Raw genomic sequence first — 57671 nt, forward strand, 5'->3', positions numbered from 1 at the left:
ATGATCCTAATACTAGTGTAGATGCTGCATTAAATACTCAGGTAAAAAGTGGTGGACACTTTGCCTCGTTGCCCATAGATATTATTCAAGCATTAATATATTTTATACTTGCTAATGTTATAGATCAATTTATTCAGGTATCGGGAACGATTACAGAAACAATATTTAGTTCATGGGTGGGAATTCAGAGTATAAGTAAAATATCTAGTAGTGCATCACAAGCTTTATTATTCCCGGTTGGTCTTGATAGGGAGACTCAACAATATATAGCAGAAGTAAAAAATAAAGAACCAGAAGATAGTACTGGTCAAAGTAAACCTAGTATTCGGCTGAGAAGTGGAGTGTCGAATAGACCTTAAGGCGATGAAGACTAATTATTGAAAGAAAGTAAGATTTTATGGTGAACAGAGTTTAATATGCTAAGCAAAAATTGGTTTTGGTTATTGTTTTGTATATTAGTGACGGATTATGTGTACTGCATGCCTTTTCCAAGATGTATATCTCCTGATTATTTTGGTCCTGAACCTATTACTGTGAAAGCTGGTTATTCAAGTGATGAGCTTGATGCATTCAAGCCAAATGATGGAAATGCGTTAGACCCTAAGACAGGAGAATTAAGTTATGGTTTTCATGCCGATCAAGTTGTTAGATGGAAAAATACTGGGTTAGTCACTAATGGAAAAGAGTTAAAAATACGAATTACTGGTGCATGGGCATCTTGTAATGAAAATAATAGTAAGGAATCAAAACGTGATAATTTGGATTTAACAAAATTAGAGGAATTAAGGTATAAAGATAAAGAAGATAACGCATTACCAGGGAAAGAAGATAACGCATTACCAGGGTTTGATAAATTATGTCAAAATTATCACACCAGCAATGAAGATATCGGTAAAGGCTGTGCTGGAGATTGTAAATCTATAAATGAAAATGACATACCATGCTGGTTCACTGATGGTTATGGTGCATATCTTCTATTTAAAAGACCTGAAGATCCAGATCCCAATAGCACACTTGAACATATGCGTTATCCTAAATCTCAGACAATACATATAGGTCACAACGTACAAAATGGTGTTTTCCATTTTACAGGAGAAGGTGTTGAGTGTTCAGATTTTAAATTATCTGAAGGGTTAGAGATATATATAAAAATATTAGATAGTTATTACTTTGATAATGCAGGTGGTTACTCTTTGGAAGTTCTAAGTGGAGCCAGTGCTAATCGCTCAACTCTTTTCGATAATATTTACAGGTTTTTAAAGGAATTATTATTAATTGAAAAGGATAACACGCATGATAAGAGTGTTGCCCATGAAATGTTCTATAATATCACACAAAAAAGTGTACGTTTTCATAATTTGGTAGTTTCCTTGCTTTGTTTATTTGTAGTAATATCTGCACTGCTGTATATCTTTGGTATGGTGAGAGATGTGTACCGTGACTTTATTTTCAGAATAGTAAAGGTTTCATTAATAGTAACACTGATATCCCCTGGCAGTTTTCAGTTTTTTTATAATTTTTTCTTTGGATTTTTTATTTATGCTCTCGAATCTTTTATAAAAACAGTTTCAGATTTTTCTGGGATTGCTAGAAGTGAAGTTACATTTGATTTTATGGACGATATATTACAGACATTTACATCATATGCAACTTTTAGGAAAATGTTAGCACTTTCATTATCTAACCTACCACTCAGTATTTTTATCGTACCAGTGATCATTGTAGCAATAGCTATATATCTCATATTGTGCATATATGCTTTTGTTATATTTCTGTCTGGTTTTGTTGGCGTAGCTTTTCTTATGGCTATTATGCCGCTATTCATTCTGTCAATTTTATTTTCACCACTAAAACAGCTTTTTGAGGGTTGGTTAAAGCTTTTAATTAGTTTATGTTTTCAGTCGATGATAATGTATACTTTATTAGCGTTATTTTCTTCTGTTATAATGGGTAGTTTTTATAAGCAATTAGGTTTTACTGCATGTTATAATAAATGGCTATGGTTCTGTATTCCACAAGGAGTTCCTTTTATAGGGGGTCAATGTGCACCACCCTTCTTTAATTGGACTATGGGGCAAGTTTTTGTACCTTATACGCCTGTTGGTACATCTTCTGGCCTGGATAAGAAAGTAGAAGATTTGAAAGGAAATGGTGGTAGACTGAAATTTACTGGTGGTATAAAGGATATTGACATTCCACCTGAGTATAGTACAAGAGGAGAACGCTATGTAGATTATCCTTATTATGATCCACATGACAAAAATGGGAGTGATATCAGTAGAATATATGACATACAGAATGGTTATTTAATTGACCTATCAGAGGTATTGACGTTATTATTATTGTCATTTTTAATGTTTGCTTTGCGTGGTGTAGCACAAGAATTAGGTAGAAATCTTGGACAGGGTGGTTTTAGTATGGGCACGATATCTGATATGTATAATTCATCACCTGTAGTTAGTTTGATACATGGATTGAAAGCACAGTGGCAACAGTATATTGGTTTTCACTTGCGTAAGGGGGGTAATGCTATTAAAGCATTGCCTGATAAGCTTGCTGGTGGAACAGCAAAGCTTGTAGGGAGACTTCCAGTGGTTGGAGGAGTGTTAGAAACAGGCATTAATACAGGACGTAAGATAGTTGATACTGCTGTTTTAACAACCCAAATGATTACTTCTCATGACCATGATGTTAAAGCTTATGAGAAAAGGATTTTTAAAATATTTGGAATTGATGAAACACACCTTTCTTCTAATAACAAACTCCATAATTCTCTAGATTATTATAGAAAGTGTGTAGGTGCTCATTTAGGTTATTTTGTGGGTTATACGATTGAAAATAATGGACATATGGGTTATCTTTTAAAGGATGCTATAAAATTTAGCTTGGAACATGCTGGACTTGCTGCAGAAAGCAAAAAAGCTCGTCTAAAAATGCATTTATATAATAAAGATCTTGCAAATCAAGACCATAAAGTTGATAACATATTTTATATGGCTAAGCTATATCGCAAAGACTTTTTGAAGAAACTTCGCGATAGGACTATTGGTGTGGAAGCAAACACAATACGAAGGAGAAGCACAACAAATAGGCAAAGAGATGATGGATGAAAAAATTTTTAAGGGATTTGAGTATTATGAATTAACACAGGATAGTGATGGTAATATAATACTAGGTGATTATAATGATGTATTGAATGCACGTAGAGCAAGAATGGATATGTTATGGGATAATCTCAGTCAATATGATATTAATTTTGTTAAGCTTAATAAAGCTTTCAATGAAAAATTCATGAGTGATGAAAAGTTGTTGTCTAGAATTTACAATGAAGATAAAGAAATTGCATTAGAAAGGGATAAAGTATTAAGTATTTTGGATAACCTGGATAATCTATCAAGTATCGATACTTTGGATCTGCTAGCAATTAGTTTATTACTATCAGATATTAGTAATATAGAAAAAGATATTGTATTGGGAGGTAATACTGAATTTTCTGAGTTAAAGGATTTGTTTCTTGAAAAAAAGGAATCTGGTGAATATTACACTGATGAAGAATATCGTGAACTAGCTAATTATGTTGACTGCGTTAATTATCAAATACAATTAGAACTGATTCAAAGAAGCGAAAATAAAAATTTAAATAACGATAAAAACAATAACGATAAAAACAATAAAGAAGAATAGCTGCCTTATTTTAGAAAAAGATCATATATAGCTGCTGGTATTCTGGGCATTTTATTCATTTTATTAACTCAAGCCAAGCTGCTTGAACAGCTTCAAGTATCTTTTCATTACAACGCTTTTTATCGTCATCAAAATCTTCGAGATCCATAATTTTATTCTTAAGATCAGTAAATTTAATATTTATTACATCTTCATATGGAAACTTCTCTACCAATGATTCAGCTATATCTTCTACATCAAGCCACTTCATACAAAAACCTATCAGATATGGTGCCCATGGGGAGACTTGAACTCCCAAGGTTTTACCCCACGGATTTTAAGTCCGCTGCGTCTGCCAATTCCGCCACACGGGCATCTACTTTACCTAGAATAAAACTCAACTACTAAATTAACTTCCATGTCAGATGGATAAAGTACTTCGGAATATTTAGGCACCCTCAAATACTTTATAGAGCGTTCCTCATGACTTACTTCTAAATAATCTGGTAATTTACGCTCTTGTCTTTGTATCGCTTCCTCTACTATAGGAATCTTTGACGCTCTTTCTCTTATTTTTACGACATCTCCTGGCTTTGCTCTATAACTTGAAATATTAACAATCTTATCATTTACTGTTACATGTTTATGAGATACCAATTGTTTTGCGGAATAGATTGTAGGTACTAGACCAGAATGATATAATATAGAACTGAGCCTAGATTCCAAAAATCCTATAAAATTATCAGCAGTATAACCTTTTTTGGTATAAGCATCCATAAAGATAGACCTTAATTGCTTACTAGAAATTGCATAATAAAACTTAAACTTCTTATGTGCAGCAAACTGTTTTCCAAAATCAGATAACTTTTTAAACCCAAGAGTGCCATGCTGACCAGGAGGGTACTTTCTTTTGTTCACAGGGTCTTTTGCTCTACCCCATAAATTTATACCGAGCCTACGACTTATTCTATACTTTCTGTTGATAATATTTGTCATAAATCCACTTACCTAATTGTAAATTATTAAGTGCTTTGATGCTAAGTGTCAACTTGTTTTTACTGAAGCGATGTCTTATAATGAACTTTAAAAACTTTGAAATATGAATGACCTATATCACTCTATGGCAAATGCTGTAAGGTTCTTATCAGTAGACGCTACATATAAGGCTAATTCAGGGCATCCTGGTATGCCGCTAGGTATGGCAGACGTTGCCACCGTATTATTTGCTAAATTTATGAATTATAATCATGATGATCAAAAGTGGTTTAACAGAGATCGTTTTGTTTTATCCAATGGACATGGTTCAATGTTGTTATATGCTATTCTATATCTTATAGGCTATATAAATATTGATGAATTGAAAAATTTTAGGCAATTAGGTTCAAAAACTCCAGGACATCCGGAATATGGTATTACATCTGGAGTAGAAGCAACAACTGGCCCATTAGGCCAAGGCTTTGCCTGTGCAGTTGGTATGGCACTTGCTGAAGCAATACTCAGAGCACGCTTTAAAGTTAACCATTACACATACGTAATGGTTGGAGATGGATGCCTTATGGAGGGAATAAGCCATGAAGCTGCATCACTTGCTGGTAATCTTAAACTTAATAAATTGATAGTTTTTTTTGATGACAATGATATCACTATAGATGGTAAAACTAGTCTTGCTTGTTCTGATAATATAGAAAAGCGATTTTTAGCATATGGGTGGAATACTAGTAAGATTGATGGACATGATTTTAATGCTATTTCATTAGCTATAGAACAAGCACACAAATCTGATAGGCCTTCTCTAATTTGCTGCAAAACTATTATAGGCAAATTTTCGAGTCGTGCTGGCACATCTTCTGCACATAGTGGTGCTTTAACAGAAGAAGATATGAGAAACATGAGAAAGGAACTAAACTGGAGTGATGAGCCTTTTTATGTACCGGAACATATAAAAAGTGCATGGGACAAAACAACTGAAAGAGCAAAGCAAAATTACGATAAAGTTGAAGATAATGTATTGCAAAGAAGAATAGATAAACATTTACCAGATGATTTCAACGTAATCATTAATAATTTAAAGAAGCAAATTTATGATTCCATGCCAAATGAAGCTACACGTTCTTCATTTGGTAGAGTGATGGAATCTTTGACTAAATTTATGCCTGAATTAATTGGTGGCTCTGCAGATCTTACTGGGTCGAATTGTACCAAATACCAACATATGCAAGCTATTAATAGCAGTCAGTACAATGGTTCTTACATTTACTACGGTGTAAGGGAGCATGGCATGGCAGCATGTATGAATGGGATGGCCCTACATGGAGGTATAATACCTTATGGTGGTACTTTTTTGGTATTTTCCGATTACTGTCGCCCATCTATACGTCTTGCAGCTTTGATGAAACAACAAGTTATATATGTTATGACTCATGATTCTATTGGTGTTGGTGAAGATGGTCCAACTCATCAACCAATAGAACATTTAGCTTCTTTGCGAGCTATACCAAATTTATATGTTTTTAGACCAGCTGATGCAATTGAAACTTTGGAATGCATAAGCATTGCACTAGAGAAAAATGATTCTCCGTCACTTTTTGCACTTTCAAGGCAAAATGTAAATTATGTACGTAAGTTTAATACGCAGTCCAATAATCTATCAAAACTTGGTGCGTATATTCTACGTGAATGTTCTGGAAAACTAGATGTTACAATATTTGCTACAGGATCTGAACTATGTATTGCCATAGAAGCATATGAGAAATTACAAAAAATGGGTATCGGTATAAGAATAGTTTCTATGCCTTGTTGGAGAATTTTCGATGAGCAAGATAATAAATATAAATCAACGTTATTAGTTAATGACAGTATAAAAGTTGCAATTGAAGCAGGAAGTGATGTAGGATGGCATAAATATATAGGTTCAGATGGTATATTTATTGGTATGAAAGATTTTGGAGAATCAGCACCGTATAAAGTGTTGTATGAGCATTTTAAAATTAACGTTGATCATGTGGTAAAATACGTTTTAGGCAAAATCAGATGAATTATGATGTAATTATTTCAGGTGGTGGTTTGCTTGGATTGATTACTGCGATTGGCTTAAGTCATCAGTCTATATCTGTAGCAGTAATCGAAAAAAACACTTTACCACGTGTAACAGATGATAACAGGGCATTTGCCATTGCTCAAGGGTCAAAACAAATACTAGAAAGATTTGGGATATGGAAATTTATACATGCAGATGCTGAACCTATATTCGATATATGTATATTAGATGGTAATAGTCCAGTAAGTGTACATTATAACCATAAAACAGTAGGTAGTGAACCTATGGGGTATGTTATTGATAATTCCATTATATGGAGTGCTATAAATAAGTGCTTTCTGCACAAACTCAATTTATATTGTCCATGTTCTTATAAGACAATTTCCTGTGATTCTGGATATGTACAAGTTATTCTGGATGATAGCAAAAAATTAATATCATCCCTATTAATTTGTGCTGAAGGCAAAAACTCTAAATTACACGAATTATTTTCCATACCCAAAGTAAAATTCGATTATAAACAGAATAGCATAGTATGTAATGTAACACACGAATTACACCATGAAAATCTTGCAGTTGAACGTTTTTTTCCAGGTGGTCCATTTGCAATATTACCGATGAAAGGTGGGTATAGTTCTTCAATAGTATGGACAGAAAAATCTGAGATTTCACAAATGTTAATGAGTTTATCCCCACAAGAATTTATTGTAGAACTTGAAAAAAGATTTGGTTCCTACTTAGGTACGATTAATCTAGACAGCAAAATAAAGTCTTATCCTTTAAACTTTGCCTTTGCAAAGAATTTGTATCAGAATAGAGTCTTACTTATTGGTGATACAGCACATTCCATTCATCCAATTGCAGGCCAGGGACTAAATCTTGGTATAAGAGATGTAGATACTGCTGTGAGGCATATAGTTACTGCAAAGACAACAGGTATCGATATCGGTAGCAATTATCTATTAAAAAAAATTTCACGCAATCAATTTTGCGACAATATTACTATGGCTGCTGCAACTGATGGATTAAATAGATTGTTTTCTAATAAAATATTCTGCCTTAAAGTATTAAGAAATTTTGGTTTAATGGTAGTTGAAAATTCTCATTCAATAAAAAGACGTTTTATTAAACATGCTATGGGACTGCATTGATAGACCTTATATAAAAAGAATTAAAAAATATATTAAAGAGAAAAGTGTGATAGAAATATCAGTGGAAAATACATGTAATAAGTGATATAGTATAATTGATGGGGTGGAATAATAAAAAAAGCGCAGCAAAACGCATAGATGAGTGGCTATCTAAAATATTGCGTGCAGTAGAGGCAACAGTAAAAAATTCTTCTGACCATAGAACTAATTATAAGTATATAATTAATGAACAGTTAAAGCAGCAATTGGAAGGAGAATTTAAGAAATGGGCAGCAGGCTTTAGATTATAAGTTTTTTTGTAGTAGTACGTTGTTATGCTTAGTTTGTAAGAATAATTGCATAGCAATAGCAAAGGTTATGATAGCAGAAGGAGCAAGTGTTAACGTAAAAGATTTTGAAAGAAATAGTCCTTTACATTTGGCTATGTGCAATTCTAATACGGAAGTGATAGATCATTTATTACGTAACAATGCAGATAAGGAGGCAAAAAATGACAAAGAAGAGACAGCTGCGCTTGTGGTTGCTCGCTGGTGTCAAAATGTGCAATGTATACGAATGCTCAATTATTAAAACAGATATTAATATATCAGATAATAACAGGTATACAATTTTACATTGGGCTGCTCGCAATAATAATGTCGAAGTTGTAACTGCTGTGCTCAAAAAAGGTGCATGTGTAAATGTAAGAAATTATGGGTTTTAATTATGGGTTTCAAGGATATAGAGCTTTACATTTTGCTGCTGAAACTGGTAATGCAGATCTGATAAATGTTTTGATACGATATGATGCAGATGTTAATGCACAAGATCATAAAGGACGTACACCTTTGCGTATGTTACCTAATAACCAGGATAATAGAGATCAATTGGTACGGATTTTTATACAGGCTGGAGCAAATCCTTTTATAAAAAATACCGCAGGTGAAATAGCATATGAATTAGAGAATACAGCATACATCTTGTGACAATGCAAGAAAAGATTACTCGCAATAACTTTCTCAATTAATTCACTTCCACTTATGTGTAGAATTAACAGATTCTATAGTGGTGGGCATGCCTAAAATAATCAAGCTCTTTCAGAAGCTTTTTACTTGCCACTTGAAATATATGAAACAGGTGTATTGCCATATTCTGATTTGTGTGCTGTAGATAAGGCTCTGTAGGTATGTTTAAGAACGCCTATATTTTGTGCAGTGCAAAAAATATTATCTAATAGTTTGGATAACATTGATGTTAAATTTAAAGCATTATATGATAATGCAAAAAGTAGACCTTTTGCGAAATTAATGCTCAGAAAATTTTCTGAGGTCCAAAGAACTATTAAGTTGGATAGCCTTTAAAACAAGAAAAATTTTATCAAAAAGACACATTTTTTACTCTTTTGCAATAATTTTCTGTTTCGCAAAAGATCTAGTAATTCACAAAATGGAGGAGCATTAGATTTAACAGCTATATTTAAACAATTATATCGTGCCATAGCAATTGACTGTGTAATTTCCATAACTCATTTGATAAATAAGCATCAAAATGTATGCAACTTTTTAAATACCTATTCTTCAGTTATAGATAATCCTAAAGTAGAGCAGGCTTCTAGAGGTCAAAAGAAATGGCATGAAGCTCTGTGTAAAATTGTTATTTATTGAGAAGGCTGCCAAAATCGTATAGGCATACCTTTTTTGGTTGCGTTTGTAACATGGAATTATTTTACTGCAAAGTATTTATTGTTTTGTTAAAGCCCTGATAACACTCAGTGCAATTTCTTGGTACATTGTTATTAAGTCTTGATTTAACTTTAAAGGGTTACCACTATCAGTAGCTTGACATATCTTCTGATCTATAGGAATTCTACCTAAAAGTTTAATCTGTAATTCTTTAGACATATCTTCTCTACCAAATATATGAATTTTCATGCCATTATATATAAAATAGCTCATATTCTCTACAATGCCAATAATTGGTATGTTTAATTTCTTAAACATATCATAAGCTTTGCGCACATCATTTAAAGCAAGCATTTGCGGAGTTGACACTAAAACCGTACCTGTTAAATTGAATTTTTCAGCTAGGCTCAGGTGTATATCTCCTGTGCCTGGTGGGGTATCAATTATCATATATTCTATATCATTCCACTTATTTCCAATTAATAAATTGTAAAGTGCTTTTGTGACCATAGGACCACGCCATATTGCAGCACGACCTTGATCAATAAAATAACCAATAGAAGTAGTGTAAATACCATATTTTTCTATTGGTATAGCTTTACCATTACGTATTACAGGTTGTAAATTCTGAGTGCCTAACATTTGTGGAATTGATGGACCATATATATCTGCATCAACTAAAGCAGTTTTGTATTTTAATTTTGCTAAAAATAATGCAAGATACAAAGCAATCGTAGATTTTCCTACGCCTCCTTTACCTGAAGCAACAATAATAGTTTTTTGTACACCATCAATATTAAGTTTTGTTCGTTGTGCAGAATTTACTGCTTGTTGTGTGATAACTATAGTCACTTTTGTTACACCAGGGAGTGATTTAACAGTTTCCTCACATTGTTTCCTTAATTCCTCTATTCTTTGAGAAAATGCCTGAGTAGTAGAAAGTTCCAGTGCAAAACCAACATGCCCTTCCTTAATAACAATTGAAGATATTATTCCTAGAGAAATAACATCTTGACCGCTTTTTAGATCTATAACGCTTTTCAATTTTTCTATTACTGCTTTCTCACTAATCACAAGTTTTTATTGATTAAGTTTGATTAAATTATACTCTATACTTAGGTGGATACAAATGACAGATGGCTTCAAAGAAAAGTAACATTATCAAAAAAAATCCTATATGTAGAACTAGAAGGGATTTTTTAACGTTAACAACTTGTGCAATGGCAGGTATAGGAGCTGCAAGTACGGTATGGCCACTCATTAAATCTATAAGCCCTTCTGCTGAAGTTATAGCAATGTCTACAGTAGAAGTCAACCTATCAGAGATTTTAGCAGGGAAGGGGAAAAAAGTAAAGTGGCAAGGTAAGCCTGTATTTATTCGTAAACGCACTCATAAGGAAGTAGAAGCAGCTAGGGCCGTTGATATAAAAACTTTGCGTGATCCTCAATCAGATGAACAACGAGTACATAAAGGTAAAGATGAATGGTTAATTATGCTTGGCATATGTACACATCTCGGTTGTGTGCCAATTGACCATGAAACTAAGGATGGAAATGGATGGTTTTGCCCTTGCCATGGTTCATATTATGATACATCAGGTCGTGTTATTGGAGGACCTGCACCTAAAAATATGGTAATACCTGATTACTTCTTTTCAGGTGATAACGTGGTTGTGATCGGTAAAAAGGGTAATCAATAACGATCTATTCTCTGCATTTTATTTAAAATAAGTTAAACTTGTGTATTATGCTGTACAACGTTATAAGTTGATTATTCTATATTATAGATATTATGTTCAAGAAAAACCTGCCAAACTTACTTACGATATCTCGTGTGCTTGCAATACCAGTCATAGTACTAAGTTTTTATATACAGAATAGATATGCTAACCTGATCACAATACTTACTTTTACATTTGCATGTATTACAGATTTTTTTGATGGTTATTTAGCACGTATGTGGAAGGTTCAGTCCAGATTTGGCAAGCTACTTGATCCGATTGCAGATAAGCTTATAGTAGTGTCAACAATTATTATGCTGATTTATAAGCATAAAGTAGATGACTTCACAGTTATACCATCAATTATAATTATTTGTAGAGAAATATTAGTCTCTGGATTACGAGAATTTCTTATCACAGTTAATGTTAGTTTACCAGTTAGTAAAGTAGGTAAAATAAAGACATTTTTTCAGATGATAGCTGTAATAGCTTTGATACTAGATGATTATATTGTAGTGAAAGAAGTAGGGGTAATTTGTTTATGGTGTGCAGCACTAATAACAGTATGGTCAGGTTATAGATATGTTGTGGTAGGGATAAAACAGATTTAAATATTAATATTTTTATTGACTTTTTAAGATTTATTATGTATAATAAGTCAAGTAAGTGGAGTTGACATGCACAGCTTGACAGAAAATACAAGTCTTTTTCATAATCAAAAATTTATAAAAAAAATAAATTCTATAAAAGCAGCTCGTATCGAATCTGCTGAAGATATTTTTCAAGATTTTTGGTTTAGAACTATAGAGAGTCTTGAAAAAAAATCACAATTTGCATCAAAGAATTTATTACGAGGTTTTTGGTCACCCATAATAAGAAAAATTAGAAAGAAGCTAAAAGAGCCATGTTCCAAACAAAAAGATTACTCTCAAGATTTTGAACAAGAAGATTTCTTTCAAGATTTTTGGTTGATGATTCAGAAAGAATCAGTAGCAGAAATGCGATCAAAACTAGGTCAAGAAATATTAGAATTAAGAAAAAAAGAGTTATGGAACAAATATGTCGCTTTAGTGCCTATGATTCCATTTGCAGCATTAATGGCAATCAATTTGACTACAGTATGTAGTCATGATGTATTATTGCAATTGATAGGCAATGCATTAGAGCACACAATTATGCCATTTGAAGCTTTATCCCTTATCTGTGTAATATATCTTATTTATAATAAGAGAAAAATACATAAAAAAGAACAAGAATTCAAAGAATTAGAAGAGAAAAATGAAAAAAATAATAAAAAAACATACGATATACAGGATTATTTCAACTACGTTGAAGCTGTTACAACTGCACTAGTAATTATCAGTGATATAGTTAATATATTTTTAGCACAAGAAGTATTAGCACAAAAGGTAACAATAGATGAGATAGCATTCTTATGTTCCAATTTAGTAGATTTCAGTATAAATTCTACTTCTTTCTACATTAACAATAAAAAAACAAACCTTGAAAAATGTCCTAACACTTATAGTAAAGATAGAGCTGCAGCTGGATTGCTGCTTACAGGTTCTTCCATGTTATTGATGAGAAGGATAATATTGATTACATTGGTATTATCTATGAATGCACATGCTGCTACTACTATTGGTGCTGTTATTTGTCCTGTAATAGGCCTAATGGGTATAGGATGTTCGATAGCTGGGCATATGTTGACTATATCTTCGTATAAAAGTAAATTGCAAATCCTAAAAGTCAATGGTAGAAGGATAGAAAAAGAGACCTACTGTGGTAGGCCACTACATACAGCATCAGGACCTGCTGTGAGTATATAGTAAGTGTCTTTTAGCTAATCTTATCTAAACCGATGCAGGTAATTGGGACTACTAATCTAAGTAAGTAGCTTAAGTATGATCTGTTACAGTGAAAATGGCTTTTAAAAAGTTATTTTCTCATTGTGGTTAGTTCAGTTTTTTATCTTGACAAAAGACAAAACCTATTGCGAAAGAAAGGAAGAAAGTGTAAACAGGTAATTTTGTGTATATGAGATGGGCATAAATTATAAAAAGCTCAAAACAGGGCAAGAATATTCAAGCAATTAACAGGAGTAGGCATCAAAGAATTTAGTAGAAGAAGTCAGTCCTGAGAGGGAGAAGGTTGAAGAGAATAATAAAATTATATGAATCTAATATATACAGATTACTACAGACAATAGAACCGTTATTAGCAAAGAAGATCAACATTATAAAAGATAGAACCAGATGGAAATCTTGGCAGATGTTACAGAGCAACCTATACAACTTCCAAAGAATTGGAAAAAGAAAAAGAAGAGTTATTCCTGGTAAAAAGAAAGCGTACACAGTAAAAACTGAGATTCTTATGGAAAGAAATGGAAAAAGTATCCAAGTAATATGCAGTAAGCACACATGACTTTCGTATCAGGAAGCAAGAGAAAGTTTTTACCTAAAAATAGTATAAGTATACAGATTCTGGATATCAAGGATGGCAAAAGTTACAGAGTAAAGTTGTTATTCCTTATAAAAGGTATCGTAAGAAACCTTTAACACCAGAGCAGTAATAAAAAATTAAGAATGAAAATAGCACATAAGATTAGGCAAATAAAGATTTTCAAAATTATGTCACATATTTACCGTAATTTTTAGAAGAAACACAATATGAGATTCAATATCATTGCTGAACCTTCAATACTCTTTCTTATTCTTGCACTCATCTCATCCTTATTTCTTCTTCTGGCATTTCGCAATGGGTCTATTCAAAAATAGTACGAGATTGAAGACGATTGTAAAAAATGCACCTTGCTTTAAGTAAAAAAAAAGTATATACTCTAATACAATTATAATTAATAGAGTACAAAATGGGGATTTATGTTTCTTCCTATGCAGTTAGGATTGAAGACTTGGAAAAAGCAATTGGTTCGAATGATAATCATTTATACGAGGAAGTTTCAAAGGTATTTGATGGTGATTTTGGTGTAAAAGTAAACATGGCTTTGAAAGATTTAATATTTAACCAACCTCTCCATAATCATTCCGCTGATTTTTATCAGTATGCATTAGAGGCTCTATGTTCTTATCTGGGTGAAGGATTGCACTACAGATGTGATTTGAAAGTTGGTGTTACAACTGATATTGTAGACAATATATTTAAATCAGATTTTGGATTAAATGTAGATATTGTGGAAACCCTTATAAGTCCCCAACGAGAACAAGAATTCTTTAGTAGGTTACCTATTAGTCATGACCAGTGTGTATGTAGCGGCATCTTGGATAGAAGTAACTTACTTTCATTACAATCACAATTTACAAAGATCAGGATTACTGATAGTTTGCTTGAAACTCTTGAAGCTTCCTTAAATGAAGAAGAAAGGAATGGCACTATATGCTCAGAAACTAGTGACAAAGCAGAAGGATATTCTCTTATAGCAGATATTAAGGCACATATTTCATATTGTGTAAAAAGTGGTTTTGATTTGGCTTCTTTTGCCTACTAATTACTTTTAACTTTGTTTGTTGCGTTATTGGCTATTCCCTGTTTTTTTGATGCTGCTTGTATTATCCCTTTGCTATCCCATTAATGTTGATAAAAAATCTGGATTGCTAGGTAGTGTGTACTTATGGAACCAGGGAAATACAATAATATAAAAAAATGATGTAACATCTTTTTATTGTACAAATATAAGGAGATGCTACCATGTATAAATTTTACATAAAAATAGAAGATTGGAAAATAATCCATGAGTTTTTGAAAACTATCAAAAATATTCGAGTAAAGAAAGAAGATAAAATACGAAAATTTTGACATCTTTACAAAGGACTAAACCTAATAATCGAGTGTTTTTTAGTAAAATTAAGCACTTTAGACGTATTTTCTCTTGTTTCGATAAAGAAATCCTCTTTCCTTGGTTTTGTTGCTTTTGCTTCTTCTATTCTTTAGCTGCGTTAAGTGTACACTACCTAGTACGTAGATCTTGATAAAACTTTCATGCAACTAATTTTGGTTGTTTTTATTTACTCTCATTTACATTTAGATCAGAATATTCTTCATCATCAGCGAATTCTTTTAACACATATCCTCTGCCCCATACAGTTTCTATATGGCTTCTGCCATCATTAGCATTTTCAAGCTTTTTACGCAGTTTGCACATAAATACATCAACTATTTTATTGTCCGAAGGCTCATCTAAGCCGTTATACAAATGGTTTAAAAACATCTCTTTTGTTAATACTGTTCCTTTACGTAGGGCAAGTAATTCTATCATAGAATATTCTTTGTTGGTGAGATGTACTGTGTTACCCTTAACTTGAACGATTCTATGATCAAAATTAATATGGATGTTACCAATTTTTATGACTGATTCTGGATGACCTTTAGTACGACGTATTATAGCTTTGATTCTGGCTAGTAATTCACTTTTATGAAATGGTTTAGTTAAATAATCATCAGCGCCATATCTCAAGCCTTTGGTTTTATGGTTTACGGCAGATATGCATGAAAGTATTAAAACAGGTACTTTAATTTTTGCACTTCTTAACCTTAGTAATATATCATATCCATCAATATCTCCAGGTAAATGTATATCTAGGATGACTAAGTCATAGCAGTCTCCATTTGAAAAGACCATATTATTGCTATAATCTTGTGCAGATGTTACAACATCGCAAAAATGTCCGTCGGAATTTAACGCATTGACAACTGTTTTCGCACTGACTGGATCATCTTCAATTAATAATATACGCATACTCAACACCCCATAAATAATTTATAATTTAGTAATATGTATAACTAAGGAAAATAATAAATCAAAGTTTTATTAACAAATTACACATGTTAATTATTAATTAATAGTGAATATGGTATTCCTAAAATTTATTTTTAAATAACCAAAAATAGTGATTGCTAATATGAAATAGCTTTATAAGTAAGTAAAAAGCTGTGAATCAACGAGAAAATTGCTACAGCAGTGGTGTAAAAATTGTAAACGTAATTGATAAGCAAGAGAAACATATATAGTTTAAAGCTATACCTTGAGGATAGAACATAAATAAAAAGTTCATGAAAATACATCATAGAGACTGTTACTTATATTCAAGTAAACTACTCATATCCAAGTAGATAGTTATGTAAAAAGACAACGTAAAATTTGTGCATATATTGCTGTATGCAGGTAAACAAAACAGATTTTGCCATTTTTTATAAGAAATACAACAAATCTGGAAACTACCAGGTACGTTTTTATAGATAAATATTCTGCATATTTTTACCAAAAGTATCGGAAAAACCAAGTTATTGAAAGTATTACTTTTTATGAGGTATAAACAAAAGGTTATTCTAATCCCTTGTCTTGATCTATAGTTGAGGTGTAAGTTGAATATTATGAGGAGTAAGTTGAGGACTACTAAGGACCCCACTGTTAGATTTAATACAATCTTGAAGTAGCGCAATGATTATTATAGCTGCAATACATATAAGAGCTGTTATTATCATAGCTTCTGCTGATACTTTCAATTTTAAGTAACATGAAGCACTAATTGCGATAGTAAGTGTAACAGCAATTAAGAATGTAGAAGGTGATGTGTTTCTGTCTTCAGATGTGTTTCTGTCTTCAGAAGGTGGTGATATGTTTCTGTCTTCAAAGTACTCTGGCCCGTATGAGGCCCTTTCCTGCCATATTTTATCATTTTGAAGTTTGATACTATAATCTTTCCTTATTTTATTGAGTTTTTCCTTGGTAAGTGCATAATTTGCGTATGCATCATTGATTTCTTCAATGGATCTGCCTTTTTTGAACATTCGTGTTATCCTGCCTAAGTTGACAAGAGCAAAAATACCACAATTGTATCCATCATTTTGTTGTTTAACTTTAGGACTACTTACAGTATATGTCTTTAAAATTTCGTTCAATGCACTTGTTATCCGATCATTGTTTAATGGTACTGTTATTTTATTTTGTTTACGTTCTTCCAGACACACTCCGAGTGTTTTTTGTACATCTTGTGCTTTACTATTACTAAAAAACGGCAGGCTTCTACCAAATGAATCGCAGTAATATACAGTGAAATCTTGATTGTCGTGATTATACTTAATAACAAGTGTAACCCAGTGAATACTACCTACATTCAGAATTGAACTGAATATTATTTGTCGATTTTCTTGTTTTATTACCATGTCCTTATATTTTTGCAATTTTTCACGGAAGTGATCGAAGTCACCTATAACATAGAAAAAGACATCCTCTACTGTGCTTTCATTTTGAGGTTCTTCTTGAGGTTCTTTATACCTGTACACAACTCTTGCAATATCTGCAATGTCATGTTGTCGTAGCCAGTAAATATAATTTTCTCTATTTGTTTGGTGAACAAGGGTTTTTATATCTTCTATATAAGAGTTGAAACTGCCATCAGTACCACTACTTGAAGAACAAGAGCTCACGCTATTTAGCGACTCACAGTCTGCTACGCCACTATCTTTATCTAAATTATGTTTACTACTGTCATGTACCATATAATCTCACCACATACTATGCATTATTATAATATATTGCTAAATAAAGTGTCAAATTAAATTTTGTTGAGTATAAGGAAATTTTAGGGTAAGTTATAGTGGGATCGATATAAGATATGCACGATATAGAGTATATAAGGCAAAACCCTAATTTATTTGATAAAGCAATGAAAAGCAGGGGTTTAACTCAACCTGTTTCTGCTGAAATATTGAAGCTTGATCAAGAGGATCGTGCATTGATAACTAAAGCGCAGGGTTTACATAAACAGCGCAATGAGCTTACTACACAAATAAGGGAGCTCAAAGCAAGCCAAAATACATGTGAAAGTGAGATAATGTTGTCACAAAATATTACAAGTGAAATAGAGATGGTGCACCTGAAGGAAAAGGTGGTAAAAGAGAAGTTATTAAACCTGCTTTCTAATTTACCTAATGTACCAGAAGAGAATTTGCCCATTGGTGAAAGTTCAGTGGAAGTAAAAGAATCGGGGGAAAAAAAACAATTTACTTTTGTACCCAAATTACATTATGAATTAGGAGAAAGGCTAGGGTTAATGAATTTTACGCAAGCAGCACAAATTTCTGGGTCACGATTTGTAATGTTACAAGGAGAATTGGCTAAACTGGGGCGTGCATTAATTAATTTTATGCTTGATATGCACACCAATGAATTTAGCTATACTGAGGTATATCATCCTGCATTGGTAAAAGATAAAGCAATGTATAATGTTGGACAGTTACCTAAATTTTCTGACGATTCATATTTAACCAGTAATGGGTTGAGGCTAATTCCTACAAGTGAAGTGGCGCTTACCAATTTAGTTGCAGATAAATTTGTTAATGAAGAGGTATTGCCGACTAGATTTACTGCATATTCAGAGTGTTTTCGTAAAGAAGCAGGTAGTGCTGGACGGGATACTAAGGGTATGATGAGGCAGCATCAATTTGGTAAAGTTGAATTAGTGAGCATTACTGATGAGGATCAATCAAGTATTGAGCTTGAACGTATGGTAAATATTGCTGAAGAAGTATTAAGAAGGCTTGAACTTCCATATAGAGTGGTGTTATTAGGCTGTGGCGATATGAGTTTTGCTGCGCAGAAGACCTATGATATAGAAGTATGGTTGCCTGGACAGAGTCAATATAGGGAAATATCTAGTTGTTCAAATTGCGGAGCATTTCAAGCGAGAAGGATGAACGCTAAAGTTTCTAGAACAAAAAAATACTTACATACTTTGAATGGGTCAGCTTTGGCTATAGGTAGAACTATTATTGCTATAATGGAAAATTATCAAAACTCTGATGGATCAATTACAATGCCAAATGTGTTGCAAAAATATATTGGATGTCACACTATTTTTAGTTTGCGTTAATTTTTGTTATGTAAAAATAGTAGATAAAATTTATAAAGGATAAGTAGAGATGAAAGTTTTAGTAATAGGTTCTGGTGGGCGTGAGCATGCAATACTATGGTCTTTAAGCAAGTCACCGCTGTTAACGCAGCTATATGTAGCTTCTGGTCGACAAGCTATGCAAAATTTAGCCACTCTTGTTAATATAGATATTGATGACCCAATAGATGTAGTACAGTTTTGCAAGAGAGAAAATATAGGATTGGTGGTTATTGGTCCAGAGAAACAGATAATAAATGGGCTTTCTGATAGTTTGGCAGCAGAAGATATAAATGTTTTTGCTCCAAGTAAAGCAGCTGCAAAACTTGAAGCAGAAAAATCTTTTACAAAGGAATTATGTAAGCAATATGGCATACCGACAGCGAAATATGGGTATTTTATTGATGAAAGTTTAGCAAAAAATTTTATAAGAAATAATAAAATACGGTGCCCACTAGTAGTAAAGGCAAATGGTTTGGCAGCAGGAAAAGGTGTGATAATATGTAATACAGAAGATGAGGCATTCTCAGCGATAGACCTGATGCTTGTAGAGAAAAAATTTGGTAAATCAGGTGAAGAAATAATCATAGAAGAATTTCTAGTGGGAGAAGAAATCAGTTTTTTTGTCTTTATTGATGGTGTAAAAACAACAGTACTTGGCTGTGCTAGGGACTATAAAAGAATATTGGAAAATAATAAAGGATCAAATACTGGTGGTATGGGATCGTGTTCATCACCTTTAATGATGAGTAAAAATATGGAACAAAAAATTATTGAAAGAATAATACATCCTACAGTTCAAGCGTTAGCAAATATGGGTACACCATATAGAGGGGTCCTTTTTGCTGGGTTAATGATTACTAAAGATGGCCCGAAGCTTCTTGAATACAATGTGCGATTTGGTGACCCAGAAACGCAAGTAATACTGCCTAGATTGGAGTGCGATTTGCTAGAATTAATGCTGTCAATCACACAGCAGAAATTAAATATTAACACTGTAAAACTTAATAATACATCTACGGTATGTGTTGTTGTAGTAAGTAAAGGATATCCTGATGATTATAAAACAGGGACTGTAATTAAAGGTTTAGATCAAATTGAAGGTATGCATGATGTTTTAGTATTTCATGCAGGTACTCAACGAGATATGGAAGGAAATTGGGTTGCTGATAGTGGAAGAGTATTAAATATTGTTGCGTATGGGAAAACAATAGAAGAAGCTAAAGGTAAAGTATATTCAGCTCTGAGTTTTTTAGAGTGGCCTGAAGGATTTTTTAGATATGATATTGGATGAGATTATGCTTATTTGTTTATGTAGTTTTTAATGAGAAATATAGTAATTGTAGGTTTGCAATGGGGCGATGAAGGTAAAGGTAAAATAGTAGATTATCTTGCTAGCAGAGCAGATGCAGTTGTTAGGTTTCAAGGCGGCAATAATGCGGGACACACTATAGTAGTAGATGACCAAATTTATAAGCTAAACTTATTGCCTTCAGCAGTACTTAGGCCTGGTAAAGTGTCGTTAATAGGAAATGGTGTTGCTCTTGATCCATATGCTCTAATTAAAGAGATTGAGTTACTGCAATCCAAAGGTATAGAAATTAATCCAGATAATTTGATGGTTTCTGAAAGCTGTCCTTTAATATTAAGTGTGCATAAAGCAAAGGAGGCGTTATTTGAAGATTCAGATAAAATTGGTACGACAAATAAGGGAATAGGCCCTTGTTATGAGGATAAGGTAGGAAGAAGGGCAATACGTTTATGTGATCTGGAAAGCCAAGATTTATTGGATCAGAGGATAGAAGTTTTACTTAATTATCACAATATAATAAGACAAGGTTTTGGTAGCGACTTAATTAATAAAGAAGATATAATGAGGGAAATACTAGGTATTGCGTCAAAAATTCTTCCGTATAAGAAATGTATATGGAATATTTTAAGTAATTTTAAAGCTGAAGGTAGAGAAATAATCTTTGAAGGTGCACAAGGTACATTTTTGGATATTGATCATGGTACATACCCGTTTGTTACTTCAAGTAACACTATTGCAGCACAAGCAATATTGGGTTCAGGGTTATTCTCTAATAATCATGTTGTAGGAATTGCAAAAGCTTATACGACCAGAGTAGGTAATGGTCCATTTCCTACTGAACAGAAAAATGACGTGGGTAATAGCTTATTTACTAGAGGTAAAGAGCTTGGTACAGTAAGCAATAGAAAAAGACGGTGTGGATGGTTTGATGCTGTATTAATACGTCAGGCAGTTAAACTTTCTGGTGTATCTAGTATAGTTTTAACTAAATTAGATATTCTTGACTCGTTTAATACAGTTAAAATATGTATTAAGTATAAATGTGGCAACGATGAGTTTGATTATCTACCTGCATTATATGAGGTGCAAGAAAAGCTTGAGCCAGTGTATGAGGAGTTACCTGGTTGGCAGCAAAATACTTATGGCCAAAGGTTTTCTCATAAATTACATATTAATTTAGTAAAATATGTTGAAAGGATAGAGGAGTTGGTAGGTGTACCAATATCTTTGATTTCAACTAGTCCTAATAGAGAAGATATTATTGTGTTGAAAGATTTAAATTTCTTGTTTTAAAGAGTTTTGCTTATACGAAAAATATATATAAAGTCCAGCACTTATTGGAATTGTGCATATGTATACTATGCTTAAGGCTGGTAATGTAATCCACGGCTTACTTATAAAGAATATTATAAATATTCCAAAAAATGATACAAAAATATAGGATAAATTTTTAGGAACATAAATATATTTGGCAGAGAAAGTAGGTATGTGACTGATTGATAATAAAGAGATAGTTAAAAAATAATAAGCTGTATTGCGTGTATTAAAAAATGATTCTATAAATAATAAATCATGGGATTGAAAGCCAACCATGATTGGTAATAAAGAAAGTATGGCACATACAGGAGCTGGTATACCTGAAAAAAAGAACTTATCTAAGCGAGATTGTTCTGAATTTAATGAAATATTAAATCTAGCAAGCCTTATTGATATACATATAACATGTATCATCACTAGCATCCATCCCATAACTTTAATCTCCCTTAATTTCCAGAAATATAAGAGAAATGCAGGTGCTGCACCAAAATTAAGGAAATCTGCAAAAGAATCAAGTTGTGCACCGAAATCACTAGTAGATTTTAAGATTCTAGCAATTCTACCATCCATACCATCTATAATAGCAGCAATAATAATAAAAATTACTGCAAGTTCCCATTGTTCACTGAACGTAAATCTTAATGAAGTGAGGCCTGAACATAATCCTAATAAAGTTATAAAGTTTGGAAATAACTTAGTAATAGGTAACAGCTTACCACTGTTGTCATGATCATTCATACCACTGTTGTCATGATCATTCATATTACATTGTAGGCAAGCTTTTCTCCTTCTTGATTTAGGCCTGCAATTACAGTTTCACCGGCAATAACAGTTTGTCCTATATTTACCCGAATTGCTAGATCAGTAGGAATAAATACATTGACCCTGCTACCAAATCTAATTATTCCAAATCTTTCTCCTGCTTTCACATTTTGTGATATCTGCAGATTACAGACAATACGTCGTGCAATAAATCCAGCTACTTGCTCTACTATAATCTCTTTTCCTTCTTGATACTCAATTATAATGACTTGTTTTTCATTTTCATTACATGAGCTATTATTCATTGCATATACAAACTTACCTTTTTTATAATGCATTTCTTTTACCGTGCCAGATATCGGTATACGGGTTACATGCACATTTAGCACGCTGAGAAATATACTAATACATTTGAGTTTTTTTTCTTCTTTGGCATCTGGGTGACTGACCTCGTCAATCTTTGTAATTACACCATCTGCAGGGCTAAGTATAAAATCAGTATTTTCTGGTATGATCCTTGCTGGATCACGAAAAAAGTAAATACATAGCAATGTTGGCAACAAACATGTCATCCCAAGTCCCCAAGATATGGAAAATGCTATGCATGATGCTATAAAAAAAATTATTATAAAAGGATAACCTCCTCTATTGATATTGGGCAAATTAAAGCACATAGCGTTATAAAAAGATTAATTCTAACAATTTAGCACTTATGTTGTCTAATGAAAAGCTTTTTTTGTTTGTTTTAAAGGTTTAATAGAGTTTAATCTAAGCTTGGGAAAGTAAGATAGTGACCAGTGAAACAAGCATCACAGTATTGAGGTGTAGCATTATTACGTACTTCTCCTTTAATAGCATAATATAGTCCATCAATGCTTAAAAATGCTAGACTGTTTACTCCTATGCTTTTTTGCATTTCTTCTGTAGAAAGATTTGCAGCAATTAAATCCTTACATTCTGGAGTGTCTATACCATAAAAACATGGGTGTTTTATTGGTGGGCTAGAAATTTTTAAGTGAATTTCTTTTACATCTGCATCTTTAAGCATGGTGATTATACTTTTTAATGTACTGCCTCGCACTATACTGTCATCTATTAAAATAATATTTTTTCCCTTCAGTATATTCTTATTAGCATTAAACTTTAACTTGACTCTTACTTTACGTACTTCAGCAGTTGGTTGTATAAATGTTCTACCTATATAATGATTACGAATTATTCCAAGTTCCATAGGAAGACCTGAATATTCTGAGTATCCAATAGCTGATGGTATCCCAGAATCAGGTATGGGTACCACTATATCTATATTATTATTTGGAGGGCTTTCTTCTGCGAGCATTCTGCCTATTGTTTTTCTAATTTCATATGTAGATTTATTCTCCATTATACTGTCTGGTCTTGAGAAATAGATATGTTCAAAAACACAAAATCTTGATTTCTGTTGTATAAATGGGAACATAGAGGTTAATTTACCATTTTGGTCAACCATTACTAATTCACCAGGTTGTACTTCTCTAATAAAGCTTGCATTAACTATATCAAGCGCACAAGTTTCGGAAGCAAATAAATAAGAGCCATTTATTTCTCCTAAAACAAGAGGTCTAATTCCAGCCGGATCACGTACTCCAATGATTGTATCTCGATGAATTGCTACAAAGGAATAAGCACCTTGTATTTGTTTTAACCCATCTATAAAGCTTTCTAAGAAATTATTTTTCGTACTAATCGATGTCAAATGTAGTACCACTTCTGTATCTATTTCTGTTTGAAAGGTACATCCTTCTGTGTCTAACTGCTTACGCAGTTCTATAGTGTTTATCAGGTTACCATTATGTGCTATAGCAAAATCACCGAATTTGCTCTTGCCTACTAGTGGTTGTGCCCCTATTTTATTGCCACTTGTAGAATATCGAACGTGACCTACTGCATAATTACCTGGTAAAGACCGTTTTATCTCTTCTATATCATCTAATGCACTGCTTACCTGACCTGGAAAGTGATAGCAAAATAAGCTGCTGCTACTACTAGTAACTATTCCGAATGATTCTTGCCCTCTATGCTGCAATGCATGTAAACCTAATATTGAGTTAAATGCTGCATCATTGTTACAACTTATAGCAAATACTCCGCACTCTTCGTGCATGTCATCTAGCATGGGAAATATTAGAGGATATATAAACTTTAATCTTACTTCAGTATATACAAAGTACAAGTATAAATATTAGGTCTTTTGCGAAATTATTGATAGATGCGCTTCATTTGCTACTTCAGATACACAAAGATATGGAAGAATAAATGTAGATAAGATTATAACTTTTTTAAAAAACGACGACTGCATTTTATCCTTTTATTTAGCACAAATTAATTATAAATATTGTCAGTAGCTATTGGATTATTATAACGTTTGCATTCTTAATAAGAACAAGGTATTTTCTGTACTATGTCTATGCTAAAAACTAATTGATTTTAAAAGGTATTGTGTGATTTATAGATTGTTTTATATAGCGTTTTTTTGCCTATTTGTTAGTTGTGCATATGGTTTAGATGGTTACGACACTGTATTTATCGAGATAAATGACTTTATAAATAGGTTTTTGTTCTTTAAGGTTTTTCAGGTACCATTTCTGCTTCTGTTATTAGCATTTGGATATATATTTTTAACTATACGGTTTAGGTTTCTTAACATAAGGATGTTTAAGCATGCGTTTGCTATTTTATGCGGAAAGTATGATACAGATCATCACGATGGTCACATCACTCATTTTCAAGCCTTTGCAACTGCCCTTTCCAGCACTGTGGGTTTAGGCACTGTTGCAGGTGTTGCAATTGCGGTGTCTATGGGAGGACCTGGTGCAATACCGTGGATGGTCATTACAGGTTTTTTTGGTATGTCGGCAAAATTTGCTGAAGTAACACTAGCATTTAGACATAGGACAGAAGGTAAAGACAAGTTGTTCAGTGGTCCTTTTTGTTATATTAGAAATGGATTAGAAGAAATTGGTCTAAAAAAACTTGGGATGTTTTTAGCTTCTACATATGCGATTTTTTTTGTGCTTTCAGGTTTAGGAGGAAGTGTTGCATTTCAAACAAATCAAATGGTTTCTATATTATCTGGTTATTCATGTTGGATAGATGCGCATCCGTGGTGCCTCTCCTCTATAATTTCTATACTACTCGGTATGATCATTATTGGTGGAATCAAGAGGATCGCAAAAGTTTCTTCAGCATTAGTGCCTATCATGTCGATTATATATGTATGCAGTTGTCTTGTAATTATCGCATTTAATGTGCACAATCTTGGTTATACATTGAAAATATTATTTACAAGTATGGTGGACTTTAACGCTATTAACGGAGGAGCAACAGGTGCATTTATTGCTGGAATCCAAAGAGCAATTTTTGCCAGTGAAGCAGGAGTAGGTTCTGCATCAATTACACATGCAGTAGCAAAAGATAAAGAACCAGTAAGGACAGGGCTTGTTGCAATGATAGAACCATGCTTTGACACGATGTTAGTTTGTTGTTTGACGGGAATAACTATAGTAATTACAGGTGCATATCAAGCGGGTATAGGTGAAGGAATATTAATGACGTATAAAGCATTTGAATCTGTCTCGTCATGGTTTCCAATACTCTTGATTATTGCAGCACCATTATTTGCATTTTCTTCGATAATCTCATTTGTGTATTGTTGCGAAATGGGATGGCTGTATTTGTTTGGTGCAAAGAGTATTATAATCTACCGTGTAGCAGTTATTGTTGTAGCATTTATTTCTGGGTTGTCTACAGACATTATAGCCATTGCTAATATAGGAGGCACTTTATTTTCTTGCCTGGCTTTTATTAATATTGTAGCTCTTATCTTGTTTAGTGGTCAAATTGGCAATGAAGTAGAATGCTATTTAAATAGGCTAAAAAACAATAAGATTAATTAAAATGGAGTTAATATTATCATATATATTGGGGTCAATACCATTTAGTTTAATTATTACAAGAATACAGGGAATAGAGTTAAGGAAAATAGGTTCTGGAAATATTGGTGCAACAAATGTTCTTAGAACTGGCAATAAAAAACTTGCTGTTTGTGCTTTATTACTGGACGCTATGAAGGGATTTATTGCGGTTTATATTTCACAGAAATTTTATTGCGCTGCAGCGATTTTAGCAGTTTTAGGACATATGTTTCCTTTATGGTTAAAGTTTAAAGGCGGAGGAAAGGGTGTTGCAACAACTTTAGGAGTTCTATTAGCGCTTGATATACAGATAGTTTTAGTATTTTTATTTACTTGGGTGGTTGTATTCTTGATTTTTAGATATTCGTCACTTGCTTCCCTGAGTGCTATGGCAGCAGCTACAATTGCTTCCTTCTTTTTATCCGATGGCCTTTTTTTAACTCTATTTATTATAGCAGTATTGGTGTTTTGTAAACATCATCAAAATATAATCAATCTTTGGCAAGGTTCAGAATATAAGTTTTAGGTAATTTTCTAGCCACTTTTGATTTTTTTATGCTACCCTTTGACCTGGTAAATGGAACAGCTTAATGTGTACAAGTGCAGCTACCATGAGGTGTTAAATCTGGATAAAATGTTAGTATAGCACCGTTATGCCTGATAAATAATGATTCATAATTATCATTTTCTATTTTATATAGACACATTCCGTCTTTACCTAATTCCTTGAATGCCGTAGAAGCAAATATTAAAATATCGTCAGCATGAAGATTATAAGCATATCCACCAGGACATTTGACTTTTATTTCTCCATCTGCTGGATCTAAATACTGTATACCAAGTGTGTAAACAGGCGGTTTAATGTCTGTTTTGCTACATATGAATCTGTTATCCCATATTGCTCCTGCCCACTTGTTTTTCTGGGCTTCAACATATCTACCAACAAAATGCATACCACCTAATCCATGTTTATCTGGTTGACCACAAAAAATATGTGTAAATCCTACAGTTTCCTTTTCGATTCCACTGTTTGTAAACCAAATATGTATTAATTCATCTTTGAACAACTCTAAATCTGCATTTGGTGTAATAACTTGATGATCAAGTGCATTATATATCCTCTGTACTATAGTTTGATATTGTGGGTCATCTAATAAGATTCTGAAGTCTTTTTCATCTGGTTGTGATCCCCAATTCCCACAAATTCTAAGTATTTCGTTATCAAAATCTGTTAATGTAGGAAATGGCGGTATAATACCAGAGCTGTCGTTTTTCTTAAAGAATGGCTCAAAACTTACTATAGGGTTATCTGTATAATGAGAAAACCCTATGACAATAAAAAGCATTAAAGGTAAAATAAACTTTACTATTTTTGACATAAAGAACTCAACACATACTCATAAAATAGCATTATGCTAACAAGACAATTATGTACTGCTTGTCCTTTCAAATGCCTAATCTATAAAAAATTTCAGCAATCTTTACAAACTGCATGTGTAAGTCTACTTACCACAGACCTTTTGTAAAACAGAAAATTATTGCAAAAGCGTAAAAATGTGTCTTTTTGATAAAATTTTTCTTGTTTTAAAAGCTATCCAACTTAACAGTTTTTTGAGCTTCAGAAATCTTCTGAGCATTAATTTCACAAAAAGTCTATTATTTCTATGGTCTACTAGTGCTTTCTTTTAAGAAGCGCAACAAGGCATTATACTTATTAAAATTCGCTGCTTATAACTTAAAACCTTGCTAGCCAACGCATTTTAATGTAAAGTCATATAAATACAAAAACAATTTATTTAATGACAAATAATTATGATGCTGACTCGATAAAGATTCTGAGAGGGCTTGATGCCGTAAGGAAACGTCCAGGCATGTATATTGGTGATACCGATGATGGGTCTGGTTTGCATCATATGGTATACGAGGTTATCGATAATGCGATAGATGAATCTTTAGCTGGGTATTGTGACAAGATCGAAGTCCTTATTAATAAGGACGGCTCGGTATCTGTTATTGATAATGGTCGTGGTATTCCCACTGATATTCATGAAGAGGAAGGTGTTTCAGCAGCAGAAGTAATTATGACTCAGCTGCATGCTGGTGGTAAATTTGATAATAATACCTATAAAGTGTCAGGTGGTTTACACGGTGTGGGTGTCTCAGTTGTGAATGCACTATCAAGTTGGTTGGAATTAATTATATGGCGTAACAAGAAAGAATATTTTATACGTTTTGAGNNTNNGTGTTCTGTTGAACCACTAAAAGTAGTAAATGAGAACGTTAACAAAAGAGGTACAAAAGTTACATTTATGCCATCTAAAAAGATATTTAGCAGCATAAACTTTAGTTTTTCAACACTTGAAAGTCGTATAAGAGAATTAGCATTTTTGAATTCAAATATCCATATTACTTTATATGATGAATCATCTACGGAGTTTCATTTTAATCACTCTGATAAAGACAAGGCTAGTGATAAAAATAGTGAAGAATGTGGTACTGCAAATTTTGTACGGTATTTGGATAAAAATAAAACTCCTGTTACTAAAGTTGCTAATATAAAAGGCAATATAGAAGATCTAGGCATTAATCTTGAACTATCTATGGAGTGGAATGATTCTTATTATGAGAATATGTTGTGTTTTACAAACAATATAAGGCAACGTGATGGTGGTACACATTTAGCAGGGTTTAGGTCTGCTTTAACAAGGTGTATCAATAATTATGCAACTAGTGAAGGCTTTCTAAAAAAAGCTAAATTAAACCTGACAGGAGAGGATATTAGAGAGGGATTAACTTGTGTGTTATCACTTAAGATGCCTGATCCTAAATTTTCTTCACAAACAAAAGATAAATTAGTAAGTTCAGAAGCACGTACAGCGGTGGAAACTATTGTAGCTGAGAAATTTGCTACAATACTTGAGACTAACCCGAAACTAGCATCTAGTATAGTGGAGCGAGTGATTAGGTCCGCAAAGGGGAGAGAGGCAGCACGCAAAGCACGTGAATTAGTGAAAAGTAAGAATAATATTGAAATTGCAACTTTACCAGGGAAGCTAGCTGATTGCCAAGAAAAAGCACCTGCATTATCTGAGCTGTTTATAGTGGAAGGTAATTCTGCTGGTGGATCTGCAAAACAAGGACGTAACCGTAGGACACAAGCTGTGCTTAGTTTAAAGGGAAAAATCTTGAATGTAGAACGTGTAGGATTAGATCGTATTTTTTCATCAGCAGAAATTGGTTCCCTAATTACAGCAATTGGTACAGGAATAGGTAATGAACATTTCGATATTGAAAAGGTTAGATATCATAAAATAATTATTATGACAGATGCTGATGTTGATGGTTCACATATCAGAACTTTACTTTTAACTTTTTTCTTTCGTTATATGCGTGAAGTAATTGAAAAAGGGTATCTGTATATAGCTCAGCCACCTCTTTATAAAGTTACTAGGAATGCTAAAGATACTTATATTAAAGATGATAAAAGTTTTCATGATTATATAAGAGATTTAGCAGTAAAAAAATTAACATTAGGTCGAGATTTACGCTTAGTTTTAGATGAATGTTTAAATATTTCAAGTATCAGTAAAAATTATAACAGAGAAATACCACAAGATATTTTGGAAGCATTATTGATATTATATAAAAAGAATGCTTTATCCTCTGCTAATGAGATTAGAGATCACTTAAAATTATTATACAGTGATTATATATGGGAAGCTGCGATAATAGACAACGAGATACATATTTCTAGGCTATTTCAAGGTTTGGCAGATAAATATATATTTTCCTTCAATTTACTTAAGAATCGAGATATAGAGAATGCATTGAGTTTACTTGAAGGTATAATCGACCTCTTTAATGGTAATTCATTTTTACAAGCCCAGGATAATAGAATCAGAATTACCTCTCCTAGTGCATTAGCAAAAACAATTATTGAATATGGGAAAAAAGGCGTAACTTTACAGAGGTTTAAAGGACTTGGAGAAATGAATGCCGATCAATTGTGGGAAACTACATTAAACCCTGAAATGAGAACTTTGCTTAGAGTTGAAATAAAAGATTGTGAACTAGCTGATTCTATGTTCTCCATACTAATGGGAGACATAGTTGAGCCACGTCGTGACTTTATTAACAATAATGCATTGAATGTGGATAATGTTGATATTTAACTAGGTGTACAGTTCCAAAGAGTGGTAGATGCATCATTTAAGGAGTTATTATGGGGGCAGATATTACATTGGTGCGCCAAAACAACAGAGGGACAGTGCGTAGAGCTATACAAAATAGTCAAGAGAGCATAGCAAAACTTGCTGAGCGCTATGATCTCAATGCAAAAACAGTAAACCTTTTGCGAAACAGAAGAATTTTTAGAAAAATTCCCTTGATCTTAGATTTTGTTGTATATAATATAGTATTATATTGTTTATTAGGTAAAAATGTTAAGTAATCATTTTGATGATTTTGTACAAGCTATTTTTCATGGTGATCTAGCAGGGGTAAGATATTCAATAGACGAAAAAGGGGTAAAAAGAAAAGGGTTGGTATATAAGAAAAGAAATGATAATGGACTGACTACTTTGCATTGGGCTGATTTATCTGATACTTTAAAAGTAATGAGGTTGCGAATAGAAGAAGAAGGGATGGATCCGAGTGAAGGAATAGGTAAATTTGCGTGTACTCTTTTGCATGTAGCTACTATGCTAGGTGATCTGGAAATGGTAAAGTGTCTAATAGAAGAAGGAGGGGTAGATTTTAATGTGAAAATGCAAGGTGGAATAACTCCTTTGCATTTGGCTGCTCATTATGGTAAACTAGAAGTAGTAAGGTATCTAATAAATAAAGGGGCAAATGCTAATGCAACAACTGAAAACATGAAGACTCCGAGAGATGTAGCAGAAGGTTGCAGAGTCGAGTGTGCTTTATGGATAGCAGAGCAAAGTTGCAGAGTTAAGGGTGCTTTATGGATAGCAGAGCACAGAGGAAATCTAATATTGTCTATAGTAATAGCAAGTGCAGTTATTACTACTATGGCATTATATATTTTTACTACTCCTGGGGCTGTTTTATCTGTTCTATGTGGGGTAGGTGTAGGTTGTGTGGGATATTATGTTTCTGATATAGTGGTAAAAGAATGCTATGCTAACACTCATAATAATCCTTCTCACTTAACGTAATTGTTTTATATTATGTAGAAGAATAAACTCCTTGTATATCTTAAAAGAAGATGTATATATGTTAAGCATAAATAAGGAGACACATAGAATATCAAGAAATAAAGATGGTTAATCAATATGTCTGGTGGGGATAAAGAGGGAAGCCTTTAACAAGGCAATAAAAGGCCTAAAAGAAGAAGAGAGTAAGTAGAGGGCTCAATGGTTGACAACAAGAGTTCTTTTCAAACCATTAACAAGATCGTTTCTATATAAGTCATGGGATGGGAGGATTTTAATGAAATGGGAAGCGGTCAATCAACTATCAACAGAGGAGTTTTGTCGTTTAACAGGGACAAAGAAATCAACATTTGAAGACATGGTTAAAGTGCTACAGCAATTACGAGATAAAAAGAAAGAACGAGGAGGCAGTTTGTTTTACCAGGACGAAAAGCATTATTAAAAGTGATATGGAGCATGAAGTTGTGTTAGTTGATGTTACGGAAACACCTATCCAATGGCCTAAAAAAACAGCGCTGTTTTTACTCTGGAAGAAAGAAAAGACACACGTTAAAAAGCCAAGTTGTAAAGGAAGCGAAGTATTACATGATTTTCGTTTGTTTAAAGAATCGAATGTACGGTTTCAGAACAGGAGTAGCAGATACAGGATATCAGGGATTGCATAAAATCCATAGCTATAGCCAATTGCCAAAGAAAAAAACAAAAAACGTCCGCTAACAAAGGAAGAGAGGAAAGCAAATAGAAATTTATCTGGTCGACGTGCACTTAATGAAAACATTATTGGGATGTTAAAACGTTTTTACTGACAAATATCGAAATCGACGAAAGCGATTTGTCCTTAGATTTAATTTGATCAGCTGGATATGAACTCTAAAAATAAGGTTTGGAAGGAACTAAACCTATTGCGGAAGCAAAGAAGAAAGTGTAACAAGTATTTTGTGTATATGAAATGGGCATAAATTATAAAAAGCTCAAAAATAGGGCAAGAATATTAGATCTTTTGCGAAACAGAAAATTATTGCAAAAGAGTAAAAAATGTGTCTTTTTGATAAAATTTTTCTTGTTTTAAAAACTATTACAAGATCAACTTAACAGTCAGTGGTACTTTTGGACACAAGAAAATCTTCTAAGCATTAATTTCGCAAAAGGTCTAAAGGTAAATTAATTACTTGACATTAAAAATGAAAATAGCAAAAACTTACTGGTTAGATATAAAGTAGAATATAATGGATGATGAAATACAAGATACATTATTGTGGGATGATGGGTTATTATTGTCAGATGAATCTAATCATGTGAGCCTTTTATCTTATGTGACGGAGGAAGGAGTTATACCTTACAAGACTGTTTATATATATAGTCAGAAAGATATAGAAGAAGCCATTGATAAATGTAAGATTGAGGAAGTGATTGGCTTAATAAGGCAAATTAATATAGATAGTTTAGAACTTTTTGTCTTGCTTGAACGTGCTGTTAATCGACATCGTAAATTATTAGCAGAAGAGCAAAGTTGTGAAGAAATCGATGGTATTAGTACATTACTTGCTGACTTAGATATAGCAAAAAATGGATATGGAATAAAGATTAGTGAAGTTCCCAGTAAACCTTATATACCTGAAAGTCATATTGTAAGAGAAAGTGTAGATCATAATGCTAGTTATGAGATCTGCAGTGACCGTATGCAGAGTAGAGAAGTGACTAATGGAGAAAGTTTTGTTAAACCTAACTATATTGAACACGTTTCTCATCTAGATTATATCACTACTAATTTATCTGATATAGCAGAAGAACCTGAGACTGATTGGGTTAGTAGTAACATCAGTGAAGAAAGAGATGATATGCAAGATTCAGGTATTGATTTACATGAAGATAAGAATGGAGAGTACGTGAGAAATGAGAGAAAGTATATTAATAATAGAGATATACCAAAAGGAATGACAGATAATGAAAGAAAAAACTGTGCGAATACAAGTTATGTACAACTTGATCTAGATAATAGTAAGAGTTCTGGAAGTAACCAGAAATTCCAGATTGATAGATCTGACTTTAATATAATGAGTAACAAATATATAATAGCTATAACCTGTTGTGCAATTGTATTACTAACTTTACTTAGTTTTTACACTATAATATCGTTAACAGCTGGTATAATTACTGTAATAGGTGGTCTTATAGGTGTCACCCTGTTAATAGTACATTACAGAAATGAAACACCTTCTTCTACTGGATCTTCTTGTGCTATACAACTTACAAATAACGAAACACCTTTTTCTACTGAATTTTCTTATAGCCTACAACCTGTAAATAATGTAAGCAATAGCGGCAAATGCGCTATTGCTTAGTTATGTATTTAATCAACAATTCCATATTCTTTTAATTCTGGCTGCTTTATGCCTTGAGTAGTGTGCTCCGATTTTATCTGAGAACTAGGTTTATCCTCATTGTAAGATTTTTCTTGATAAGATTCTTCTTGATTATGAAATTTTTCTTGTTTGTTTGCTTTGATATGCTGGTAAATTAAAGCAGCTACAACACAAACTACTATTGTCCCTGCAACGACAGTAAGTACCGTATTTAGTTGTGACTGTGCATCTAATGCTTGTTGTACATAATCTGATGCTCCGCCTGCTTTCTCTGCAAGATCTGCAACTTGTTCAGTTACTGCATTCCATCCATTCCCTAATGTTTCAAGCTTTTTTTGTAGTTCTTGAGACTGTCTAGCATGCTCTGCAGATTGTGCTTGAAGCTTTGTAACTACTGACAATATGGCTGAGTCAATATCAGATTTTTTAGCAACTCCCAACCAACCTAAAAAACTATTCATTTTTACCTCCTATTAAAAATGTAAATATATTACTATTTTAACTTTTAAATATTTAAATTATTGTTAATTTATCTTGTTTGCTTTAGTTGTTTAAATCTAATATAACAGGTAAAACTATAAAAGCTCCGAAAGAATATGGGAAAGAAATTAATATACTACTTTAGCCAGAGTAAGTGTGATGGCAATGCAGAAATGAAAAATTTGCTAGGCAGTAAAGGCGCAAATTTAGCTGAAATGTGCAATATCGGTATTCCTGTTCCTTCAGGTTTTACACTTTGCACTCAAGTATGCAAAATGTATTATAATAACGATAAGTTGCCTGATAATCTATGTGGTGAGATTAAGAACTTTATGGCTATTTTAGAAGAGGATGCAGGCTGCAAATTTGGAGACCCTAATCATCCCTTATTAGTTTCTGTACGTTCAGGTAGCATTGATTCAATGCCAGGTATGCTTGATACAATTTTAAATGTTGGTTTAAATGATGAAACCGTAATTGGATTAGCAAAAAAAAGTAATGAACGTTTTGCTTATGATAGTTATTGCCGCTTTATCACTATGTATTCTAATGTTGTACTGCAGCTTAATCACTACCTGTTTCAAGATATTCTTGATAGTGCACGATGTAAAAATAACGTAGAAAGTTTGGTAGATCTAGATGTTAGCACTTTAAAGCAGATCATTAATGACTTCAAGAACATAGTATATGAAAATACAGGCAAACATTTTCCGCAAAATATAAATGAACAATTACTAAGCTCAATAACTGCGGTGTTTTCATCTTGGAAAAATGAAAGAGCAGTGTCTTATAGACGTATACATAATATTTCTGAAGATCTAGGTACTGCAGTTAATATACAGACCATGGTTTTTGGTAACTTAAATAATAATTCTGCTACTGGTGTTATCTTTACACGTAATCCTTCAACAGGAGAGAAAAAATGCTTTGGTGAATTTTTACTCAATGCTCAAGGAGAAGATATAGTTTCTGGCTTTTATACTCCTTTACCAATCAATAATAACACTATGGGTAAATTAATGCCAGAGGTATATGAAGAACTATATATAATATGTAAAAAACTGGAAGAATACTATAAGGAGATGCAGGATATAGAGTTTACTGTACAAGATGGTAAATTATGGATTCTGCAAACTAGATCAGGTAAACGCACTCCTGAAGCTAATATCAGGATAGTAGTGGATATGGTGAATGAAAAAATGATTACAAAAAATAATGGAATACTTAAAGTTGATCCAAATACTCTTAACAGTTTGTTACATCCAATATTTGATATTCAATGCGATAAACAAGTAATAGGGGTGGGGTTGCCTGCTTCTCCAGGTATAGCTTCTGGATATGTAGTTTTTAACACGTATAATGCTGAAAAGGCTGTGAAGCAAGGTAAACAAGTAATTTTAGTACGGTCAGAGACTAGCCCAGAGGATATTAATGGTATGAATATTGCAAGTGGTATAATGACGGCTAGGGGAGGCATGACTTCACATGCTGCTGTTGTTACTCGTGGTATGGGCAAACCATGTATTTGTAGTGTAAATGGTTTGCACATTGATAAGAATGAAGGTTTCTTTGTACTAGGTGAAGTAAAAATCAATAAAGATGACCCTATCACTATTAATGGCAATACTGGTGAAGTAATATTAGGGATTCTTCCTACAATTTTACCAGAATTATCTCAAGAATTTGAAACTATAATGCAATGGGTTGATGAGATAAAAACAATAAAAGTACTGGCAAATGCAGATACCCCAAAAGATGTAGAAATTGCAAAAAAATTCGGTGCAGAAGGCATAGGCTTATGCCGCACTGAACATATGTTTTTTGCTCATGATAGAATTAATCTAATTCAAAAACTAATAATAGCTGATAGTCAAGACGAAAGGGTAAACGCGTTAGAAGAGCTTGAAAAAATGCAGAAATCAGATTTTAAGGAGATATTTTCTATGATGGTGGACAAAGAAATCACGGTACGGTTACTTGATCCTCCTCTGCATGAATTTTTACCGAATAATAAACAATCCATCAAAAAAGTGGCAAATTTACTGGGTAGGTCTATTGAAGATATACGCAGTAAAGTAGAGCAATTATCAGAGCAAAATCCAATGTTAGGGCATAGAGGTTGCAGAATAGCTATCTCTTACCCTGAAATATATAGGATGCAGATTAGGGCAATATTGAGCACTGTGTATGATTTACGAAACGAGAAAAACATTGTAGTTAAACCTGAAATCATGATACCTTTCGTCATCAGTGAAAAAGAGCTTATACTTATATGTGAAATGGCAAGAGAAGAAGCACGAAATTTTAATAATGTGCAATACTCAATTGGAACCATGATAGAATTACCAAGGGCTGCGCTTATTGCTGATAAATTAGCAAAACATGCAGAATTTTTCAGCTTTGGTACAAATGATTTAACTCAAACAACTATGGGGCTTTCACGTGATGATTCAGTCAGTTTTCTTGATACTTATAAGCAGGCTGGGATTTTTGAAAATGATCCATTTGTGGTATTAGATGTAGAAGGAGTGGGTGAATTGATGAAAATTGCTGTAACAAAAGGTAGAAAGAGTTGCCCAGAGCTAAAAATAGGTATATGTGGAGAACACGGAGCAGATCCAAAATCTATAGGATTTTTTATTAACTTAGGTTTACAATATGTTTCATGTTCTGCATACAGAGTACCAATTGCAAAATTAGTTGCAGCACATATAGCATTAAATCAAGGTCATTCAAAGTTTTCTGAATTGACAACGAACTAAATATTGTGTCATAATTAATGATATAATTATAGTGATTTATGATTTTTGTTTTTCCTGGTCAAGGTTCTCAATATGTTGGAATGGGAAAAGATTTATACAGTAAGTTTTCTGTTGCAAAGCAGGTATTCGATGAAGTTGATGATATATTAAATAGAAAATTATCCCACGTCATTTTTAATGGCCCTATTGAGGAATTAACTGATACAGAAAATGCACAACCAGCTATCATGGCTGTATCAATTGCAGTTTTACGTGTGTTAGAGCATGTTTTTGGCAAATCTCTATTTATAGATTATGGAGTGAAATACATATGTGGGCATTCTGTTGGTGAATATACTGCATTATGTGCGGCAAAATCTCTAACACTTGAATCAACGGTAAAGTTATTACAAGTGCGTAGCAAAGCTATGGGTAAAGCTTCTGCACGCTGCAATGGTGGTATGATTGCGCTTTTAGGAGCAAACTTAGCGGAAGTTGAAGATATATTAAAATCACTTCGGGTTAGTAAAGTTTGTGAAATTGCAAATGATAATAGTAGTGAACAAATCGTTGTTAGTGGTGTATTTGAAGCACTTGAAGTATTAATCAACGCACTGAAAAATTCAAGCGTTAAAAGGGTTATTAAGTTACAGGTAAGTGGACCTTTTCACTCATCTCTTATGAAGCCAGCTGATCAGGATGTGTTAGAATTTCTAAATAATATTGAAATGGTTCGTCCTATAGTTCCTTTAGTATCAAATGTTACTGCTCAAGCAGAAGATAATGCAAAAAATATAAAGAAATTATTAGCTCAGCAAATTGTAAGTAAAGTCAGATGGAGAGAAATGGTCCTATATATGATAAGACATGGTGCTAGAAGATGTATTGAAATAGGACCTAATAAGGTATTGTCTAATCTAGTCAAAAGAATCGATCAATCAATGAGTGTAAAAAATCTAGAGAGCGTTGATACTGTTAATGAGTTTTTTTATGAGTTCTCGTTGTTAACTGCATAACACAGTGGTTGCTCTTTATAGAGAGTTAGGTGAATTTTCTCGGTTCATTCCTAAAAGCAAACGTATTATGTGTCTAGATATGGGTGAAAAGCAAGTAGGTGTAGCATTTAGTGATATAACACAATTGATAGCAATTGCACACAGTGTATACCACAGACGTAATGTTAGTAAAGATCTTGGGTATTTTTATAGAATATTAAAAGAAAATGAGGCTGAATCAATAGTAGTGGGATTGCCATTAGCAATAGATGGTTATGAGAATCAATGGTGTGACAAGGTAATTCATTTTGCAAATAAAATAGTAAATAAATGTAAAGTAAATATATATTTACAAGATGAAAGATTCTCTACATCTTTTGCTACTAATGCTCTTAAACTTTATGGAGTATCGATTATAAAATCAAAAAAACTCAATGATAAAGTTTCTGCATGTATAATTTTGCAGCGCACCCTTGATAGGATGAACAATTTATTAAAAGAATAGATAAACGCAAAGCATTTTGTAAAAAAGCCATATATATTGAACTTTAAATATATATGAGGTATACTGCCAGCTGATTAAAGAAAATAATAAAGTGAATTTTTTTGATATCAGAATAATTGGTAGATATTTTATCAACTTTTTATTAACATTTGGAAACGCATTTATATTTTTTATTCGATCAATCTATCATAGTTTTATTCCACCATATTATTTTAGCAGTATAATAAGACAAGTGATAGAGATAGGTTTCTTTTCCTTGCCTATTGTTGGTCTAACTGGAATTTTTATAGGAGCTGTAATAGTTTTACAGAGTAGTTTAAGCAGCACGTTAATTAATCAAGAAGAAATTATACCAAAAATTGTTGTAATTACTATCATGAGAGAATTAGGGCCAGTTTTGATTAGCTTAATAATGGTTGGTAAGGCTGGATCAGCAATAGCAGCAGAGATTGGTACGATGCGTATTACTGAGCAGATAGATGCTTTGATAACTCTAAATGTAAATCCTTTTAAGTATTTAATAGCACCAAGAATTTTAGCATCACTTATGGTGTTTCCTATATTAACAACATGTGTGGATTTAATAGGAATATTTGGTGGATATATTACTGCAGTTTTACAATTTGATCATAATTTAAGTGTATATATTAAATATACGATGCAATTTTTTGATATGCATGACTTTATTACAGGGTTAGTAAAATCAACTGTATTTGGCTCTGTAATCTCTATTGTAAGTTGTTATTACGGTTATCATTGCCAGGAGGGAGCGCGTGGAGTGGGTTTTGCCACTACATCAACTGCTATCTTGTCATCTGTGTTAATTATCCTTACGAATTATGTGATTACTCTGGTTTATGTGTAATCCTGTAATATCTATTTCAGATCTCTGTTTATCTTTTTATAACAGAGTAGTATTAAATCACCTAAACCTTAATATTTCACGTGGAGAGTCGTTGGCTATACTTGGTGGTTCAGGTAGTGGAAAATCTGTTCTTGCAAAAACTATAATTGGATTACTACTTCCAGATTCTGGGTCTATACATGTAAATAGCAAAAGTAAAAGCTTTGGTGTGTTATTCCAGAATTCTGCTTTATTCGATTATATTACAGTATGGGAAAATATATCTTTTAATTATAAAAAACGTTTTAATATTGATAAAAAAAAGGCAAAACAATTGGCTATAGAAAAGCTTAATAGTGTTGGTTTAGAGGAAAATATATCTGATATGTTTCCAATAGAACTATCAGGTGGTATGAAAAAGAGAGTAGCGTTAGCAAGGGCAATCGCACATAATCCTGAAATTATTATTCTAGATGAACCAACATCAGGATTAGATCCAATAATGTCGAATATAGTAAATGAGATAATCATGTCGCTATCAAAAAATCTTCATTCTACAATTGTTACTATTACGCATGATATATATAGTACATTTAGAATAGCCAATAAAATAGCGGTATTATATGAAGGTAATATTATATTTCATGGTACTATTAAGGAGATACAAAATAGTAACAACGAATATATAAAGAAGTTCATTGCACCTGTTCAGTTTATGTCATAACAATAATGATTAATTTTAAAAATTTTCTTCTTAGTTTAGTGCTTGTTATAATATCTACGCCATTATTGAGTGCTGGTACGAGAGAATATGTGAGAATTATTGGGTCTTCAACAGTCAATCATTTTATTTCATTTATAGCTGATGAGTTTAATCGTTCATCTTCTTTAAAAGCTCCAATTGTAGAGTCAATAGGAAGTGGCGCTGGATTTAAAATGTTTTGTTCAGGAATAGAGGAAAATGCACCAGACATTACCACTTCATCTCGCCCTATAAGAAAAGCTGAAATTGAATTGTGTCAAAGAAATAAAGTTGGTGAAATAATAGAAGTTGTTATTGGTTACGATGGTGTAGTAATTGCGAATTCAAAGCAAAGCGACAAGTATGATTTTACAAAAAAAGATCTTTTTGATGCTTTATCTGCATATACCCAGCAAGGTAATAAATTAGTCAAGAATAATAAGAAATATTGGTCTGATATAAGTAAAATTTTCAAAAAAAGTAAAATTGAAATCTATGGTCCATACCAGAACACCGGTACATACGATACTTTAATAGATTTTATCATGCTTGATCAGTATTCATGTATGAATGCAAGAATTTTTAAAGAAACTTATAAGGATATTGAAGAAAGGAAAAAAGCGTGTAGTAATATCAGAAATGATGAAGTATATAAAGAAGTAGGGACTAACGAAAATATAATAATACATAAGCTAAATAATGATAAGGATGCTCTAGGTATATTAAGTTTTAGTTTTTTAATAAGGAACCAGGATAAAATACAAGGTAGTACAATTGCTGGAATCGCGCCAACTTATGAGAATATATCATCAATGAAATATTTATTAGCCAGACCATTATATCTTTATATCAAGAAGAGTCATGTAGGTGTTGTGCGTAGTCTAAAAGAATTTATTAATGAAGTGATGTATGCAATTGACTATAAAAGCGGTTATTTATTCAGATATGGTCTTATACCGCTTTCTAATCAAGATATGCAAAAAGCTTTGGCCACTGTTCATAGTATAATGTAGTACAAATTCTTCTGCTATTCTTCATATAATTTTTATGCAATAAAGAAAAAAATATGTTGCAACAATAAACAACTGTTCCATACTTAAGGAAGTTGGACATATAGCGCTTTCCTTAATAGCCCGAAAAGGAAAATTTAAAATAGGGAACTATTTTTTTTGATCTATTCGAACTATTGTGAAATACGCTATACATTCAATATTTTTATTTTATAGTGGAGGTTAAAATGATTAGACAATCTGATAAGTACAATATAGTGATTTCTGCAAGTTTAACTTGTGTTGCTTTAAGTGCTGTAGTGTACCTGGCAATTGCAGAGAAGTTTCATAATATATGTTTTACATATAGTAATGTTTGTATGAGTTATGGAATTCTTTCTGTAGTTCTCACTGCAATTGCTGCTATTGCTACTTATACAGCATGGTATTACGCTGGTCCTATTAATGATCCTGCTAATGATCTTTCTGGCAGTATCGAGCAGCCTGTAGAAGCACCAGAAGCACCTGTAGGAGAACCTGTTGTAGAAGAACCTGTAGGAGAACCTGTTGTAGAAGAACCTGTAGGAGAACCTGTTGTAGAAGAACCTGTAGGTTGGATAGGTGCTGTTACTAATGCTATTACAGGTATTACAAATCAGCTATACTTTTCTTTAAAAACCAAGATTGCTGGAGAACCTGTAGGAGCACCTGTAGTAGAACCTGTAGTAGAACCTTTAGTAGAACCTGCAGCAAATCAAAGAAGAACGTAGCATCCTACAAAAGGATAAAATGAATGATGGTAGTTTGCTTGTTTTGAAATGAGTAAACTACCATTATGGCGAAAATTGAAAATTTTACCAGGATAGGTACTTTATCCTTTCTTATCCTGACTTTCAAAACACTTTCTAAAGCTTTAATTGAGTGGGCGGTGACAGGCTCGAACTGCCGACCTCTTCGGTGTAAACGAAATGCTCTACCAATCTGAGCTAACCGCCCTTGTATAATATAATTATATAGACTGAGCTCTTTTTATGCAATAAAATATTAGTGCCTTAAACAGTAAGGTTTATAATTAAAAATTTTTATGGAAACATTTTCCAACTTCTGCATTTATCACTATAAAGAAATTTTTAGTACTAACACAGAAGCACTAGATTTAATTGACAAGGGCATATTTGATGAAACTGTAATTATTGCAGACAAACAAACAAATGGCAGAGGACGTACAGGTAAAAGGTGGCTATCTCCGGAAGGCAATTTATATATAAGCTTTATAATAAACCCAGTAGGTAAATTTAGTGAGTTTGTTTTTATCACTGCTATAGCTGTAGGACATACTTTATTATCACTTGTAGATAATTTAGGTGTTCAATACAAGTGGCCTAATGATATATTAATTGATGGTAAAAAAATCAGTGGAGTACTAATAGAAAGAAAATCTTACTCAAATTGGTTAGTAATAGGTGTTGGTATTAATATAGTACATGCGCCATTGCAAGAATCAACTTGTATTAGTAATTATTGCAACCCTTTATCTAATATGGATTTGCTTACAATGCTGATAATAAATTTTAATAAATTAAGAAAACAATGGATACTTAACGGATTTTATGATATAAGAAAAGCATGGCTGGAGAGGGCTTTTAAACTAAATGAGCTAATAAGTATAAAATTGGCTGATCAGTTGCTTAGTGGCATTTTTACTGGTATAGATACAGATGGTAAATTAATCTTAAAACAGGAAAATGAAGATTTAGTTTATTTTGACACAGGTGAGCTATTTTAATGGTGTTTTGTGCTTATTTTATTAGTTTCATATTGATGATAGGAGAACTAATTTTTGCTTTTTCTCGTTATAAACGCAGCGAAAGATTTTTGCGAAAACTTGAGCAAAATAATGAAAAAAAGACATAAAAGATTACTTGTAGTTACCGGAATTTTTTGTGCTTTAAGCTGCATAATTTTTTTTGTTTTAATGACACTGAAGGAAAATATTTCATTTTTTTATACTGTAAGTGAAGCTGTAATGCTACCACACAAGAAAAAGCCTATACGTATTTGTGGAATAGTTGTTGAAAATAGTATAATTAAAAATGATAGTGAAATTATTTTTCAAATAACAGATTTCAATCAAAGCATTAGTATAGTATATAAAGGAATACTGCCTCCTATGTTTTCAGAAAAAAACAGTGTTGTTGTTCAGGGTATAATGCTCAATAAAACTACATTCCTAGCAGATACGGTATTTGCTAAACATGATGAAAATTATATGTCTATTAAAGCTCAATGAAATTTGACAAGTTTATCTATTGTTTTGGTAATAATTTTCGGTGTATCAGGAGAAAGCTTAAGGCTTATTTGATTTAACCGTTCTACGGCTGATTCACTGCTTTCACCTTCACCTTCTATAAAATCACATAAAATATCTTCTATATTTTTAGCAATACCTTCATATTTTCGCAAAGGATGGTTGCGTGGATATTGATTAATAGTCTTAATACTAGAATATTCAATAAATGCTTGATCTTTAAAGGCAAGCTGTCTTAACTTTGCTTTGAGTATTTGTTCATTACTTTTTGCCAATAAACTAGACTTTATTAATGACTCTGTAATTATGTTAATGACTTGCTGTACATCAGAATGTACTATTAAGTTTACAGTATTCTTTTTTAGTACACAGTAATATAGTGTTTTTACACTCTTTAGTGAGTTTATTAACATTTTGCTGTTATGTGACTGTAACCATAAATGTTTTTCACACATAGGTGTAATTGTAAATATATTTTTATTTACCCTGATGTTGCATTGTAGACAACTATTAAAGAGAGAAAATGCTATTCCCTTTGATTCAAGAGCATGTGCAGCTGTAATAGTATTTGCCATTATGCTGTTTGTGATTTTAATTCCATGATCATACAGATGATAAACTATATTTTCAATATCATGATATAAAAAATTGTTATTTTTATATAATTCTACATATTCTATGCTATCATGCTGCTTATACTCTATTGTCACCTCATCTGCAAAAAGTGCTTTTGCTGCTTTATGTTTATCAAGTACTGTGCAAATTTTAATAAAGTGTTCAAGCACCTGCTGATTTGTTATTTCAATACTCAGAAGATTTTTATTGATAATTGAAATGTTGCGTATCATCTTATCTCCTTTTATAGCTTGTCAAACAAATTTTATGTGGAATTTATTAAAATTTATTTAAATTAAACTTACATTATTTCAATTCCAGGATCTTGCATGTTATGTTCTGTAGAATCAAAATTACTGCTATGATAACTATCGTTATCAGGTTCATTAGTGCTGCTGTGATCACTACTATCATGACCTATACCATCATCTCGACTGCTTGTTAAATGTAGCATGCTATCTAATTTGCCTATGCAATCAATACGATTTAATTCATCATATCCGTTTATATGGATCTTACTTTCATCTTCATATACAATAAAAATCTGCGGTACAGTTTTTACATCATATTCAGACTTTATTATTATGAATAACTCAGGATTTTTTATTATATCAACTTCTTCGTACTCTATGTTTTTGCTATGTAATAACTGTTTTGCTTTAATACAATATGAACAACCTGGTTTTGTATATATTATAACTTTTACTGCAACCTTACCCATAATTTTAACCCTAATTATATAATTAATTATTATAATAATTGTTATAATATAAGAAATAAGCTTAGTGTCAATTGGTTATACAAATATATTGTGTTATGCACGTTTGTAGATCAAGGGAGTTCATGCAAATTTCTGATATAAATTTATGTGTTCTGATATAAATTTATGTGTAATGTAAAAGTAAAGAAATGAAAAAATTATATTTGCTTGTTATAATAATTATAGCATTTGCAGATCAGGCAAGTAAGTTATATGTCAATGCGTTGATTGATGAAGAAGGATATATTGAAATTTGTAGTTTTATAAAACTCATAGAAGTATGGAATTCAGGTATTAGCTTTGGACTATTTAGTACATTGCCATATAGAGATTTATTATTTTCAGTCTTTGCTATTATTATAATTAATATATTATTATATTTACTATATCAGGCTAATGATAGGCTAACCTGTATAGGTTTTACTCTTATGATTGGTGGTGCCATTGGCAATGTAGTTGATAGGATATACTGGAAAGCCGTATATGATTTCATACATTTTCATATTGGTGATTGGTATTGGCCTGCTTTTAATTTAGCAGATTGCTATATAGCGGGTGGAATGCTGATATTAATGTACAAATGGTATATATATGATACTTTTATCTGTCAGCGGCATAAAGCTATTGACTGATAAAACCATATACAATATGCTTTCAGCATTATATATATTTAGGTCAAGCAATGTTGCGTAGACTTTATAGCTTTCTCTTACCCGCTGTGTTTTTATTTAGTAATTCAGTTTTATTTAGTAATTCAGTTTTTGCAGGTCAATCAGGTGTCCAATGTGCTAAACTTAAAAATGGTTTAGAGGTTTGTGTTGTATTAAATAACCGTATCCCAGCTGTATTACATTCAGTAGTATATAAAGTTGGCGGTATGGATGATCCTATTGGCAAAACAGGATTAGCACATTATTTTGAGCATCTTATGTTTAAAACAATGGGAAAGTTTAAGGATATAGCAGCTACTTTAGCAAGTATTGGAGCTCGAAATAATGCATATACTACAAAAGAATATACTTGTTACTGGGAGTTAGTATTAAAAGAAGACTTGCCATTAGCTATGGAAATCGAAGCGGATAGGATGTCTGCTTTTAATTTAAGTGAATTAAGTCATGAAAGAAGTAAAACAATGGATAATGAAAAGGATATCGTGATAGCGGAAAGGAAAACTAATATTGAAAACCATCCTACGGCTTTATTATATGAAGAAATAGATCATGTATTTTACCGTACAGCTTATGGCAGGTCTGTTATGGGTTTAGAGGCAGATATACGGAGTTATACTTATGATGATATAAAAGATTTCCATGATAGGTATTATCATCCTGGTAATGCAATACTTTTCATGGTGGGTGATGTAGAATTTGATGAAGCATTAAAACTTGCAGAAGAAAAATATGGCCATATTAAATCTCGCCCTGTAATCAGGCATTATCCAAATCAAGAGCCAGTACATAATTCTAATGTGGTGTTAACTCTTCAAAGTCAACAAACAAAAGTGCCAAAGTTACTTTTGCGTTATAAAGTACCTAAATTTGATAACATTAAGGAAGGCTTAATAGTTTATTTGATAGCTCATCAGTTGGGTGGAGATAACTCTAGCAGGCTATATAATGATCTAGTCTGTGATAAGAATATCGCAGTATTAGTATATGCTGGTTACAGTGGAATAACTTTTAGCAATGGTTTTATTGATATTATTGTGTTGCCGAAAGATGGGGTGAATATAGATGCAGTGGAGAAGGAGCTTGAAAGTAGCATTAGTCAGTTTATTCATGACGGCATAACAGAAACAGAATTGAAAAGAGCAAAATATCTCTACAAAGTAGCACAATTTAATAATTTCTCTAGCTTAGAGAGTATTGCACACTTCTATACTTCAAAGTTAGCACTTAATATTCCTCTCGAAGAGATAGATATCACATATAATCAAATTAATGATATTAACTTGGAAGATATTAATAGTAAGCTTCATACTATTTTTGTTTCTGCTAATAAGTTAGTTGGTCGTTTACTACCTCAGGGGGAAATAAATCATGCAAATAGGTAAAATTATATTTATATTTATTCTTTATATGAGTTGTAATTTATATGCAGATAATAAAATTCAAATAAAAGAAGTAGTCACTAAGAAAGGATTTAAGTTTTTGTTTGTTGAAAATCATGATTTACCAAAGGTTTCAATAGCTGTGACATTTAAAGGTGCTGGGTCAGCATATGAGCATACGGAAAAACAGGGGCTTTCTTTTCTTACTTCTTTAGTTGTTAAAGAAGGATCAGGTGAAAATAGTGCTAAAGAATTTGCACAAAAGCTTAATGATAAGGGGATACAGTTGTTTTTTAATCCTACCTTGGAAGATTTTACAATTTCTGTAGATACTTTATCTGAAAATTTAGAAGAAAGTGTTGCATTAATGAGCGATGCTATAATGCGTCCTAAAGTTGATCCTGAAGGGTTAAGTAGAGCTAGAGAATTTGTCAAAGTAAGCATTAATTACTGCAGGGAGATACCTGGTTTAATTGGGATGCAAGAGATAACGAAGTTAATTTATAAAAGGCATCCTTATGCGAGAAATGTATATGGAACTTTAAGTACTGTAACAAGTCTTACAAGAGAAGATATTTTAGGTTATATAAAACGTAACTTTACTAAAAATAATATTGTTATTAGTGTAGTGGGTGCAGTAAAAAGTGGAGAAATAGAAGCATTATTAGATAAGTATCTCTTTAAACTACCGTTACAAAAATCACAGTCTACAAAAAGTCTACCTGTAAAAAACGACTTTGGTCATGCAGAAAATAAGCATATTGATATGAATATACCATATAGTGTCATATTTTTTGCACAAAAAGGTATAGCTTATAATGATCCTAATTATCATAATGCTTTGGTTTTAATGAATGCAGTAGGTGGTCAGAGTTTAAACTCTTTATTGATGCGTAGACTTAGAGAAACTTTAGCTATGACTTATGGTGTTTATTTTTATATGGCCAATTGTGAACACGGTAATAGTATATATGGATTCATACAAACTGATAGTAGTAATACTATTAAGGCTATATCAGCAATAAAAGGGACACTCAGTGAAGTAAAGAGAAGTGGGATTGATATGCAATTGTTCAAAGACGCAAAAATAGATATAGTAAATTCTTATGTTTTTTCTATGTTTAGTAATGCTCGCATAGCATCACGGTTAAGCTTTATACAAATGAATGGCCTAGACACACACTATTTTAACAGTTATATAGATTATGTAAATCAGGTTAAGCTAGATGAAGTAAATGCACTAGCTAAGTTTCTACTAGATCCCGAAAATTTATTTATTGTTGAAGTTGGTAAACCTGTGAAAAGTTCTGGTTCTTTGATTATGTGAGAGACAATATACTGTATGTATATTGGTGCACATACCTCTACTCAAGGTGGACTACATAAAGCGTTGTTACACGGACAATCAATCGGTGCTACTACTATACAGTTATTTACAAGTAATCAGCGTCAATGGCAAGGTAGGAAACTAAGCAGTGCTGATCTGGATGAATGGTATTCCGCACTCGATACTACTGGTATTAAATATGTAATGAGTCATGGTAATTATTTAATTAATCTTGGATCCAATAATAATGCGCTGTTAGCTAAAAGCCGTACTGCTTTTGTAGAAGAAATAGAACGTTGCTTGGCATTGCAGATAGATTATTTAAACTTTCACCCAGGTGCTGCTACTGGTGATAGTGAAGTAGCTTGTATAGACCGCATTATACAAAGCTTGCGAGGGTTTAAGCCATTTTTTAACAAGGAAACAAAGCTACGACTACTACTTGAAACCACAGCAGGTCAAGGTTCAACTATTGGTTGGTCATTTCAGCAACTGGGTGACATTATCGAAAATGTAAAACAAGAAGTACCGATAGGAGTTTGTATGGATACATGCCATATTTTTGCTGCAGGTTACGATATTTGTACGCTTACTGGATGGAGAGATACATTAAATGAATTTGAGTCAATAATTGGCCTCAAGCATCTTTATGCTATACATGTCAATGATTCTATTTTTGGGTTAAATTCAAGGAAAGATCGTCATGCAAATCTAGGAAGTGGAGAAATAGGTCTAAATTGCTTCAAAATATTAATGCAGCATCCGAAGCTTCGCAATATTCCTAAATATTTGGAGACACCAAATGGTGATACTATGTGGGTAAAAGAAATAAGTTTATTGAAAGATTTCTATAGAGAAGTCAATTAAACAGGCTTATGTAAGTTTTTTAACACACTCTGGACTTTATTTCCCAATTCACTTAAAGTAAAAGGTTTAGGTAAAAAATGAAAATCTCCTATATTAATATCCTCATTCTTCAAGAATGTATCTTCGGCATACCCTGAGATAAAAATAACGTTTATACCTGGCCTATGAATTAATGCTTCTTTTACTATTTCTGGCCCGCTGACTTCTGGCATAACTACATCAGTAATAATGAGATCTATATGTTGATTTTTTTTGCTAATTATCTCCAGCGCTTGACTACCTATACTAGCCTCTATTACAGTATATCCGCTTCTTGTTAGTGCTTTAGTAATGAATTCCCTTACTGAATCTTCATCTTCAACTAATAAGATTATACCACCTTCTTTTACTTCATTTGCTGTAAAAGATTCAACTTTTTCGATATTTTGTTCTTTGTAATTTTCATCTGACACATAGACCATAGGTAAGAATATACAGAATTTAGTACATTGATTCACTTTGCTGCTCACATAAATATATCCTTCGGTTTGTTTAACAATTCCATATACTGTTGAAAGACCTAGCCCCGTGCCAGAGGTAATATCTTTAGTAGAAAAGAATGGATCAAATATTTTTTCAATGATACTGCTATCTATACCGCATCCAGTATCGATTATCTCAATTAACACATAGTTTCCATGTTCAATTGCTTCTTTATCAGGAGAAAACATATCTTGAAATGTGGAATTTAGTGAATCTATCTTTTTATTTGAAGTACATATAATTAACTCTCCTCCTTTTTCCATTGCAGCACTTGCATTTACGACAAGGTTAATAATGACTTGCTCTAATTGTCCTTGGTCTGCTTTAACAGCACCTAAATCTCTTTCGTAATGAGTAGTAAATTTTATATTTTCACCTATTAACCTCTTGATCATCTCATAAAGATTATCTATTGTGCTATTGACATCTACAATTTTTGGTTGTAGGGTTTGCTTCCTAGAAAATGCGAGTAACTGCTTGACCAAGTTGGATCCACGCTTTGTATTTTGTTGTATCTGTATTATGTCTCCGAAAGACGGATCACCAGCTGGATGTTGCAATAGGAGTAGGTCACAGAACCCTATGATACCTGTTAAGATGTTATTAAAATCATGAGCGATACCTCCAGCCAGTTGGCCTATTGCTTGCATTTTTTGGTAATGCTCAAGTTTCATTTCCAGGTTTTTATGTTCACTATTGTCGACGAAATAGCAGAGTATAAAAATAGTTTTATTGTGGATAAATTTATTAAAGTATATTTTTATGCTATTAGCATTAGCAAGCTGAACATTAAAAAACGCATTATTTATCCTATTGCTTGAAAAATATTCACGTATTTTTCTATGATATCCAGTAGATATTACTTTAAAAATTGAATTTTCATTTGATCCTGCAAGTTTTGTTAAAGCTGGGTTTTTTTTAATAAAGCTACCATTGACATCACATTGTGCTATTGCAATAGATGCATTTGCAAAACATGGGTGTAATTGATAGTCTGTAATATTTGATTCTGATGGTGTAATGAACCCATATATGTAGCTGTGATTATATTTATCACAAAATAGTGTGGTGCTCATGCATGCTCTAAATGGAATACAGTTTGCTGTGAAAAACAAGATGTCATTTCTATTTTCTATATCACCAGACTCAAACTTTGAAATAAAATCATTCATTGAATTACCTTTTTCAAGCTTTGTAAGCTCAAATATATCCAAGAATCTTTTATTTGTGGATAGAATGATGCCTTTAGTGTTTGCAATATATGTACCTATGTTATGCTTTTCTATTAATTCTTCATATACTTGTTCTTTATTGATTTTAGTTGCTTTTAATACAAAATATCCACGTGGTCGTGCTATTGGTACTAGAGATAAATTCAAAATTTTACTTTCATTTATAGAAATTTGAGGGTTATCTAGTACAGGTTCGCAAGATAATAGAAAACTCGATATTCTGTTTTTTTTGCTTAAGGAAACATATGTATATATAGAAGTATTATTTTTGAAAGCATGGTAAAATGCTTGCCGTTCATTTTCTAAAACATTTACTACTTCAAGAATTTTGCTTAAAGAGATTTCGCTATCTATATGGTCTCTAAATCTTTCGTAAAATCTTGCATCAGCATAAACAACATCTTCACTTTTATGTAAAATTACACAAAATTCTGTATTGTGATTCAATGCATTGGCAAATATTGCGTTTTGAAACTCTATAGCATTAAGCATGTACCTATAATGTTTAATGTTATACACAACAAATAGAGCTATCATGATGCTAATAAGTAAGTTAATTTCTATGTTAATATGTGGATCATATATACCACAGAAATATAGTATAGATATTATTATTACAGGCAGAAATATAATGGTAGCAGCTATAATGCTTGGCATGCCATAATCTCTAAATATAAAATCTACTCTATTTTCTTTTTTATTATCTGTATATCTTTTGCTCATTTTAGATATTTTTATTATATTAATATAATTATATATATTTATTAATTCGTCGATATCTAATTTAGAGCGTATGGAAAAAGCAACAGACACACAGAAAAAATTAGCTGTTGAGTGGTTCTACACATTAAGGGATAAAGTGAGAGAATCTTTTGTGTTACTTGAGAAACAATTTGCTAAAGAACCAAAAGTTAACAAAAGAATATGGAAACGCATAGATGGTGGGGGAGGTGAGTCTACTATTATTTATGGAGATGTATTTGAAAAAGTAGGGATCAATGTTTCTGAGGTATATGGAAAGTTTTCAGATTCGGTAATAAATGAGATTCCTGGTGCAAATGAAAGTAATGGAAAATTTTGGGCAGGTGGTATATCTATTGTGTCTCATATGCAATCACCTCTTATTCCTGCAGCACATATGAACACACGATTGATATACACTTCAAAGCAATGGTTTGGTGGTGGTATAGATTTTACACCGATGTATTATGATGAAGCTGATTATCAGTATATACATAATACACTTAAGACAGCATGTGATAAATTTAATCCTGAATATTATATAAAATTTAAACACCAATGTGATGACTATTTTTTCTTACCACATAGGCAAGAATCACGTGGTATAGGTGGTATTTTTTATGATAATCTTAACTCAGGAGATTGGCATGATGATTTTAATTTTACAAAAGCTGTTGGTGAAACATTTTTAGAAATTTTTTTACATATTATAAAAAGACATATTAATGAACCTTGGACAGAAGCACAGCGTGAACATCAATTAATAAGACGTGGAAGATATGTGGAATTTAATCTCTTGTACGATCGTGGTACTAGATTTGGCTTGATAACTAATGGTAATCCAGATGCAATTATGATGTCAATGCCGCCTTTAGTTAAATGGATTTAAAGTGATTGAATTTGGTTGGGAAGTTATGTATAGTTTGTTGTTGACTCTTTCGTCTAGTGGTTAGGACACCACCCTTTCACGGTGGTAACACGGGTTCGAATCCCGTAAGAGTCACTTTTTGGTGTAGCTTTTATACTTTATTCAGTAATTAAATTGCTTGACAGCTATTATCTGCGTCTTTATCATTACATTAAAAAATTATTAATTTATGTTAAGCAAATGGTAGGTGTAGGTATGGTTAATTCAAAATTAAAATGTTCTATTGTTGTGTTGACGCTGTTCGCATCTAGTGTTGCTGTTGGCATATACTCTTCCGGTCTTGGTCCAGTGTTTGCTGTCTGTGCAGTAGTTGTGATTATGTCAGCACTATACTTATTAATAAAGAGTCAGTCATCATCAGCAGAGATTTTGACTAGCACCTCTATTGTTCTTCCTTCAGCACCTCCACCGCCTCCTGCTAGTTTTGGCAACAAAACAAATGTTACACAAGATTATGGTGGTGTAAAGCGTCAGTCATCATCTAAACAAAAAGATGATACAGTAAGCAATTTGAGATCAGATCATCCAAACCATCCTAATGGTGGTACTGCTGCTAAGAACGACAAGAAAGTGCCAGAGGGGTTAAAAAATGGTAGCATCTCTACTGTTCTTTCTCCAGCACTTACATTACACGAAGTACTACAGGAAGCACTGAAGAAAAGACGATTGCAGATGGAAGATGATTCAGAGTGGGAATCTAAATATGAATCTGAAAAATCAAGCCCGGGCATTGTGGCACAGAGTCATGCTACAGAACAACCTATTAAGAATGCTCCAAGTAATAAGGTTAATTGTGTGCAACCACCTCCAGCACCTCCACTGCCTCCTGCTAATTGGAACGCAAAAACAAATTTTAAACAAAATAATGGTGATATAAAGGGTCAGTTATCATCTCAACAAAAAGATGAAGTAAACAATTTGGAATTAGATCTAAACCATCATAATGGTGGCGCTGCTGCTAAGAACGATAAGAAAGTGCCAGATGAGTTGTTTGAGCGAATAAAAAAAATAAAAAATGGTGAAATTAAGCTTAAACCAGTTAATAAAAATATTAACCATAACAAAACTTTAGGTAGTAGCAAACCTTGGATGGATAGTCTGAGTAATAGAATACATTTCGAGAAGTCCAGTGCAAGTGATGATGGTTTACCAGAGGATAGAGATGAATGGGGAGATGACGATGTTAGAACATCTCAATTACCAGGTGAAAGTTCTAGAGCAGATATTACTAATAATGATACTTCTCTTCTAAAGAAAGGCCATAATAAGCTTAGTAACAATGTATCAAATAGTAATAATGTATCACCACAGAAGATTATTTATAAGGGAATCCAAGAAGACGCAAGTAGTAGCGGTGCTTCTTATCCTGAATGTGAATCTGAAAAACCAAGCCCGGGCATTGGGACACATAATAATGAAACAGCAGGGGATACTTTACAAAAAAGAAGGAGCAGTGCTTCTTCTGGATATGAATCATCTTGTGAAGGGTCAAGAATCCATGATATTATGGTACAGAGTCATGATACAGAACAACATATTGAGAATGCTCCAAGTAGTAATATTGATTGTGTGCAACCTTACGATTCTAGTAGCGGAGTAAAACCTCTTAGGGAATTTTTTGAAAAATTGTCTCAAAAAAATATGCTGGTTAAGGTTAGACATTAGCATAAGATGCTTTCAACTTATTAAAGTCTTCTTCTGCATGATATGATGATCTAGTGAGTGGGCTAGATGCCACTACTAGGAATCCTTTGGAATAGGCTATATATTTATAGTGGTCAAACTCTTCTGGTGTGACGTATCTATCTAGTTTTGCATGTTTTGCAGTTGGTTGTAAGTATTGACCAATAGTAATGAAATCAACTTCAGCGCTGCGTAAGTCATCCATGACCTGAAATACTTCTTCTTTTGTCTCTCCAAGTCCAACCATTAGTCCTGATTTTGTAAAGATGGCAGGATTAATTTGCTTAACTGTTTTTAACAGATATAAAGAATGAAAATAACGTGCACGAGGCCTAATTTTTATGTATAACCTAGGCACTGTTTCAATATTGTGATTATAGACATCAGGTAAAGCGTTAGCTATTGCTTCAAATGCTCCATCTTTATTTAAGAAATCTGGTGTTAAAACTTCTATGGTTGTATTTTGATTAATCTTTCTAATTTCTTTTATACATTTTATGAATTGTGATGCACCACCATCTGGTAAATCATCACGATCAACGGAAGTAATCACAACATGATTTAGATTGAGCCTCTTTATAGCCTTAGCAAGATTTTCCGGCTCATGAGGATCTAATTTTTCAGGAACCCCTGTTGCCACGTTGCAAAATGCACATGCACGAGTACAAACAGAACCCAGTATCATTACAGTTGCATGGCGTTTATTCCAACACTCACCTATATTTGGGCAGGCTGCTTCTTCGCATACTGTATGCAAATTATATAACTTAACAGTATTTAAAGTTTCTTCAAATACTTTACCACTTGGAGCTCTGACCTTTAACCATTGAGGTTTACCCTGCATTTTTTGCTAAGGTTTTTTTTAACTCTCTTTTTATTTTTTGAGCTTTTTCACTTAATTTTATTGTCCTTGTATTCAATAAAAAAGCATCGAGATCACCTTTGTAATCTATAGTTCTCAAGGTTCTTGCTGCTATGCGCAATCTAAATTTTTTATTTAATATATGACTATATAATGTAACTTTATGTAAATTTAGGCAGAAAGTACGCTTGGTCTTGCGATTTGAATGCGATACTTTATTACCAACAGCCTTTCTTCTGTTTGTTAATTCGCAAATCCTACTCACTTTTATATACCAGATTGTCTCATAATCTCAGGTTACACCGTACAATGAAAAAGTCAATACTTCTTTCTTGATATTTATCTACTACAGAATTCATACTGTTTAATTGCAAATCCACTTAATTCTTGCATATATTCTTCTAATGTGATCAGCCCAATACAAGCCATAGCACCATACTCTTTTATACTACCAGATAGCAGTTTCTTGGTAATGACTACTGCTGGTATACACGGAATCTGAGGACCATCACCTTCCTTGGCAATAATAAACCACTCTACTTTTTTTATATTGTTGTTATTATCTTTACCTTTAATTAGCATATGCATTCCTCCATGTGTTGTACCAAATACGCTAAACACATTACTAATACGTAATAAAAATTTAGAATATTTAGTAAGTCGAATTGGGATGCCAAGTCTGATTAACCATGATATGACCCACATGCCAAGATGTAGTATGTTACTTTCTGTGCCAGCAGAAAATTGTATATGTTGTAGACCGTAATGTTGAGGTAATAAATCAAGATCTGGTATATTACAATTAGCCATCCAACGTTTACCAATGTCAGGGTACTGTTGACGATATATATCTTGCCAACCGTAACACTGCTTTCCTGTATTAACAGGATAAGGTTCTAGTGGCTTGCCTAAATAAGAAAGAACAGACTCAACTGTTGCAATGCCACGTTCTGTTTTGTCTCCTGGACTAATACCAAAGATTAAAGATTCTATTTTAGCAAATCTATCTTTGTAGTGTTCTAGCACTGCAGAAGACAATCCTGGTACAGTACTTGCACCACTTACTATTAATACATTGTTTTTTTCTGCATGGGCATTTAATGCATGAATACCTTTTACAAACTTTCTATCATCTGATAAATCTATGTAATGTATTCTATGTTTTATACATATTTCTGCCACTAAATAGTCGGCATTTTGAAATGGACCACAAGTATTAATTACGATAACAGGTTTTAGCTTGAGTAATTTTCTGCTTAAATCTTTATCAATATTCAATAATGCGCTGCTTATTAAAGCTTTGGGATATTCTGAGGTTATTGTATTTTGAAACTTCTCTAATTTTTCTTTATTGCGTCCTGCAATAATAATACTGATACCTGCTTTTGCAAGTAAGACAGATATTTTTTTGCCGAAATTACCATAACCTCCAAGTATTAATACCTTCCGATCCATTTTTATTTATTCTCTAATAATAAAGTTACCATCGTAACCGTAGATTTTACCAAATAACCTGTGCCTAATTTCAAAGTACATTCTAAATTCGTTGTCCGATATTGCTTCTTCTTCCGCATAACCTTTACCTATCAATAGATTTAAAGGTAAGGGAACTAGAATACCAAGTAGTTTCCATACATATCCCTTATGCTGTAATACTACTTTCTTTCCATTGTAGAAGCAGCGCATGCGCCATCCTATACCGAAATTCATAAATTCTATAACATCATCTCCTTTTATACGGACCATTTTTGAATAAAAAAGATATGGCTTTCTACCGTTAAAGAAAAATGTGCGATTAAAGTATACTACATCAGAATCTGGTTTACTTAATAAGCTGACACTAACTGGCACGTTTTTACCCTGATGTGGTACCAGTACATTAAATAATTTTAATAACGGCTTAAGAATATATATCAGCCAAGAACAATGCACATCGAGATTACCATCAACTATTACCAGATCATCGCTGTAAGCACGATTTGCATAACGCTTTTTTAGGACTTTAGGTAGATCTTCCCACTTTTTATCAAAAACACTAACAAACATTTATCTAACCTTGATATACACTTTAAAGGTGCAGTAAGGGTGCTTGTCAACGGCACCCTAGTAAACCCTCTAGCCTCACACCTGATCCTATTGAGGATCTAACAGTAAAAACCATCTAATAAATAACTTATAGATGTTATTCTTACTCATAGTTGTTTATGCTTAACCAGAATTGATTAAATTATTATTAATATAACCAGGCTCAAACTTTTAGCTAGAAACTATGCAATCAATTTTGACGACACATTTTCGTGATGGCACAGCCTAGATATTATTTGATTTTGTCTGAGATTATCTATAAAAATTGCTTGATATTAAAAAATTAATTAGATTATATTAATATAAGTATATTAATGGCATAGCGAGGTATTTATGTCTAATAGTTTTAATGTAGGTAATAGCGCGTCTTTTCG

The 57671-nt window shown here is 32.6% G+C and carries 55 protein-coding genes, 3 tRNA genes and 3 pseudogenes (1 of these 61 running past the window's edge); 42 read left to right on the forward strand and 19 right to left on the reverse strand.

What is annotated here, in order from left to right:
• The 3 genes and pseudogenes from BIY23_RS05055 to BIY23_RS01110 form a co-directional block, all read left to right on the forward strand.
• Positions 1–359, forward strand: a pseudogene (locus BIY23_RS05055) (type IV secretion system protein); the annotation flags it as partial.
• A gap of 57 nt (positions 360–416) precedes the next feature.
• The gene (locus BIY23_RS01105; protein WP_081326505.1) at positions 417–3110 is read left to right on the forward strand and encodes a TrbL/VirB6 family protein; all 2694 of its coding nucleotides are present in this window, start codon (positions 417–419) and stop codon (positions 3108–3110) included.
• Complete coding sequence (locus BIY23_RS01110; RefSeq protein ID WP_070064719.1) at positions 3100–3684, forward strand: WD_0853 family protein; 585 nt, start codon at positions 3100–3102, stop codon at positions 3682–3684. Before BIY23_RS01105 ends, BIY23_RS01110 begins: the two co-directional genes overlap by 11 nt.
• A gap of 55 nt (positions 3685–3739) precedes the next feature.
• Here BIY23_RS01110 and iscX read toward each other — a convergent pair whose 3' ends face one another.
• The 3 genes from iscX to rpsD form a co-directional block, all read right to left on the reverse strand.
• Complete coding sequence (iscX, locus tag BIY23_RS01115) at positions 3740–3934, reverse strand: Fe-S cluster assembly protein IscX (protein WP_070064850.1); 195 nt, start codon at positions 3932–3934, stop codon at positions 3740–3742.
• 18 nt (positions 3935–3952) lie between these two features.
• Positions 3953–4037, reverse strand: a tRNA-Leu gene (locus BIY23_RS01120).
• A gap of 7 nt (positions 4038–4044) precedes the next feature.
• A complete protein-coding gene (gene rpsD, locus BIY23_RS01125) occupies positions 4045–4659 on the reverse strand; it encodes a 30S ribosomal protein S4 (RefSeq protein ID WP_070064720.1) in 615 nt (204 codons plus the stop codon).
• 103 nt (positions 4660–4762) lie between these two features.
• On the opposite strand from rpsD, the gene tkt reads away from it, so the two are divergent.
• The 6 genes from tkt to BIY23_RS01150 all read left to right on the forward strand — a co-directional run bounded on the left by tkt (position 4763) and on the right by BIY23_RS01150 (position 8816).
• Positions 4763–6697, forward strand: coding sequence for a transketolase (gene tkt / locus BIY23_RS01130; protein ID WP_070064721.1), 1935 nt, complete (start codon positions 4763–4765; stop codon positions 6695–6697).
• The gene (gene ubiH, locus BIY23_RS01135; protein WP_070064722.1) at positions 6694–7851 is read left to right on the forward strand and encodes a 2-octaprenyl-6-methoxyphenyl hydroxylase; all 1158 of its coding nucleotides are present in this window, start codon (positions 6694–6696) and stop codon (positions 7849–7851) included. The genes tkt and ubiH overlap by 4 nt, the downstream gene beginning before the upstream one ends.
• Positions 7852–7949: 98 nt before the next feature.
• On the forward strand, positions 7950–8141 hold the full coding sequence (locus BIY23_RS01140; RefSeq protein WP_070064723.1) for a hypothetical protein: 192 nt from the start codon (positions 7950–7952) through the stop codon (positions 8139–8141).
• Positions 8142–8160: 19 nt separating this feature from the next.
• On the forward strand, positions 8161–8421 hold the full coding sequence (locus tag BIY23_RS01145) for an ankyrin repeat domain-containing protein (RefSeq protein ID WP_081326506.1): 261 nt from the start codon (positions 8161–8163) through the stop codon (positions 8419–8421).
• The gene (locus tag BIY23_RS05640; protein WP_186820126.1) at positions 8390–8554 is read left to right on the forward strand and encodes an ankyrin repeat domain-containing protein; all 165 of its coding nucleotides are present in this window, start codon (positions 8390–8392) and stop codon (positions 8552–8554) included. The genes BIY23_RS01145 and BIY23_RS05640 overlap by 32 nt, the downstream gene beginning before the upstream one ends.
• Positions 8544–8816, forward strand: a complete 273-nt coding sequence (locus BIY23_RS01150; RefSeq protein WP_070064725.1) for an ankyrin repeat domain-containing protein — start codon at positions 8544–8546, stop codon at positions 8814–8816. Before BIY23_RS05640 ends, BIY23_RS01150 begins: the two co-directional genes overlap by 11 nt.
• Before the next feature lie 753 nt (positions 8817–9569).
• On the opposite strand, the gene BIY23_RS01155 is transcribed toward BIY23_RS01150, so the two are convergent.
• The gene (locus BIY23_RS01155; RefSeq protein WP_070064726.1) at positions 9570–10586 is read right to left on the reverse strand and encodes an Mrp/NBP35 family ATP-binding protein; all 1017 of its coding nucleotides are present in this window, start codon (positions 10584–10586) and stop codon (positions 9570–9572) included.
• A 62-nt stretch (positions 10587–10648) separates the two neighbouring features.
• On the opposite strand from BIY23_RS01155, the gene petA reads away from it, so the two are divergent.
• The 5 genes and pseudogenes from petA (at position 10649) to BIY23_RS01180 (ending at position 14738) form a co-directional block, all read left to right on the forward strand.
• Positions 10649–11212 carry a ubiquinol-cytochrome c reductase iron-sulfur subunit gene (gene petA, locus BIY23_RS01160; protein WP_070064727.1) on the forward strand — a complete coding sequence of 188 codons (564 nt, stop codon included), beginning with the start codon at positions 10649–10651 and terminating at the stop codon, positions 11210–11212.
• 92 nt (positions 11213–11304) lie between these two features.
• Positions 11305–11844 carry a CDP-diacylglycerol--glycerol-3-phosphate 3-phosphatidyltransferase gene (pgsA, locus tag BIY23_RS01165; protein WP_070064728.1) on the forward strand — a complete coding sequence of 180 codons (540 nt, stop codon included), beginning with the start codon at positions 11305–11307 and terminating at the stop codon, positions 11842–11844.
• A 66-nt stretch (positions 11845–11910) separates the two neighbouring features.
• Positions 11911–13062: a hypothetical protein gene (locus tag BIY23_RS01170; RefSeq protein ID WP_070064729.1), complete on the forward strand. Its 1152-nt coding sequence runs from the start codon at positions 11911–11913 to the stop codon at positions 13060–13062.
• Positions 13063–13393: 331 nt separating this feature from the next.
• Positions 13394–13887: pseudogene (locus tag BIY23_RS05370) on the forward strand (transposase family protein); the annotation flags it as partial.
• 215 nt (positions 13888–14102) lie between these two features.
• Positions 14103–14738 (forward strand): DUF7691 family protein, encoded by a 636-nt coding sequence (locus tag BIY23_RS01180; protein ID WP_070064731.1) that lies wholly within the window; start codon positions 14103–14105, stop codon positions 14736–14738.
• Positions 14739–15251: 513 nt separating this feature from the next.
• On the opposite strand, the gene BIY23_RS01185 is transcribed toward BIY23_RS01180, so the two are convergent.
• Both BIY23_RS01185 and BIY23_RS01190 read right to left on the reverse strand, forming a co-directional pair.
• Positions 15252–15986, reverse strand: a complete 735-nt coding sequence (locus BIY23_RS01185; RefSeq protein WP_070064732.1) for a response regulator transcription factor — start codon at positions 15984–15986, stop codon at positions 15252–15254.
• A 608-nt stretch (positions 15987–16594) separates the two neighbouring features.
• Positions 16595–17749, reverse strand: a complete 1155-nt coding sequence (locus BIY23_RS01190; RefSeq protein WP_070064733.1) for a Ulp1 family isopeptidase — start codon at positions 17747–17749, stop codon at positions 16595–16597.
• A gap of 116 nt (positions 17750–17865) precedes the next feature.
• Here BIY23_RS01190 and serS point away from each other — a divergent pair, with 116 nt between their 5' ends.
• The 3 genes from serS to BIY23_RS01205 are packed head-to-tail and all read left to right on the forward strand — an operon-like array spanning position 17866 to position 21745.
• Positions 17866–19122, forward strand: a complete 1257-nt coding sequence (gene serS, locus BIY23_RS01195) for a serine--tRNA ligase (protein WP_070064734.1) — start codon at positions 17866–17868, stop codon at positions 19120–19122.
• Between the two features lie 49 nt (positions 19123–19171).
• The gene (gene purD, locus BIY23_RS01200; RefSeq protein ID WP_070064735.1) at positions 19172–20434 is read left to right on the forward strand and encodes a phosphoribosylamine--glycine ligase; all 1263 of its coding nucleotides are present in this window, start codon (positions 19172–19174) and stop codon (positions 20432–20434) included.
• A gap of 30 nt (positions 20435–20464) precedes the next feature.
• Complete coding sequence (locus BIY23_RS01205) at positions 20465–21745, forward strand: adenylosuccinate synthase (protein ID WP_070064736.1); 1281 nt, start codon at positions 20465–20467, stop codon at positions 21743–21745.
• Here the strand turns inward: BIY23_RS01205 and BIY23_RS01210 are convergent.
• From BIY23_RS01210 to purF, 3 genes are all read right to left on the reverse strand, one after another.
• The gene (locus BIY23_RS01210) at positions 21728–22531 is read right to left on the reverse strand and encodes a CDP-alcohol phosphatidyltransferase family protein (RefSeq protein WP_390903694.1); all 804 of its coding nucleotides are present in this window, start codon (positions 22529–22531) and stop codon (positions 21728–21730) included. The two genes, BIY23_RS01205 and BIY23_RS01210, sit on opposite strands and share 18 nt — an antisense overlap.
• Positions 22528–23205, reverse strand: coding sequence for a phosphatidylserine decarboxylase (locus BIY23_RS01215; RefSeq protein ID WP_070064737.1), 678 nt, complete (start codon positions 23203–23205; stop codon positions 22528–22530). The genes BIY23_RS01210 and BIY23_RS01215 overlap by 4 nt, the downstream gene beginning before the upstream one ends.
• Positions 23206–23294: 89 nt before the next feature.
• Positions 23295–24686: an amidophosphoribosyltransferase gene (purF, locus tag BIY23_RS01220; protein WP_070064738.1), complete on the reverse strand. Its 1392-nt coding sequence runs from the start codon at positions 24684–24686 to the stop codon at positions 23295–23297.
• A 325-nt stretch (positions 24687–25011) separates the two neighbouring features.
• Between purF and BIY23_RS01225 the strand changes: the two genes are divergently transcribed.
• Together BIY23_RS01225 and plsY are read left to right on the forward strand one after the other, a co-directional pair.
• Positions 25012–26466 carry an alanine/glycine:cation symporter family protein gene (locus BIY23_RS01225; RefSeq protein ID WP_070064739.1) on the forward strand — a complete coding sequence of 485 codons (1455 nt, stop codon included), beginning with the start codon at positions 25012–25014 and terminating at the stop codon, positions 26464–26466.
• Position 26467: 1 nt separating this feature from the next.
• Positions 26468–27010: a glycerol-3-phosphate 1-O-acyltransferase PlsY gene (gene plsY, locus BIY23_RS01230; RefSeq protein WP_070064740.1), complete on the forward strand. Its 543-nt coding sequence runs from the start codon at positions 26468–26470 to the stop codon at positions 27008–27010.
• Positions 27011–27071: 61 nt separating this feature from the next.
• Here the strand turns inward: plsY and BIY23_RS01235 are convergent, their stop codons facing one another.
• On the reverse strand, positions 27072–27863 hold the full coding sequence (locus BIY23_RS01235; protein ID WP_070064741.1) for an EndoU domain-containing protein: 792 nt from the start codon (positions 27861–27863) through the stop codon (positions 27072–27074).
• A 420-nt stretch (positions 27864–28283) separates the two neighbouring features.
• On the opposite strand from BIY23_RS01235, the gene gyrB reads away from it, so the two are divergent.
• The 5 genes and pseudogenes from gyrB (at position 28284) to BIY23_RS01265 (ending at position 34000) form a co-directional block, all read left to right on the forward strand.
• Positions 28284–30656, forward strand: a complete 2373-nt coding sequence (gene gyrB / locus BIY23_RS01240) for a DNA topoisomerase (ATP-hydrolyzing) subunit B (RefSeq protein WP_070064742.1) — start codon at positions 28284–28286, stop codon at positions 30654–30656.
• Positions 30657–30706: 50 nt separating this feature from the next.
• Positions 30707–30934 (forward strand): hypothetical protein, encoded by a 228-nt coding sequence (locus tag BIY23_RS05185; RefSeq protein ID WP_070064743.1) that lies wholly within the window; start codon positions 30707–30709, stop codon positions 30932–30934.
• Positions 30924–31661: an ankyrin repeat domain-containing protein gene (locus BIY23_RS01250; protein ID WP_070064744.1), complete on the forward strand. Its 738-nt coding sequence runs from the start codon at positions 30924–30926 to the stop codon at positions 31659–31661. Before BIY23_RS05185 ends, BIY23_RS01250 begins: the two co-directional genes overlap by 11 nt.
• Positions 31662–31935: 274 nt before the next feature.
• A pseudogene (locus BIY23_RS04835) lies at positions 31936–32525 on the forward strand (transposase family protein).
• Positions 32526–32884: 359 nt separating this feature from the next.
• The gene (locus tag BIY23_RS01265; protein WP_070064747.1) at positions 32885–34000 is read left to right on the forward strand and encodes a hypothetical protein; all 1116 of its coding nucleotides are present in this window, start codon (positions 32885–32887) and stop codon (positions 33998–34000) included.
• Positions 34001–34008: 8 nt separating this feature from the next.
• Here BIY23_RS01265 and BIY23_RS01270 read toward each other — a convergent pair whose 3' ends face one another.
• Positions 34009–34482: a hypothetical protein gene (locus tag BIY23_RS01270; RefSeq protein WP_070064748.1), complete on the reverse strand. Its 474-nt coding sequence runs from the start codon at positions 34480–34482 to the stop codon at positions 34009–34011.
• A gap of 135 nt (positions 34483–34617) precedes the next feature.
• Between BIY23_RS01270 and ppdK the strand changes: the two genes are divergently transcribed.
• From ppdK to BIY23_RS01305, 7 genes are all read left to right on the forward strand, one after another.
• Positions 34618–37263: a pyruvate, phosphate dikinase gene (gene ppdK, locus BIY23_RS01275; protein WP_070064749.1), complete on the forward strand. Its 2646-nt coding sequence runs from the start codon at positions 34618–34620 to the stop codon at positions 37261–37263.
• A gap of 38 nt (positions 37264–37301) precedes the next feature.
• A complete protein-coding gene (fabD, locus tag BIY23_RS01280) occupies positions 37302–38258 on the forward strand; it encodes an ACP S-malonyltransferase (RefSeq protein ID WP_070064750.1) in 957 nt (318 codons plus the stop codon).
• Positions 38259–38325: 67 nt separating this feature from the next.
• The gene (ruvX, locus tag BIY23_RS01285) at positions 38326–38742 is read left to right on the forward strand and encodes a Holliday junction resolvase RuvX (RefSeq protein ID WP_070064852.1); all 417 of its coding nucleotides are present in this window, start codon (positions 38326–38328) and stop codon (positions 38740–38742) included.
• A gap of 91 nt (positions 38743–38833) precedes the next feature.
• A complete protein-coding gene (locus BIY23_RS01290; RefSeq protein WP_070064751.1) occupies positions 38834–39607 on the forward strand; it encodes an MlaE family ABC transporter permease in 774 nt (257 codons plus the stop codon).
• The gene (locus tag BIY23_RS01295) at positions 39600–40310 is read left to right on the forward strand and encodes an ABC transporter ATP-binding protein (protein ID WP_070064752.1); all 711 of its coding nucleotides are present in this window, start codon (positions 39600–39602) and stop codon (positions 40308–40310) included. Before BIY23_RS01290 ends, BIY23_RS01295 begins: the two co-directional genes overlap by 8 nt.
• A 5-nt stretch (positions 40311–40315) precedes the next feature.
• Positions 40316–41341, forward strand: coding sequence for a substrate-binding domain-containing protein (locus BIY23_RS01300; RefSeq protein WP_070064753.1), 1026 nt, complete (start codon positions 40316–40318; stop codon positions 41339–41341).
• A 224-nt stretch (positions 41342–41565) separates the two neighbouring features.
• Positions 41566–42087, forward strand: a complete 522-nt coding sequence (locus BIY23_RS01305) for a hypothetical protein (protein WP_070064754.1) — start codon at positions 41566–41568, stop codon at positions 42085–42087.
• Between the two features lie 152 nt (positions 42088–42239).
• Here the strand turns inward: BIY23_RS01305 and BIY23_RS01310 are convergent.
• A tRNA-Val gene (locus BIY23_RS01310) sits at positions 42240–42313 on the reverse strand.
• Positions 42314–42401: 88 nt separating this feature from the next.
• On the opposite strand from BIY23_RS01310, the gene BIY23_RS01315 reads away from it, so the two are divergent.
• From BIY23_RS01315 to ccmE, 3 genes are read left to right on the forward strand one after another with little or no spacing between them, the layout of a single operon-like run.
• Positions 42402–43103 carry a biotin--[acetyl-CoA-carboxylase] ligase gene (locus BIY23_RS01315; RefSeq protein ID WP_070064755.1) on the forward strand — a complete coding sequence of 234 codons (702 nt, stop codon included), beginning with the start codon at positions 42402–42404 and terminating at the stop codon, positions 43101–43103.
• 35 nt (positions 43104–43138) lie between these two features.
• A complete protein-coding gene (locus tag BIY23_RS05720; RefSeq protein WP_458772612.1) occupies positions 43139–43231 on the forward strand; it encodes a hypothetical protein in 93 nt (30 codons plus the stop codon).
• Positions 43215–43607 (forward strand): cytochrome c maturation protein CcmE, encoded by a 393-nt coding sequence (gene ccmE / locus BIY23_RS01320; protein WP_070064756.1) that lies wholly within the window; start codon positions 43215–43217, stop codon positions 43605–43607. The genes BIY23_RS05720 and ccmE overlap by 17 nt, the downstream gene beginning before the upstream one ends.
• On the opposite strand, the gene BIY23_RS01325 is transcribed toward ccmE, so the two are convergent.
• Both BIY23_RS01325 and BIY23_RS01330 read right to left on the reverse strand, forming a co-directional pair.
• Positions 43601–44473: a hypothetical protein gene (locus BIY23_RS01325; RefSeq protein WP_070064757.1), complete on the reverse strand. Its 873-nt coding sequence runs from the start codon at positions 44471–44473 to the stop codon at positions 43601–43603. The two genes, ccmE and BIY23_RS01325, sit on opposite strands and share 7 nt — an antisense overlap.
• 68 nt (positions 44474–44541) lie before the next feature.
• On the reverse strand, positions 44542–44961 hold the full coding sequence (locus tag BIY23_RS01330) for a glutaredoxin family protein (RefSeq protein ID WP_070064758.1): 420 nt from the start codon (positions 44959–44961) through the stop codon (positions 44542–44544).
• A gap of 188 nt (positions 44962–45149) precedes the next feature.
• On the opposite strand from BIY23_RS01330, the gene lspA reads away from it, so the two are divergent.
• Genes lspA through BIY23_RS01350 form a run of 4 tightly spaced genes read left to right on the forward strand, consistent with a single transcriptional unit; the run spans position 45150 to position 49244 of the window.
• On the forward strand, positions 45150–45632 hold the full coding sequence (gene lspA, locus BIY23_RS01335) for a signal peptidase II (RefSeq protein ID WP_070064759.1): 483 nt from the start codon (positions 45150–45152) through the stop codon (positions 45630–45632).
• Positions 45633–45682: 50 nt separating this feature from the next.
• Positions 45683–47053 carry a M16 family metallopeptidase gene (locus BIY23_RS01340; RefSeq protein ID WP_070064760.1) on the forward strand — a complete coding sequence of 457 codons (1371 nt, stop codon included), beginning with the start codon at positions 45683–45685 and terminating at the stop codon, positions 47051–47053.
• Entirely contained in the window at positions 47040–48377 is a 1338-nt protein-coding gene (locus tag BIY23_RS01345) for a M16 family metallopeptidase (protein ID WP_070064761.1), read from the forward strand. The genes BIY23_RS01340 and BIY23_RS01345 overlap by 14 nt, the downstream gene beginning before the upstream one ends.
• Positions 48378–48392: 15 nt before the next feature.
• Positions 48393–49244 (forward strand): deoxyribonuclease IV, encoded by an 852-nt coding sequence (locus tag BIY23_RS01350; RefSeq protein ID WP_070064762.1) that lies wholly within the window; start codon positions 48393–48395, stop codon positions 49242–49244.
• Here the strand turns inward: BIY23_RS01350 and BIY23_RS01355 are convergent.
• Positions 49241–51721 carry a response regulator gene (locus BIY23_RS01355; protein ID WP_070064853.1) on the reverse strand — a complete coding sequence of 827 codons (2481 nt, stop codon included), beginning with the start codon at positions 51719–51721 and terminating at the stop codon, positions 49241–49243. The two genes, BIY23_RS01350 and BIY23_RS01355, sit on opposite strands and share 4 nt — an antisense overlap.
• Positions 51722–51791: 70 nt before the next feature.
• Between BIY23_RS01355 and hemF the strand changes: the two genes are divergently transcribed.
• The 3 genes from hemF (at position 51792) to BIY23_RS01370 (ending at position 54332) form a co-directional block, all read left to right on the forward strand.
• Positions 51792–52628, forward strand: coding sequence for an oxygen-dependent coproporphyrinogen oxidase (gene hemF / locus BIY23_RS01360; protein ID WP_070064763.1), 837 nt, complete (start codon positions 51792–51794; stop codon positions 52626–52628).
• A gap of 42 nt (positions 52629–52670) precedes the next feature.
• Positions 52671–52742 (forward strand) — tRNA-Glu (locus BIY23_RS01365).
• Between the two features lie 120 nt (positions 52743–52862).
• Positions 52863–54332, forward strand: a complete 1470-nt coding sequence (locus tag BIY23_RS01370; RefSeq protein ID WP_148115198.1) for a hypothetical protein — start codon at positions 52863–52865, stop codon at positions 54330–54332.
• Here the strand turns inward: BIY23_RS01370 and lipA are convergent.
• The 4 genes from lipA to BIY23_RS01390 all read right to left on the reverse strand — a co-directional run bounded on the left by lipA (position 54322) and on the right by BIY23_RS01390 (position 57258).
• Positions 54322–55194 carry a lipoyl synthase gene (gene lipA / locus BIY23_RS01375; protein ID WP_070064765.1) on the reverse strand — a complete coding sequence of 291 codons (873 nt, stop codon included), beginning with the start codon at positions 55192–55194 and terminating at the stop codon, positions 54322–54324. The two genes, BIY23_RS01370 and lipA, sit on opposite strands and share 11 nt — an antisense overlap.
• Positions 55184–55477, reverse strand: coding sequence for a 50S ribosomal protein L28 (gene rpmB / locus BIY23_RS01380; protein ID WP_070064766.1), 294 nt, complete (start codon positions 55475–55477; stop codon positions 55184–55186). Before rpmB ends, lipA begins: the two co-directional genes overlap by 11 nt.
• 74 nt (positions 55478–55551) lie before the next feature.
• Positions 55552–56667: a saccharopine dehydrogenase NADP-binding domain-containing protein gene (locus BIY23_RS01385; RefSeq protein ID WP_070064767.1), complete on the reverse strand. Its 1116-nt coding sequence runs from the start codon at positions 56665–56667 to the stop codon at positions 55552–55554.
• 6 nt (positions 56668–56673) lie between these two features.
• The gene (locus BIY23_RS01390; protein ID WP_070064768.1) at positions 56674–57258 is read right to left on the reverse strand and encodes a DUF4166 domain-containing protein; all 585 of its coding nucleotides are present in this window, start codon (positions 57256–57258) and stop codon (positions 56674–56676) included.
• Between the two features lie 372 nt (positions 57259–57630).
• On the opposite strand from BIY23_RS01390, the gene BIY23_RS05190 reads away from it, so the two are divergent.
• Positions 57631–57671 carry the beginning of a hypothetical protein gene (locus BIY23_RS05190; RefSeq protein WP_186820127.1) on the forward strand. Its footprint extends 127 nt past the window's final position, so only the first 41 of its 168 coding nucleotides appear in the window; the start codon lies at positions 57631–57633; its stop codon lies beyond the right edge, outside the window.

The sequence above is a fragment of the Wolbachia pipientis genome (assembly GCF_001752665.1).
In the GTDB taxonomy this organism is placed as follows: Bacteria; Pseudomonadota; Alphaproteobacteria; order Rickettsiales; family Anaplasmataceae; genus Wolbachia; species Wolbachia pipientis_A.

What these genes read in the sequence shown, in the direction of transcription:
- BIY23_RS01105 (WP_081326505.1), top strand. Translation starts at nt 417, where the DNA reads ATGCTAAGCAAAAATTGGTTTTGGTTATTGTTTTGTATATTAGTGACG.
- BIY23_RS01110 (WP_070064719.1), top strand. Translation starts at nt 3,100, where the DNA reads ATGATGGATGAAAAAATTTTTAAGGGATTTGAGTATTATGAATTAACA.
- iscX (WP_070064850.1), bottom strand. Translation starts at nt 3,934, where the DNA reads ATGAAGTGGCTTGATGTAGAAGATATAGCTGAATCATTGGTAGAGAAG.
- rpsD (WP_070064720.1), bottom strand. Translation starts at nt 4,659, where the DNA reads ATGACAAATATTATCAACAGAAAGTATAGAATAAGTCGTAGGCTCGGT.
- tkt (WP_070064721.1), top strand. Translation starts at nt 4,763, where the DNA reads ATGAATGACCTATATCACTCTATGGCAAATGCTGTAAGGTTCTTATCA.
- ubiH (WP_070064722.1), top strand. Translation starts at nt 6,694, where the DNA reads ATGAATTATGATGTAATTATTTCAGGTGGTGGTTTGCTTGGATTGATT.
- BIY23_RS01140 (WP_070064723.1), top strand. Translation starts at nt 7,950, where the DNA reads ATGGGGTGGAATAATAAAAAAAGCGCAGCAAAACGCATAGATGAGTGG.
- BIY23_RS05640 (WP_186820126.1), top strand. Translation starts at nt 8,390, where the DNA reads ATGTGCAATGTATACGAATGCTCAATTATTAAAACAGATATTAATATA.
- BIY23_RS01150 (WP_070064725.1), top strand. Translation starts at nt 8,544, where the DNA reads ATGGGTTTTAATTATGGGTTTCAAGGATATAGAGCTTTACATTTTGCT.
- petA (WP_070064727.1), top strand. Translation starts at nt 10,649, where the DNA reads ATGGCTTCAAAGAAAAGTAACATTATCAAAAAAAATCCTATATGTAGA.
- pgsA (WP_070064728.1), top strand. Translation starts at nt 11,305, where the DNA reads ATGTTCAAGAAAAACCTGCCAAACTTACTTACGATATCTCGTGTGCTT.
- BIY23_RS01170 (WP_070064729.1), top strand. Translation starts at nt 11,911, where the DNA reads ATGCACAGCTTGACAGAAAATACAAGTCTTTTTCATAATCAAAAATTT.
- BIY23_RS01180 (WP_070064731.1), top strand. Translation starts at nt 14,103, where the DNA reads ATGGGGATTTATGTTTCTTCCTATGCAGTTAGGATTGAAGACTTGGAA.
- BIY23_RS01185 (WP_070064732.1), bottom strand. Translation starts at nt 15,986, where the DNA reads ATGCGTATATTATTAATTGAAGATGATCCAGTCAGTGCGAAAACAGTT.
- BIY23_RS01190 (WP_070064733.1), bottom strand. Translation starts at nt 17,749, where the DNA reads ATGGTACATGACAGTAGTAAACATAATTTAGATAAAGATAGTGGCGTA.
- serS (WP_070064734.1), top strand. Translation starts at nt 17,866, where the DNA reads ATGCACGATATAGAGTATATAAGGCAAAACCCTAATTTATTTGATAAA.
- purD (WP_070064735.1), top strand. Translation starts at nt 19,172, where the DNA reads ATGAAAGTTTTAGTAATAGGTTCTGGTGGGCGTGAGCATGCAATACTA.
- BIY23_RS01205 (WP_070064736.1), top strand. Translation starts at nt 20,465, where the DNA reads ATGAGAAATATAGTAATTGTAGGTTTGCAATGGGGCGATGAAGGTAAA.
- BIY23_RS01210 (WP_390903694.1), bottom strand. Translation starts at nt 22,531, where the DNA reads ATGAATGATCATGACAACAGTGGTATGAATGATCATGACAACAGTGGT.
- BIY23_RS01215 (WP_070064737.1), bottom strand. Translation starts at nt 23,205, where the DNA reads ATGTGCTTTAATTTGCCCAATATCAATAGAGGAGGTTATCCTTTTATA.
- purF (WP_070064738.1), bottom strand. Translation starts at nt 24,686, where the DNA reads ATGCTAGATGACATGCACGAAGAGTGCGGAGTATTTGCTATAAGTTGT.
- plsY (WP_070064740.1), top strand. Translation starts at nt 26,468, where the DNA reads ATGGAGTTAATATTATCATATATATTGGGGTCAATACCATTTAGTTTA.
- BIY23_RS01235 (WP_070064741.1), bottom strand. Translation starts at nt 27,863, where the DNA reads ATGTCAAAAATAGTAAAGTTTATTTTACCTTTAATGCTTTTTATTGTC.
- BIY23_RS05185 (WP_070064743.1), top strand. Translation starts at nt 30,707, where the DNA reads ATGGGGGCAGATATTACATTGGTGCGCCAAAACAACAGAGGGACAGTG.
- BIY23_RS01250 (WP_070064744.1), top strand. Translation starts at nt 30,924, where the DNA reads ATGTTAAGTAATCATTTTGATGATTTTGTACAAGCTATTTTTCATGGT.
- BIY23_RS01265 (WP_070064747.1), top strand. Translation starts at nt 32,885, where the DNA reads ATGGATGATGAAATACAAGATACATTATTGTGGGATGATGGGTTATTA.
- BIY23_RS01270 (WP_070064748.1), bottom strand. Translation starts at nt 34,482, where the DNA reads ATGAATAGTTTTTTAGGTTGGTTGGGAGTTGCTAAAAAATCTGATATT.
- ppdK (WP_070064749.1), top strand. Translation starts at nt 34,618, where the DNA reads ATGGGAAAGAAATTAATATACTACTTTAGCCAGAGTAAGTGTGATGGC.
- fabD (WP_070064750.1), top strand. Translation starts at nt 37,302, where the DNA reads ATGATTTTTGTTTTTCCTGGTCAAGGTTCTCAATATGTTGGAATGGGA.
- ruvX (WP_070064852.1), top strand. Translation starts at nt 38,326, where the DNA reads ATGTGTCTAGATATGGGTGAAAAGCAAGTAGGTGTAGCATTTAGTGAT.
- BIY23_RS01295 (WP_070064752.1), top strand. Translation starts at nt 39,600, where the DNA reads ATGTGTAATCCTGTAATATCTATTTCAGATCTCTGTTTATCTTTTTAT.
- BIY23_RS01300 (WP_070064753.1), top strand. Translation starts at nt 40,316, where the DNA reads ATGATTAATTTTAAAAATTTTCTTCTTAGTTTAGTGCTTGTTATAATA.
- BIY23_RS01305 (WP_070064754.1), top strand. Translation starts at nt 41,566, where the DNA reads ATGATTAGACAATCTGATAAGTACAATATAGTGATTTCTGCAAGTTTA.
- BIY23_RS01315 (WP_070064755.1), top strand. Translation starts at nt 42,402, where the DNA reads ATGGAAACATTTTCCAACTTCTGCATTTATCACTATAAAGAAATTTTT.
- BIY23_RS05720 (WP_458772612.1), top strand. Translation starts at nt 43,139, where the DNA reads ATGATAGGAGAACTAATTTTTGCTTTTTCTCGTTATAAACGCAGCGAA.
- ccmE (WP_070064756.1), top strand. Translation starts at nt 43,215, where the DNA reads ATGAAAAAAAGACATAAAAGATTACTTGTAGTTACCGGAATTTTTTGT.
- BIY23_RS01325 (WP_070064757.1), bottom strand. Translation starts at nt 44,473, where the DNA reads ATGATACGCAACATTTCAATTATCAATAAAAATCTTCTGAGTATTGAA.
- BIY23_RS01330 (WP_070064758.1), bottom strand. Translation starts at nt 44,961, where the DNA reads ATGGGTAAGGTTGCAGTAAAAGTTATAATATATACAAAACCAGGTTGT.
- lspA (WP_070064759.1), top strand. Translation starts at nt 45,150, where the DNA reads ATGAAAAAATTATATTTGCTTGTTATAATAATTATAGCATTTGCAGAT.
- BIY23_RS01340 (WP_070064760.1), top strand. Translation starts at nt 45,683, where the DNA reads ATGTTGCGTAGACTTTATAGCTTTCTCTTACCCGCTGTGTTTTTATTT.
- BIY23_RS01345 (WP_070064761.1), top strand. Translation starts at nt 47,040, where the DNA reads ATGCAAATAGGTAAAATTATATTTATATTTATTCTTTATATGAGTTGT.
- BIY23_RS01350 (WP_070064762.1), top strand. Translation starts at nt 48,393, where the DNA reads ATGTATATTGGTGCACATACCTCTACTCAAGGTGGACTACATAAAGCG.
- BIY23_RS01355 (WP_070064853.1), bottom strand. Translation starts at nt 51,721, where the DNA reads ATGAGCAAAAGATATACAGATAATAAAAAAGAAAATAGAGTAGATTTT.
- hemF (WP_070064763.1), top strand. Translation starts at nt 51,792, where the DNA reads ATGGAAAAAGCAACAGACACACAGAAAAAATTAGCTGTTGAGTGGTTC.
- BIY23_RS01370 (WP_148115198.1), top strand. Translation starts at nt 52,863, where the DNA reads ATGGTTAATTCAAAATTAAAATGTTCTATTGTTGTGTTGACGCTGTTC.
- lipA (WP_070064765.1), bottom strand. Translation starts at nt 55,194, where the DNA reads ATGCAGGGTAAACCTCAATGGTTAAAGGTCAGAGCTCCAAGTGGTAAA.
- BIY23_RS01385 (WP_070064767.1), bottom strand. Translation starts at nt 56,667, where the DNA reads ATGGATCGGAAGGTATTAATACTTGGAGGTTATGGTAATTTCGGCAAA.
- BIY23_RS01390 (WP_070064768.1), bottom strand. Translation starts at nt 57,258, where the DNA reads ATGTTTGTTAGTGTTTTTGATAAAAAGTGGGAAGATCTACCTAAAGTC.